At 57.1% G+C, this 56,431-nt stretch carries 58 protein-coding genes and 1 pseudogene (1 of these 59 cut by a window edge); 29 read left to right on the forward strand and 30 right to left on the reverse strand.

Annotated features, from left to right (window positions below; translation table 11 throughout):
- The first annotated feature begins 136 nt into the window (after window positions 1-136).
- From DY251_RS16560 to DY251_RS21980, 3 genes and pseudogenes are all read left to right on the forward strand, one after another.
- Window positions 137-334 (forward strand): hypothetical protein, encoded by a 198-nt coding sequence (locus tag DY251_RS16560; protein WP_199498869.1) that lies wholly within the window; start codon window positions 137-139, stop codon window positions 332-334.
- Window positions 335-337: 3 nt separating this feature from the next.
- Window positions 338-1,972, forward strand: a complete 1,635-nt coding sequence (locus tag DY251_RS16565; RefSeq protein ID WP_116625029.1) for an AlbA family DNA-binding domain-containing protein — start codon at window positions 338-340, stop codon at window positions 1,970-1,972.
- 98 nt (window positions 1,973-2,070) lie between these two features.
- A pseudogene (locus DY251_RS21980) lies at window positions 2,071-2,196 on the forward strand (IS110 family transposase); the annotation flags it as partial.
- 8 nt (window positions 2,197-2,204) lie between these two features.
- On the opposite strand, the gene DY251_RS21660 reads toward DY251_RS21980, so the two are convergent.
- Together DY251_RS21660 and DY251_RS16575 are read right to left on the reverse strand one after the other, a co-directional pair.
- The gene (locus tag DY251_RS21660) at window positions 2,205-2,420 is read right to left on the reverse strand and encodes a hypothetical protein (RefSeq protein WP_170971321.1); all 216 of its coding nucleotides are present in this window, start codon (window positions 2,418-2,420) and stop codon (window positions 2,205-2,207) included.
- A gap of 127 nt (window positions 2,421-2,547) precedes the next feature.
- Window positions 2,548-3,327, reverse strand: coding sequence for an N-acyl homoserine lactonase family protein (locus tag DY251_RS16575; protein WP_199498871.1), 780 nt, complete (start codon window positions 3,325-3,327; stop codon window positions 2,548-2,550).
- A gap of 180 nt (window positions 3,328-3,507) precedes the next feature.
- Between DY251_RS16575 and DY251_RS16580 the strand changes: the two genes are divergently transcribed.
- From DY251_RS16580 to DY251_RS16605, 7 genes are read left to right on the forward strand one after another with little or no spacing between them, the layout of a single operon-like run.
- Window positions 3,508-4,506: a BMP family protein gene (locus DY251_RS16580; RefSeq protein ID WP_116625031.1), complete on the forward strand. Its 999-nt coding sequence runs from the start codon at window positions 3,508-3,510 to the stop codon at window positions 4,504-4,506.
- A gap of 25 nt (window positions 4,507-4,531) precedes the next feature.
- Window positions 4,532-6,067 (forward strand): ABC transporter ATP-binding protein, encoded by a 1,536-nt coding sequence (locus DY251_RS16585; protein WP_116625032.1) that lies wholly within the window; start codon window positions 4,532-4,534, stop codon window positions 6,065-6,067.
- Window positions 6,064-7,134: an ABC transporter permease gene (locus tag DY251_RS16590; RefSeq protein ID WP_116625033.1), complete on the forward strand. Its 1,071-nt coding sequence runs from the start codon at window positions 6,064-6,066 to the stop codon at window positions 7,132-7,134. The genes DY251_RS16585 and DY251_RS16590 overlap by 4 nt, the downstream gene beginning before the upstream one ends.
- On the forward strand, window positions 7,131-8,072 hold the full coding sequence (locus DY251_RS16595; RefSeq protein WP_116625034.1) for an ABC transporter permease: 942 nt from the start codon (window positions 7,131-7,133) through the stop codon (window positions 8,070-8,072). The genes DY251_RS16590 and DY251_RS16595 overlap by 4 nt, the downstream gene beginning before the upstream one ends.
- A 41-nt stretch (window positions 8,073-8,113) precedes the next feature.
- Window positions 8,114-9,229: a GMC family oxidoreductase N-terminal domain-containing protein gene (locus DY251_RS16600; RefSeq protein ID WP_245416010.1), complete on the forward strand. Its 1,116-nt coding sequence runs from the start codon at window positions 8,114-8,116 to the stop codon at window positions 9,227-9,229.
- On the forward strand, window positions 9,226-9,723 hold the full coding sequence (locus DY251_RS21805; RefSeq protein WP_245416011.1) for a GMC oxidoreductase: 498 nt from the start codon (window positions 9,226-9,228) through the stop codon (window positions 9,721-9,723). Before DY251_RS16600 ends, DY251_RS21805 begins: the two co-directional genes overlap by 4 nt.
- The gene (locus tag DY251_RS16605) at window positions 9,720-10,151 is read left to right on the forward strand and encodes a hypothetical protein (RefSeq protein WP_137113485.1); all 432 of its coding nucleotides are present in this window, start codon (window positions 9,720-9,722) and stop codon (window positions 10,149-10,151) included. The genes DY251_RS21805 and DY251_RS16605 overlap by 4 nt, the downstream gene beginning before the upstream one ends.
- Here DY251_RS16605 and DY251_RS16610 read toward each other — a convergent pair.
- The 13 genes from DY251_RS16610 to DY251_RS16670 all read right to left on the reverse strand — a co-directional run bounded on the left by DY251_RS16610 (window position 10,148) and on the right by DY251_RS16670 (window position 22,192).
- The gene (locus DY251_RS16610; protein WP_116625036.1) at window positions 10,148-10,666 is read right to left on the reverse strand and encodes a hypothetical protein; all 519 of its coding nucleotides are present in this window, start codon (window positions 10,664-10,666) and stop codon (window positions 10,148-10,150) included. The genes DY251_RS16605 and DY251_RS16610 overlap by 4 nt on opposite strands.
- A complete protein-coding gene (locus tag DY251_RS16615) occupies window positions 10,666-12,138 on the reverse strand; it encodes a gamma-glutamyltransferase (RefSeq protein ID WP_199498873.1) in 1,473 nt (490 codons plus the stop codon). The genes DY251_RS16610 and DY251_RS16615 overlap by 1 nt, the downstream gene beginning before the upstream one ends.
- A gap of 18 nt (window positions 12,139-12,156) precedes the next feature.
- Window positions 12,157-12,900: an SDR family NAD(P)-dependent oxidoreductase gene (locus DY251_RS16620; protein ID WP_116625038.1), complete on the reverse strand. Its 744-nt coding sequence runs from the start codon at window positions 12,898-12,900 to the stop codon at window positions 12,157-12,159.
- Window positions 12,885-14,132 (reverse strand): M20/M25/M40 family metallo-hydrolase, encoded by a 1,248-nt coding sequence (locus DY251_RS16625; protein ID WP_158553269.1) that lies wholly within the window; start codon window positions 14,130-14,132, stop codon window positions 12,885-12,887. Before DY251_RS16625 ends, DY251_RS16620 begins: the two co-directional genes overlap by 16 nt.
- Window positions 14,132-14,920 (reverse strand): SDR family NAD(P)-dependent oxidoreductase, encoded by a 789-nt coding sequence (locus DY251_RS16630; RefSeq protein ID WP_116625040.1) that lies wholly within the window; start codon window positions 14,918-14,920, stop codon window positions 14,132-14,134. Before DY251_RS16630 ends, DY251_RS16625 begins: the two co-directional genes overlap by 1 nt.
- Before the next feature lie 21 nt (window positions 14,921-14,941).
- On the reverse strand, window positions 14,942-16,159 hold the full coding sequence (locus DY251_RS16635; RefSeq protein ID WP_116625041.1) for a diaminopropionate ammonia-lyase: 1,218 nt from the start codon (window positions 16,157-16,159) through the stop codon (window positions 14,942-14,944).
- Between the two features lie 66 nt (window positions 16,160-16,225).
- Window positions 16,226-17,047: a transporter substrate-binding domain-containing protein gene (locus tag DY251_RS16640; RefSeq protein ID WP_116625042.1), complete on the reverse strand. Its 822-nt coding sequence runs from the start codon at window positions 17,045-17,047 to the stop codon at window positions 16,226-16,228.
- A gap of 20 nt (window positions 17,048-17,067) precedes the next feature.
- Window positions 17,068-17,790, reverse strand: a complete 723-nt coding sequence (locus DY251_RS16645; protein ID WP_116625043.1) for an amino acid ABC transporter permease — start codon at window positions 17,788-17,790, stop codon at window positions 17,068-17,070.
- Entirely contained in the window at window positions 17,780-18,475 is a 696-nt protein-coding gene (locus DY251_RS16650; protein WP_158553270.1) for an amino acid ABC transporter permease, read from the reverse strand. The genes DY251_RS16645 and DY251_RS16650 overlap by 11 nt, the downstream gene beginning before the upstream one ends.
- Before the next feature lie 40 nt (window positions 18,476-18,515).
- Window positions 18,516-19,055, reverse strand: coding sequence for a VOC family protein (locus tag DY251_RS16655; RefSeq protein ID WP_116625045.1), 540 nt, complete (start codon window positions 19,053-19,055; stop codon window positions 18,516-18,518).
- Window positions 19,052-20,185 (reverse strand): acetoin dehydrogenase dihydrolipoyllysine-residue acetyltransferase subunit, encoded by a 1,134-nt coding sequence (locus DY251_RS16660; protein WP_116625046.1) that lies wholly within the window; start codon window positions 20,183-20,185, stop codon window positions 19,052-19,054. Before DY251_RS16660 ends, DY251_RS16655 begins: the two co-directional genes overlap by 4 nt.
- A gap of 1 nt (window position 20,186) precedes the next feature.
- Window positions 20,187-21,203, reverse strand: coding sequence for an alpha-ketoacid dehydrogenase subunit beta (locus DY251_RS16665; RefSeq protein ID WP_116625047.1), 1,017 nt, complete (start codon window positions 21,201-21,203; stop codon window positions 20,187-20,189).
- Between the two features lie 11 nt (window positions 21,204-21,214).
- Window positions 21,215-22,192, reverse strand: a complete 978-nt coding sequence (locus DY251_RS16670) for a thiamine pyrophosphate-dependent dehydrogenase E1 component subunit alpha (protein WP_116625048.1) — start codon at window positions 22,190-22,192, stop codon at window positions 21,215-21,217.
- A 140-nt stretch (window positions 22,193-22,332) separates the two neighbouring features.
- On the opposite strand from DY251_RS16670, the gene DY251_RS16675 reads away from it, so the two are divergent.
- From DY251_RS16675 to DY251_RS16685, 3 genes are all read left to right on the forward strand, one after another.
- Complete coding sequence (locus DY251_RS16675; protein ID WP_116625049.1) at window positions 22,333-22,791, forward strand: Lrp/AsnC family transcriptional regulator; 459 nt, start codon at window positions 22,333-22,335, stop codon at window positions 22,789-22,791.
- Window positions 22,792-22,903: 112 nt separating this feature from the next.
- The gene (locus DY251_RS16680) at window positions 22,904-23,155 is read left to right on the forward strand and encodes a hypothetical protein (RefSeq protein WP_116625050.1); all 252 of its coding nucleotides are present in this window, start codon (window positions 22,904-22,906) and stop codon (window positions 23,153-23,155) included.
- A 122-nt stretch (window positions 23,156-23,277) separates the two neighbouring features.
- Window positions 23,278-25,299 (forward strand): hypothetical protein, encoded by a 2,022-nt coding sequence (locus tag DY251_RS16685; protein ID WP_137113487.1) that lies wholly within the window; start codon window positions 23,278-23,280, stop codon window positions 25,297-25,299.
- Here the strand turns inward: DY251_RS16685 and DY251_RS16690 are convergent.
- A complete protein-coding gene (locus DY251_RS16690) occupies window positions 25,296-26,321 on the reverse strand; it encodes a glycosyltransferase family 2 protein (RefSeq protein ID WP_199498874.1) in 1,026 nt (341 codons plus the stop codon). The two genes, DY251_RS16685 and DY251_RS16690, sit on opposite strands and share 4 nt — an antisense overlap.
- A 1-nt stretch (window position 26,322) precedes the next feature.
- On the reverse strand, window positions 26,323-27,570 hold the full coding sequence (locus DY251_RS16695) for a class I SAM-dependent methyltransferase (protein ID WP_245416012.1): 1,248 nt from the start codon (window positions 27,568-27,570) through the stop codon (window positions 26,323-26,325).
- 119 nt (window positions 27,571-27,689) lie between these two features.
- On the opposite strand from DY251_RS16695, the gene rfbF reads away from it, so the two are divergent.
- From rfbF to DY251_RS16710, 3 genes are read left to right on the forward strand one after another with little or no spacing between them, the layout of a single operon-like run.
- Window positions 27,690-28,463, forward strand: coding sequence for a glucose-1-phosphate cytidylyltransferase (gene rfbF, locus DY251_RS16700; protein WP_116625054.1), 774 nt, complete (start codon window positions 27,690-27,692; stop codon window positions 28,461-28,463).
- A complete protein-coding gene (locus DY251_RS16705) occupies window positions 28,460-28,861 on the forward strand; it encodes a GtrA family protein (RefSeq protein WP_116625055.1) in 402 nt (133 codons plus the stop codon). The genes rfbF and DY251_RS16705 overlap by 4 nt, the downstream gene beginning before the upstream one ends.
- Complete coding sequence (locus DY251_RS16710; RefSeq protein WP_158553271.1) at window positions 28,858-29,583, forward strand: class I SAM-dependent methyltransferase; 726 nt, start codon at window positions 28,858-28,860, stop codon at window positions 29,581-29,583. Before DY251_RS16705 ends, DY251_RS16710 begins: the two co-directional genes overlap by 4 nt.
- On the opposite strand, the gene DY251_RS16715 is transcribed toward DY251_RS16710, so the two are convergent.
- From DY251_RS16715 to DY251_RS16725, 3 genes are read right to left on the reverse strand one after another with little or no spacing between them, the layout of a single operon-like run.
- Entirely contained in the window at window positions 29,573-30,769 is a 1,197-nt protein-coding gene (locus tag DY251_RS16715) for a Gfo/Idh/MocA family protein (protein ID WP_116625057.1), read from the reverse strand. The two genes, DY251_RS16710 and DY251_RS16715, sit on opposite strands and share 11 nt — an antisense overlap.
- A complete protein-coding gene (gene rfbG, locus DY251_RS16720; protein ID WP_116625058.1) occupies window positions 30,766-31,851 on the reverse strand; it encodes a CDP-glucose 4,6-dehydratase in 1,086 nt (361 codons plus the stop codon). The genes DY251_RS16715 and rfbG overlap by 4 nt, the downstream gene beginning before the upstream one ends.
- Window positions 31,844-33,607, reverse strand: a complete 1,764-nt coding sequence (locus tag DY251_RS16725; protein WP_147307450.1) for a hypothetical protein — start codon at window positions 33,605-33,607, stop codon at window positions 31,844-31,846. Before DY251_RS16725 ends, rfbG begins: the two co-directional genes overlap by 8 nt.
- Before the next feature lie 244 nt (window positions 33,608-33,851).
- Here DY251_RS16725 and DY251_RS16730 point away from each other — a divergent pair, with 244 nt between their 5' ends.
- Window positions 33,852-34,286: a hypothetical protein gene (locus tag DY251_RS16730; protein ID WP_116625060.1), complete on the forward strand. Its 435-nt coding sequence runs from the start codon at window positions 33,852-33,854 to the stop codon at window positions 34,284-34,286.
- On the opposite strand, the gene DY251_RS16735 is transcribed toward DY251_RS16730, so the two are convergent.
- Window positions 34,274-35,230 (reverse strand): LysR family transcriptional regulator, encoded by a 957-nt coding sequence (locus DY251_RS16735; RefSeq protein WP_116625061.1) that lies wholly within the window; start codon window positions 35,228-35,230, stop codon window positions 34,274-34,276. The genes DY251_RS16730 and DY251_RS16735 overlap by 13 nt on opposite strands.
- Before the next feature lie 125 nt (window positions 35,231-35,355).
- Between DY251_RS16735 and DY251_RS16740 the strand changes: the two genes are divergently transcribed.
- The 7 genes from DY251_RS16740 to DY251_RS16770 all read left to right on the forward strand — a co-directional run bounded on the left by DY251_RS16740 (window position 35,356) and on the right by DY251_RS16770 (window position 42,566).
- Window positions 35,356-36,399, forward strand: a complete 1,044-nt coding sequence (locus DY251_RS16740; RefSeq protein ID WP_116625062.1) for a class 1 fructose-bisphosphatase — start codon at window positions 35,356-35,358, stop codon at window positions 36,397-36,399.
- A 7-nt stretch (window positions 36,400-36,406) separates the two neighbouring features.
- A complete protein-coding gene (locus DY251_RS16745) occupies window positions 36,407-37,279 on the forward strand; it encodes a phosphoribulokinase (protein ID WP_116625063.1) in 873 nt (290 codons plus the stop codon).
- A gap of 66 nt (window positions 37,280-37,345) precedes the next feature.
- Entirely contained in the window at window positions 37,346-39,307 is a 1,962-nt protein-coding gene (tkt, locus tag DY251_RS16750) for a transketolase (protein ID WP_116625064.1), read from the forward strand.
- Window positions 39,308-39,342: 35 nt separating this feature from the next.
- Entirely contained in the window at window positions 39,343-40,800 is a 1,458-nt protein-coding gene (locus DY251_RS16755; RefSeq protein ID WP_116625065.1) for a form I ribulose bisphosphate carboxylase large subunit, read from the forward strand.
- A gap of 20 nt (window positions 40,801-40,820) precedes the next feature.
- Window positions 40,821-41,243 (forward strand): ribulose bisphosphate carboxylase small subunit, encoded by a 423-nt coding sequence (locus DY251_RS16760; RefSeq protein ID WP_116625149.1) that lies wholly within the window; start codon window positions 40,821-40,823, stop codon window positions 41,241-41,243.
- A gap of 25 nt (window positions 41,244-41,268) precedes the next feature.
- On the forward strand, window positions 41,269-42,198 hold the full coding sequence (gene cbbX, locus DY251_RS16765; protein WP_116625066.1) for a CbbX protein: 930 nt from the start codon (window positions 41,269-41,271) through the stop codon (window positions 42,196-42,198).
- A gap of 59 nt (window positions 42,199-42,257) precedes the next feature.
- Window positions 42,258-42,566 carry a Dabb family protein gene (locus DY251_RS16770; protein WP_158553272.1) on the forward strand — a complete coding sequence of 103 codons (309 nt, stop codon included), beginning with the start codon at window positions 42,258-42,260 and terminating at the stop codon, window positions 42,564-42,566.
- A gap of 37 nt (window positions 42,567-42,603) precedes the next feature.
- Here DY251_RS16770 and DY251_RS16775 read toward each other — a convergent pair whose 3' ends face one another.
- From DY251_RS16775 to DY251_RS16800, 6 genes are all read right to left on the reverse strand, one after another.
- A complete protein-coding gene (locus tag DY251_RS16775) occupies window positions 42,604-44,208 on the reverse strand; it encodes a GMC family oxidoreductase (protein WP_116625150.1) in 1,605 nt (534 codons plus the stop codon).
- A gap of 2 nt (window positions 44,209-44,210) precedes the next feature.
- Window positions 44,211-45,191, reverse strand: a complete 981-nt coding sequence (locus tag DY251_RS16780) for a branched-chain amino acid ABC transporter permease (protein WP_116625068.1) — start codon at window positions 45,189-45,191, stop codon at window positions 44,211-44,213.
- Window position 45,192: 1 nt separating this feature from the next.
- The gene (locus DY251_RS16785; protein ID WP_116625069.1) at window positions 45,193-46,074 is read right to left on the reverse strand and encodes a branched-chain amino acid ABC transporter permease; all 882 of its coding nucleotides are present in this window, start codon (window positions 46,072-46,074) and stop codon (window positions 45,193-45,195) included.
- 3 nt (window positions 46,075-46,077) lie between these two features.
- Window positions 46,078-46,782, reverse strand: coding sequence for an ABC transporter ATP-binding protein (locus DY251_RS16790; RefSeq protein ID WP_116625070.1), 705 nt, complete (start codon window positions 46,780-46,782; stop codon window positions 46,078-46,080).
- A complete protein-coding gene (locus tag DY251_RS16795; RefSeq protein ID WP_116625151.1) occupies window positions 46,775-47,482 on the reverse strand; it encodes an ABC transporter ATP-binding protein in 708 nt (235 codons plus the stop codon). Before DY251_RS16795 ends, DY251_RS16790 begins: the two co-directional genes overlap by 8 nt.
- Window positions 47,483-47,640: 158 nt before the next feature.
- The gene (locus DY251_RS16800; protein ID WP_116625071.1) at window positions 47,641-48,846 is read right to left on the reverse strand and encodes an ABC transporter substrate-binding protein; all 1,206 of its coding nucleotides are present in this window, start codon (window positions 48,844-48,846) and stop codon (window positions 47,641-47,643) included.
- Window positions 48,847-49,000: 154 nt separating this feature from the next.
- Between DY251_RS16800 and DY251_RS16805 the strand changes: the two genes are divergently transcribed.
- The gene (locus DY251_RS16805; RefSeq protein WP_116625072.1) at window positions 49,001-49,903 is read left to right on the forward strand and encodes a LysR family transcriptional regulator; all 903 of its coding nucleotides are present in this window, start codon (window positions 49,001-49,003) and stop codon (window positions 49,901-49,903) included.
- A gap of 132 nt (window positions 49,904-50,035) precedes the next feature.
- Window positions 50,036-51,862: an acyltransferase family protein gene (locus tag DY251_RS16810; RefSeq protein ID WP_116625073.1), complete on the forward strand. Its 1,827-nt coding sequence runs from the start codon at window positions 50,036-50,038 to the stop codon at window positions 51,860-51,862.
- A gap of 7 nt (window positions 51,863-51,869) precedes the next feature.
- Here DY251_RS16810 and DY251_RS16815 read toward each other — a convergent pair whose 3' ends face one another.
- Both DY251_RS16815 and DY251_RS16820 read right to left on the reverse strand, forming a co-directional pair.
- Window positions 51,870-52,673: a porin family protein gene (locus tag DY251_RS16815; RefSeq protein ID WP_245416013.1), complete on the reverse strand. Its 804-nt coding sequence runs from the start codon at window positions 52,671-52,673 to the stop codon at window positions 51,870-51,872.
- 17 nt (window positions 52,674-52,690) lie between these two features.
- Window positions 52,691-53,773 (reverse strand): metal-dependent hydrolase family protein, encoded by a 1,083-nt coding sequence (locus tag DY251_RS16820; RefSeq protein WP_245416014.1) that lies wholly within the window; start codon window positions 53,771-53,773, stop codon window positions 52,691-52,693.
- Between DY251_RS16820 and DY251_RS21810 the strand changes: the two genes are divergently transcribed.
- Genes DY251_RS21810 through DY251_RS16830 form a run of 3 tightly spaced genes read left to right on the forward strand, consistent with a single transcriptional unit; the run spans window position 53,753 to window position 56,207 of the window.
- Window positions 53,753-54,289 carry a hypothetical protein gene (locus DY251_RS21810; protein ID WP_245416015.1) on the forward strand — a complete coding sequence of 179 codons (537 nt, stop codon included), beginning with the start codon at window positions 53,753-53,755 and terminating at the stop codon, window positions 54,287-54,289. The two genes, DY251_RS16820 and DY251_RS21810, sit on opposite strands and share 21 nt — an antisense overlap.
- Before the next feature lie 44 nt (window positions 54,290-54,333).
- A complete protein-coding gene (locus DY251_RS16825) occupies window positions 54,334-55,170 on the forward strand; it encodes a UDP-2,3-diacylglucosamine diphosphatase (RefSeq protein WP_116625075.1) in 837 nt (278 codons plus the stop codon).
- Window positions 55,167-56,207 (forward strand): glycosyltransferase family 4 protein, encoded by a 1,041-nt coding sequence (locus DY251_RS16830; protein ID WP_116625076.1) that lies wholly within the window; start codon window positions 55,167-55,169, stop codon window positions 56,205-56,207. Before DY251_RS16825 ends, DY251_RS16830 begins: the two co-directional genes overlap by 4 nt.
- Window positions 56,208-56,215: 8 nt before the next feature.
- On the opposite strand, the gene DY251_RS16835 is transcribed toward DY251_RS16830, so the two are convergent.
- Window positions 56,216-56,431, reverse strand: partial view of a hypothetical protein gene (locus DY251_RS16835; RefSeq protein WP_137113489.1) — the 3' portion only. The gene runs 21 nt beyond the window's last position; the window shows 216 of its 237 coding nt (coding positions 22-237); its start codon lies off the right edge, out of view; the stop codon is at window positions 56,216-56,218.

Below are 56,431 nucleotides of genomic sequence, written 5' to 3' on the forward strand. Positions count from 1 at the left end.
ACCGTATTGACCCCAGCATGACTCGAAATCCATAATCAGAGGTGGCTCACTTCTCGATGGAAAACCCGGCTCACTTCTGAGTGGAAATCAACAGGCGTGGTTCATCGACGACGATTACGACGAAGACAACTTCTTCGTGCGGCAGGCCTATTTCGTTGGAGACAGCCCCTATGAAGGCTTGAAGCGGGCGCTGAAGGCGGACATCGATAATACGGCGTGGGAGGACATGAACTCCACAATCTCACGCCCGTTCCCGCGCCCCGCGAGCGGGCGCATCTGCGTGAAGGTGATCAACCATTTCGGCGACGAAGTGCAGAAGGTGTTTGTGGTGTAGCAAATGTCCAAGCGCAGCATAACGGATCAGGAAATCGGGCTGATCAAGGCCATGCTCGCGCGAGGCATGAAGAACAAGGATATCCAGTTCTTCTTCAACCGCCCGGATCGCGCCGTGAACTCGGGCCGCATGTCGCAAGTCCGCGATGGGTCCTATGGCGCGGAAGTGCCGCAAGCGACCGATGCTGAGCTCGACGCCTTCATTGCTGCGCCTAAACCGGAAGGACATGTCGCAGCCGTCGGTGTCCCGACGGTCATCGCCTCATCCCCACCGGATGAAGGGCCGAAAGGCCCGCTCCATGCCGATGTCATCGCGGGCCAGTTCGCGGCGGACTCGGGCGGAACGTGGCGGCTGAGCAGCGGCGAGACCGATCAGCACGAATGCAAGGGGAGCTTCGGATTCAAACATTGCCACGAATGGATCCGGGCCATCGCAGCGCTCGCCAACAACCGTGGCGGCTACATTTTCTTTGGCGTCCACGACAAGGACGGCGCGGCGACGGCCGAGAGTGACAAGAGCTATGCCGTCACGGGCCTCACCAATGATGAGTTCGTGAAGGCCGATCCGGCGGACTTCACTAAGCTAATACGATCCTATCTGGACCCGACGCCGAGCGTGCTAACGGTCGCCGCCGTGGTAGGGGCCAAGACCATCGGCGTGATGCATGTCGCGCAACATCCAGGACGGCCAGTCATCGTGCGCACAGGAGACGGGAAGGTCCTGAAAGAGGGCGATATCTTCTTTCGCTATTCGGGAAGCTGCGAGCGCATCAAATACAGCGACCTTCGCGCCATCCTCGATGCGCGGGACGCGGTAGCCCGTCTGGGTGTGCTCCCGTTGGTCGAGCGGCTGCTTGCACTTGGTCCGGCGCGCGCCTTGATCGCCGACTTGGACAAGGGCGTTTTGGACGATGGGAAGCGGCCGATTGTGATCGGCCCGGCCTTGCTCGATCAAATCAAGTTCATCCGGGAAGGCGAGTTCGATGAGAAAGCGGGCGCGCCGACGCTGAAGCTGGTCGGCGACGTGACGGCTAATGGCGATGCGATCAGGCCGACCATCGTTCGCGGAAACATCACGCCCGATGCAGTGCTTCGAAATTGCTTGACCCGTGAGAAGGTCGCGCACCCCGCTGCTTACCTTGCGCACTCAGCGCATTCTAATCGCGAATGGCAGCCCATTTGGTTCTACCTTGATCACGCGGGATTGTCCGTCGGCGATGCGATCAAACTCTTAACGAAAGAGCCCGCAAGCCAGCCAACGCACCGCGACGCTGCGATAGCGCGGCTGAGCGGCAAGAAGAGCGCCTACAAAGAGAATGCCGGCAAGCCGAAACAGATCGTCAAGGCGCTCGCTGCGGGCCAAGTCGATGAACCGGGCGACGATTCAGAGGCTCATAAATTTGCGCTGGCCGTGCAGGGGCTTCCGGATGGTGCCCCCAAGCTGGCTGAAATCCTTACTGTCTTGCTGAAATGCTTCGAGCAGGCCACTCCCCAAAAAAGGGCAACGGCAACCTCCGCAGCGCAATCTTTCGAGCAGCTTGCCGCCTTGATGAGTTGCTTTGGAAGCCGAAAGAGCAGGCGTAACAATGCGCCACGTACTGGTTTGCGCCACGCATGTCGGGCGCGGAACTATCGTTAGAAACCCGTCCCCAAGGCCATGTAGAAGGGTGAACGGGCCGTCACGCTTTACGATTCCTGCAAGCGCTTCGGACAAGTCCGTCAGTGATGGGTGACTACATCCGCTATGCCGAGCGACATGGCACCAGTCGGCCATGGCTCGTGCACCTGATGGCACGACGAACGACGAAGGTCGCGGCAGTTGCGCTGGCTAACAAGACAGCTCGCATGGTCTGGGCGTTGATGCCTATGGTCTATGCAGTCGAGGATGGCCGGCGTGGGATTTTACTCAGTAGCTTTTCATCGAGGAATTGTTCCAGGTCCTCGATGGCCTCATCAATAGCTCCCAAAAGCTCCTCGTCTGCGCCATGCTTTTCAAGAAATGCCAAAACCGCTTCGAGACGGTCACGCTGCTCCAGAAGGCCGTGCAGCGCTTCAATATCGCCAATGGTGACGTCTGTGCTGTTCATAGTGCGACCTCCAACTCGAAGTTCTCATCTTCGCAGTCTCCGGCGTACCAGCTTTTTTCCAACGTTTAGCAGTGAATTTTGTCGCGACGATCGGCGTCAATAAACGCTTATCTGGCGTGCCGCCTCATCAATCATAATAGTCCGGACATAGGCGGAGTGATTGAACACGCACGGGATCGTGTAACAGGATCATTTCAGCATCAAATTCCGCCGCTATCGCCTTGAGTTTCTGGATAGAGATAAGCGCAGCTGCATCGTCGCAGCTCTCGCCCGGTATCACCTCATCCTCAAAATTTTCCCACAGGTCGCCCGCATCTGCGGTCAGCACTTTGACACCGCTTTTGGGCAACGTCACCACCAGCGACTGATGACCTGGCATATGCCCGCGTGTAAAAATCCCGCGTAGCCCCGGCATCATTTCCCAATCACCATCCACGATTTCCCACTTCATATCGGGAAAGTCGAAATCGTCATTGAACACCGCAAGGTTACCGTGATCCGAAAATGCAAACTCGTGCTCGAGCCGCTGAATCCAAATCCGGGCATGGCGGAGGTGTTTGAGATTGCCGGTATGGTCACAATGCACATGGCTGAGGATGACGTCGCTAATATCTTTTGGCTCCACCCCGCATGACTTCAGCTGTTTGAGAAAATCATGTTCGGGCAGCACGATTGGCGGAGCGAGCCAACCACGGCTCATAAAGTATTCTTCGCGACGGACCGGATCCAAGATATTGTCTATGTTGACCCCGGTATCGAACAGCACATAGCCGCGTTCCGTCTGCAACAGATAGGCACAGATCGGCTCAGCCATGACGAACCGCCCCCCACGATCACGGGTCGAGACCGTTTTAGGAATGACCTCATATCCCAGAAGCAATACCGCGAGCTTTTGCACAGATGTCACGACATTCTCCATCATCGGATCCCGGATTCGAGTAACTAGACCCCATCCCGGCAATGGATTTGAGCGATTTTGAGTGTTTGCCGCACGAATTTTGCAACAATCGCTCCCGTTTGCGAAATTTGTGCGCAGCGCAATTCGTAAAGTAGCTCAATAAACAAAAAAGGGAATGGAGGGATTCCGATGATCCGCAACCGACGGGAATTACTCGCGCTGGCGGCGACCGGCGTTGCGATCTTGACAACCAAGGCCGCGCCAACCTGGGCGGCAGCAAATAAGCCGCGTATTCGCGCGATCTTCGAAACCCCGATGGAGGAGCCATTCGTAACGCAGCTGCATCTGGCTATGTCGCGTATGGCGAAGGAAAACGGCCTCGACTACAAATATTCGGAATCGGTGAAGGCCGCTGATTTCTCGCGTGTACTTAGACAGTGGTGCGAGGAAGGCATCGAGCTGATAGTCGGTGACGCTTACGGGACCGAACAAATATGCCGCCGTGTTGCGGCAGCCTATCCGGACACCGCGTTTACACTTGGCTCTGCAATGGGACCAACCGAGCCAAACGTCTCCACGTTCTATGGGCAGAACTATGAGCCCGCATATCTCGCTGGCATGCTTGCCGCCGGCATGTCGAAAACCGGCAAGATTGGGGTGGTCGCTGGTATCGCCGTCCCCACAACCTACGGACTGCTGAACGCATATCGGGCAGGTGCAAAGGATTTCCGGCCCGATGTTGAAATGAAGGCCGCCTACATCGGCTCGATGTTCGACCCGCCAAAAGCCAAGGAAGCAACCATCGCCATGGCGGATCAGGGCGTAGATGTGGTTTTCGCTGAACGCATCGGCGTTATCGAGGCGGCAACGGAGCGCGGCATGCTGGCAATCGGCAACATGACCGATCAATCCTCCATCAATCCTGCGACTGTCGTGAGCAGTGTGATCTGGGACCCCTACCCGATCATAAAGGCATCGGTCGAAGCAGTATCCAGCGGCAATATCTCCGCCAAGGATTACAGCACCCTGGAAAACATCGCGAATGGCGTGAACTATCTTGCACCCTTCAAGGAGTTCGATTCCAAGGTCCCCGCTGAGCTCAAGACTGCAATCGAAGAGAAGTCGAAGGAAATCGCGAGCGGCGCGTTCAAGGTCGCGTACGACGAGAGCGAAACCAAATCCGATTGAGATTCCTGAGACGGGAGCATCATCGATGAGCGATCAGATCCCTGTTCTGGTGCTCTCCGGAATCACAAAGACCTTTGGGAAAACCGTTGCCAACAGCAGTGTAAGTCTTGAGGTCAAGCGCGGCGAGATCGTTGGACTGCTCGGTGAGAACGGCGCTGGCAAGACGACCTTGATGAACATCCTTTTCGGCCTCTATCGCGCCGACGAGGGCAAGGTTTTTGTTGAGGGCAACGAAGTAAACATAGCTACGACCGCCGATGCAATTTCTCTCGGCATAGGCATGGTCCAACAACACTCGCACGCTGTTTCGCGCCATACTGTTCTGGAAAACCTCATGCTCGGCTTGCCCGGCAAAAATGGTTTTCTGGATCGTGCTTTTGCTCTCAACCGCCTAAAGGAAATCGCGGATGGGTATGGCCTTCGGCTCGACCCTTCTCGAGTTGTTTCCACGCTTGCGGTCGGAGAAAGGCAACGCCTCGACATTATCCGCGCCCTTTTCAGACGCGCACGTGTGCTTATTCTTGATGAGCCCACCTCCGTGCTTACACCACAAGAGACGGAGGGTCTATTTTCTGCCTTGCGGTCACTGCAGGCAGATGGTGTCGGAATAATCTTCATCAGCCACAAGCTCAATGAAGTCATGGCTATTACCGATCGCATCGTGGTCATGCGACGTGGCAAAGTCGTCGCTGATGTCGTCAACGATAAGACTGTCACCAGCGTTACGCTCGCGACGATGATGTGCGGTCATGAACCGGATCGCGTGCAGCGCATTCCCCATACAAGGGGGGATGCGTGTCTAGTCGCCAGTGAAGTGGTGCTGCAACGCGACGAGGCAAAAAAAGCCGCGCACAAAATCAATCTGACAATCCATTCGGGCGAGATACTGGGCGTTGCGGGCGTATCGGGGAATGGTCAGGTTGCCCTTGCCGAAACGATTGCAGGGGTCGCGCGCGCTGCGCATGGCTCCATTTCCATTGATGGAGACATTATCGAAAACCCTTCCCCACGGCGAATGCAGCAAGCGGGCCTGAGTTACATCCCCGAAGACCGGATAGGCGCCGGGTTCGTCAGTACGATGCCGCTGAAGGACAATATGGTCCTGTCGCGCTTTTCATACCCTCCATTCTCTCGAGCGGGCTGGATTGATTGGGGCAAGGTGCTGAGCTTCGCCGAAAGCCAGATCGCTGAATACGACGTTCGCCCTCCCGATCCGCAAATGCCGGTGGGCCTTATGTCTGGGGGAAACCAGCAGAAGGCAATCGTGGCGAGGGAACTCGCTTTTTCTCCACGTGTGTTGATTATCGCCCAACCGACACGCGGGCTCGATGTTTCCGCCATCGCTTTCGTTCAGCGTTCATTGATAACCCTGCGAGATGCCGGCTGCAGCATCATGCTGATTTCAGACGATCTCGACGAAATCTTCCAATTGTCCGACAGGATCGCCGTAATGTACGAGGGATCGATCATCTGGGAGACGCCCATAGAGCAGGCCACCGTTGCATCTGTCGGTCTTGCGATGAATGGTTCTAACCCCGCACTGACGGAAGCACGGGCATGAGGCTGGTTGCATCCACGCGCAAGATCTCCCGGCTTCAGAACGCATTTCTGCCGCTTGTTGCAGTCGCCGCAAGCCTCGTGATTTGCGCGCTGTTGATCGCACTCGCCGGAGCAAACCCAATCACAGCATTCGGAATCATGCTTTCGGCTGCATTTGGTGGCAAATTTGCGCTGACCGAAACTCTGGCACGTGCTGCGCCTCTGGTGCTTTCGGGACTGGCGGCGCTCGTTGCCCTCAGAACGAGATTCTGGAACATTGGAGGTGAAGGGCAAATCCTTGTGGGCGCGATGGCTGCCGCCTGGATCGGTGCAAGGACCAGCCTTCCAGCGCCCCTCCTGGTGCCGTGCATGCTTGTTGCAGCAGCATTGGCTGGCGCAGCGCTTGCGGCCCTGCCCGCCACACTGAAGCTGAAGCTCGGCGTAGATGAAGTTGTCAGTACGTTGATGCTCAACTTCATCGTGATGTACGTCATGATGGCGCTTCTATCCGGCGTCTGGAAAGACCCGGTAACGGGTTGGACGGACAGCCCTGACATTCTCCCGGCAGCAGAATTTCCTGTCTTCTGGCGCGGCACCCGGCTTCATCTGGGCGTACTGATTGCGTTCGCGGCTGTTGTGGCGATTGGTGTGATGCTGCAACGCACGACATTCGGACTTTCCATGAAAATCGTCGGGGAAAATCCGAAAGCGGCTCAGCATGCCGGTCTCAATGTTTCGCGCATCACATTGTTTGCGGCGCTTCTGTCCGGAGCGTTGGCGGGAATTGCAGGCGCGGGTGAAGTCGGCGGAACGCAGTTCCAGGTGATAGCGTCGATTTCCTCCGGCTATGGCTATGCAGGAATTGTGGTCGCTATGCTGGCGAGGCTTTCCGCCGCGGGCATCATACCTGCTGCCTTGTTTCTGGCTGCCTTGACGACAGGTGCAGATGAGATGTCGAGACAGACCAACGTTCCATTTTTCATCGCGGATGCCATGCAGGGGATATCGCTGATTGCCGTCCTGGTCGCAATGACGCTCTCCCGGTACGAGATCAAATTCCGCACTGTCGAGAGGACGCCCCATTCGTGAGCATATTCGGCCTCGCTCTCGACATTGGCTTCTTCGCTGCCGCTGTGCGCCTGGCGATACCTCTGCTGCTTGGTACTCTCAGTGAGCTTACAGCCGAAAGATCCGGCACGCTCAATCTCGGAATCGAAGGCATGATGCTTGCCGGCGCGCTCGCCGGCTTCAGCACCGCTGCGGCAACAGGCTCGCTCTGGCTTGGCGTCCTCGCGGCAGTTTGCACAGGAATGGCAATAGGGGCGATCATGGCCATTCTTGTCGTCTTCCTTCGACTGGACCAGACCGTGACTGGATTGGGTGTCAGCCTCGCTGCAACAGGATTGGTTTTCTACAGCTACCGACTGGGTTTTGGGGAAACGAGCACGCCGCCTTCGATCACCCCTTTCGGTACAATCCCAATACCGTTTCTCTCCGACATACCGTTCATTGGTCCCGTTCTTTTCAACCAGTATGCGCTGACCTACATCGCTTACCTGCTGGTTCCGGTGATGACTTTCGTTCTGTATTATACCCCGATTGGCCTTGCGCTCCGGTCGGTGGGAGAGAACCCGCAGGCAGCGGCAGCAGCGGGTATCGACCCCTTGAAAGTGCGCTTTTTCTCACTTGTTGTCGCAGGTGGAATGGCGGGGCTGGCAGGATCATATCTCAACCTTGCAGCATTTGGCTCATTCACGTTCGGGATCGTTGCAGGGCGAGGATGGATATGCCTGGCGCTTGTCGTGCTTGGCAGATGGAATCCGATCGCGTGCGCGGCTGCTGCGTTCCTGTTTGGTGCGGTAGATGCGTTTCAACTCCGCTTGCAGACCAGCGGGTCGATCGACCTGCCCTATCAGCTATTTCTGGCTCTTCCGTACGTCGCGACATTGCTTGCAATGATCTTCAACAGTCGCCGCACAGCGGGACCTGCGGCGTTGATGCAGCCCTATGACGCCGAGCAAAGATAAGATCGACACTGCTGACATATCTACCCAAAAGGCTGTTGACGATGTCGGATATTCGCGCGGACGCCCTCATAATCGGAGCGGGTTTATCCGGAGCCGTTGTAGCGGCGCGGCTTGCAGAGGAAGGCGTTTCGGTCGTCTGCCTGGAGCAAGGCATGAAGCATCAGCGGGAAGACTATCGGGGACGACAGGACGACTGGGAAATAACGGCTCTGGGACCTTGGCATGCCAGTCCCAATGTCCGTCGAGGTCCAGCCGACTACCCTATCAACGACGAAGATTCAGTGATGAAACCGCTGATGTTCAATGGAGTCGGTGGCAGTACAATCCTTTACGGCGCGCACTGGATGCGCTTTTTTCCATCGGATTTCAGGGTGCGGACACTCGACGGCGCAGCAGATGACTGGCCGATCACCTACAATGATCTTGCGCCTTACTACGATCGAACCGATATCGCTTTCGGCGTGTCGGGCATTGCCGGCGACCCCGCCTACCCCGCCTTTCCCGACTACCCAATGCCGCCCCTTCCTATCAACGTGTGGGGAGAAAAGGTTGCAGCAGGACATAGCAAGCTGGGATGGCACTGGTGGCCCGGATCGAATGCCATAGCTTCGCGCCACTATGAAGGTAGAAACCCTTGCGTTCAGCGAAGCACCTGCGGATATGGCTGCAATGAAGGGGCGAAGGCTTCAGTCGACTTGACCCATTGGCCTGCTGCTGAGCGAGCGGGGGCAAAGCTCATCACAGGCGCGCGCGTGAGCCAGATAACGCACGACAGTCATGGGCGGGCCACTGGGGCGATCTACAGTGACCGAAGCGGCACGCAATATCGAGTGGTGGCCAACGTCGTAATTCTTGCAGCAAACGCGATTGGTACGCCTCGTTTGCTGCTCCTCTCTCACTCCGCAAGATATCCCAATGGCCTTGCCAACGGTTCCGGATTGGTGGGGAAACGGCTCATGATGCACCCATTCACGCGTGTAGTCGGCTTCTTCGATGAACCTATGGAAACCTGGCAAGGCCATTGGGGACAAAGCCTATACTCGCTTGAATTCGCGGAGACGCGTCCCGATCTCGCTTTCATAAGAGGCGCGAAATGGAATTTAGGGCCTTCCGGTGGTCCTCTCCACGCCGCCATGTTCTCCAACGGCAAAAATTGAACTGGGGACCAGACCTGCACCGACAGGTCAGTGAGTGGCTTGGCCGGACCGCGATATGGGGTATCTCATGCGACGATCTTCCAGAGACGGAAAATCGGGTCACGCTGGATGACAGTCTTTGCGATGGCGATGGCATTCCGGCGCCGCGATTGAAGTACACACTATCCGAGAATTCGAAGGCAATACTGCGCTTCAACAGAGAGAGGGCAGCGGAATCTCTCGAAGCCTCCGGGGCCTACAAGACACAGAGCGCCGAGATTATGCCAGAGTATGGCTGGCACCCTTTGGGCACATGCCGCATGGGCGACGATATCGATGATTCAGTCGTGGATCAGTTCTGTGCCGCGCATGACGTGGAGAACCTATTCATAGTCGATGGCAGCGTTTTTGTTACCGGCTCCTCGGTCAATCCCGCAGCCACGATCGCAGCAATCGCCTTGCGTGCCGCAGAGAACCTTTTGACCAAGAGACGAGAAATACGGGGGTCTCTTTGATGGAACGGCCCGGACTGCCTTTTCAAACACTGGATGCGGAGCATCGCGCCCAATTGTCTGTCATCGCAGACAAGATCTTGCCTCGAACCAATGAAATGCCCTCCGCCAGCGACATCGATCTTGCAAATGCGCCACTCGACAAAGTGCTGCGTTCGCGACCGGATTTGGTTCAGCCCCTCATCCGGACGCTATCTTCACTTGGCAGCAGTATCGATGAGGCTGACCTGCACCTAATGCAAAGCAACGCCCCGCAGGTCTTCGAAACGCTATTCCAAGTCATAGCCGGTGCTTATTATATGGATGCGCGCGTGCGCCGCCTGCTTGGCTATGACGGTCAGCGCGCACTGTCGTTACCAAGAGCTGGCTTCGGCGCGGAAGAGCTCTTGATGGAGATGATGGAAACCCCGCCGCGCTACCGTTCGTGCTAAACAGTCGAGGCTTGCGATCCTTTGAAGAAATCCGCTGAAGGATTGCTTGCAAGGTATTGCGAAACAGCCAGTGCTGCTTCTGACTTGACCGCGGCGGCGATCCAGTACGCAATCATCTCGTCGTCTCTCGGCTCCAGACCAGCGCAGGCAACCACAATTCCCTCAAGCACGGCACTACCGGCATAAACAGTGTCTGCGCCGCGATAGTAGTGCGATGGAAGTTGTGAGGTAGGCAAACGCGTGCGTGCCGATATCTGAGCCTTGCTGAGCGCTATTTCCAGATTGGGATAAGGTGATGCCGAGAGGTCGCCAATTGATGTGACCAGCAGGCAATTGCCGCGAAACGTGCCACCGGATTTATGTGATGCGAGTTCATCGAAAGTCGTGACGACAACCGCAAATCCCGTGCGATCTGCGAACGCATCACGGAGCATGGTTTCAAGCGCCGCGCGGATTCGTTCGAACGCACGCTTCGCCAAATCGCGATCAAGAATTGGGTTGGTATCTTCCGTCATCAGACAACACCTGCCCATGTCGTGCGGCGCCAATCGGCAACGGCTACAGGCGATCCATCGATGAAACCCGCAGCAGTTACTGCACCTGCCCGCATATCCCCATCGGGCATCTCGACGACCTTGTGGCCGAGTTCGGCGAGATTCTCTTTTTGAGGATGGCTCTTTTCGATGAGCAGTTTTCCATTTTCGCTGCGCCAGCGCGGTCGACCGACAACGCGCGCGAGGTCGAGCTTTTCAATCGTCAGGCCGCAGATGACTTGCAGCAGCGTTTGAACCTGTCCATCAGCACCGGGCGTTGACAATCCCAGAGGTCCGTGAGGCGTTTCAAGGATGGCGGGCGCAAGCGTGTGCACAGGTCGCTTTCCCGGCATGGCGTCGTTCGGCTTTGAGGTGAAGCCTCCGGCCCTGTTGTTGAGAGTAAAGCCACATTCGGGAACGTAGACCGCTGAGCCGAAATCATCGAAAACACTCACCAGCGAAGCAGCACAATTTCCATGCCTGTCGGCGACTGAAACGCCAGCCGTATGCAGATAGGCGCGCGGACCACCTCTATTCGCTGCGCGGTTCAAGTCTATCTGCAATTTTTCATCGAGCAGCGATGCTCCGCGCACAACCTGATCACGATACGCAAAACTCGCCTCTGTAAGCTCGATACCGGCGTGATCGATTCTGTCGGCAGGAATCTCGCCAAGCTCAAAAAGACCTTTGGTCGCCATCGCCAGCAAGACGCCTTGAGAAACAGGGGGCTGCACAAGCAGCCGCATTCCCTTGAAATCAATCGAGATCGGCTCCGTGACAACCGTTTCGTGAGCTTCAAGATCATCAAGATCGAGTGCGCCGCCCTGCCGCTGCACTGCACTTACAATGGCTTGGGCGCACACGCCGGAATAGAACGCATGAGCGCCCTCTTTGCCGATCCGGTCGAGCGTCATTGCCAGTTCTTCCTGGGTTACCAGCTGACCGGCCCGCGCAGATAGCAATTGCCACTGAGCAGCACCATTGCGCTCCAGCCGCGCTCTCTGGTCCTGCAAGGCGCGCATGAGTGAAGGCGTAACGGGCATCTTGAGACGGGCAAGTTTTATGGCCGGCTGCAAAATTGTGTGCAGAGGTAATCTTCCATAGGCGGCGAGCACCGTAGACCAGGCACCCACTATGCCTGGCACCGTGATGCTGGCGCCACCATCGTTGGCCACGTGCGTCAATTTCCTTGGCGCTGCCCCGGTGCCATTAAATGCGCGCGTTCTTCCCCCGGGCTCGCGAATAAGGCAAAGCATGTCGCCACCCAAGCCGCAGGCATTGGGAGCAACCACCGCCAAAACGGCCTGCGCCGCAATCATGGCTTCAACGGCATTTCCGCCGCGGCACAATATCTCTTGTCCGGCCGCAGCAGCAAACGGATCAGCCGCGGAAATCGCGCCTCCCCGCCCCACCAATACGGGTCGTTCTCGCGACGCAAATGAGTCGGCCAGCATGCTTGCAGCCCTTTCCATTCAGACGGCGGTGTACCCGCCATCGACAACCAATGAAGTGCCCGTCACATAACGCGCGGCGGGCGATGCAAGAAACAGAACCGTACCAGCAACATCTTCGGGCGTGCCCTGACGTCCCATCGGTATCTGACGCAGCAGCGCACGCTCCGCTTCCACCGGGTCGGCTTGAAACCTCCAGAAACTGTCGTTGAACGGCGTATCTATCCATCCCGGCAGGAGGCAGTTCACGCGCGTGCCCTGAGGGGCAAGCTCGTCTGCCAGCGCGCGACAAAGACCCAGCAATCCTGATTTCGTCGCATGATATGCGGGCATTCCCGCGTGACCGCGCAACGCACCTGTCGATGCCGTCAAAATGATGCTCGCATTGTCAGAGCGAGCCAATATCGGCGCGGCAGCCTGGGTCAGGTAAAAAGGCATGGACAGGTTAAGCGCCAGCGACTTTTCCCATTGCTCGGCCTTCCATTCCTGCAATGGCGCCGATTCAAGGATAGCTGCATTGGCGAAGACACAGTCGATGCGACCATACTCAGCGAGCGCGGCCTCGACCGCCTGCCGTGGCCCTTCCCTTGTCGACAGATCGCACACCATCGAGCGCGCTTTGCCTGCTCCACGTTCCGAGACTGCCGCAAGCGAACGAGTTTCATCGATATCAGCTAAAAACACATCGTCGCCGCGTTCACGAAATGCGCGCAATACGGCCAGCCCAATTCCCGATGACCCACCTGCGATCAGAGCGACAGCCATGTTGCACCTCGCCCTTCGCCGCCACAGATCTGAGCCGCCGCTGCCATGTAAACGGCTACGCAGTCGACGACATCCTCTTCGTAGACATAATCATTTACGCCCGACGCGAGTTCTGCCTGAGGGCCATAACAAATCGCCGGAATTCCTCGCGCGCGCCAGCGAGCAGCATCGCTTGCGGGCAACCGAACAACGGAACGCGCAGCCTCTCCACGTATAGCTGCTGTCGCGTCAAGCATTGCAGTGCAAAGCTCGCTGTCGATAGCAGTCCAGTTGGGATCCCACCCCTTGATGCGGGTTACCTTGATGCCGCCAATTTGCTCGGCCAGCGCACATACGCGCTTCATGATCTTGTCTATTTTCATTCCCGGCGGAACGCGAAAATCCACTTCGGCAACCGCCCTGGTCGCGACCTGGCTTACGAAACTGCCCCCGCTTATTGTCCCCGCGTTTACAGAAAGCCTGAGCCCGTGTTCGCCCGCATTATTGGCAAGAACCGCAACATCAGGCGGCGGCGCAGATTGCTCATCATTCCATTGGTCGAGACTGGCGAGAAGTTTGGACAGGCGGGCGATTGCCGATGATCCCTGTTGCGAAAGCATGCCTTGACCGGGCGGTGCAGTCGCTTCAATCGAAAGCCAAAGCAGGCCCTTTTCCGCAATCGCCAAGTTCATTCCGCCGGGACCCTCGGCATTGATCACGGCATCGCCCAACAAGCTTTCGTCGCCGTCCAACAGAAACGCTGTTCCGTCTGGGCCGAACACAACTTCGTCCGCAACCAGCGTGAGCGTGATCTTTCCACAAAGCGCGGCGCGATTTCGCGACAAACCGACATAGGCCATAGCCAGCGCGGCGACACCTGCTTTCATATTGCCGATGCCAAGCCCCGTGATGCGTCCGGCCTGCTGTTGCAATTGATAAATCGGAACCAGCCAATCAGAAGGATCGCCAGGGTTCAGTGTGTCCATATGACCATTCAAAATGAGATGAGGCCCCGGCCTGCCAGTATCGAATCCGCACACGATATTTGGCTTGGTCGGCGTCGCACTGCGAATCTCAGGCCGAAGGCCATGCTTTTCCAGAAAGGCCGAAAGGACACGGACCGGTGCGGTCGTGTCACCTTCAGGCTGCGGGCTTCGTGCTGATACCAATTCTGCGCAAAGCCCCAGCAGCTCTTGTCGCTGCGCTTGCGCGACTGATTTGATGTCTGCAGCGTTTTCTGAAGCAGCGCTCATCAACCAACCTGCCATCCGCCATCAACGACAAGCGATTGACCGACGACGTAGCGTGAAAAATCAGAAGCAAGATAAACATATGCGCCTGCGAGTTCGTCGAGCGGCCCCAGCTTTCCGATAGGAATCTTCGACTCCAATTCGGCGCGCAACGAAGCCGGTGACGCGTTGCGCAGCTTTGCACGATCCTGAAAAAGCTGCTGGATCATTTTGGTATCGATCTGACCGGGACAGACAGCGTTTACGAGGATGCCCTTATCCGCAAGTTCCGCAGCCATGGACTGCATCAGCCCCACCATTCCGAACTTGGATGCGGAATAGGCACCATTCTCGCGGCCACCGCGAACGCCGAACAGCGACGCTGTAAAGATTATCCGCCCAGCTTTTTTCCGCTCCACCATGCGGCGCGCAAATGATGTGGCGGTTATGAACGCTCCGGTCAGATTGACATCTATGACGCGGCGCCAACTGGCCAAATCAGTGTCGATCGCGTGCTTGAGTACCAAAATCCCTGCATTTGGCACGATGATGTCAACGCCGCCTTCAGCAAAGCAGGTGTCCGCACATCGTTCGGTCGCCTCCTGATCGGTCACGTCGAGCAACACCGTTTTTGCGCGGCCAGATGCGATCCCATCAAGGTGTGTCTGGGCGCTTTCCAGCGAATGTGGGGCGACATCGGCTGCAATCACCTTCGCGCCCTGGCGCAGATAGGCCTCGGCTACGGCAAGCCCTATGCCTTGCGCACCTCCCGTGATGAACGCCGTCTTTCCTTCAAGCAAATGGCCGTCCATGCGATTCTCCTGTTCCCGATTTCAGGCTGCGACTGATTCAGAGGCGCGTCCCACAATTCGCTGATATGCTTCTTCGTCCGTTGCCCCTTCACTGCCGATCGCTACGATCCTCGAGTCCTTTCCGAGGCCAAATAAGGTTTTGACTTCGGGGTTGAGCGTTGCAGCAATCAATCCGGCTACCGCAGCGCAGCCTGACTCTCCTGCAACGATAGCGGGGTCGCCACCAACACCGGCAGCGAGCAGGCGCATTGCTTCAGGAGCAGCTTCTTCTGGCAGAGTAATGACCCCATCGGTGGCATGCTTCAGAACAATCCACGCCGGGGCAGATACCTCGCCCGCAGCAAGGCATGCCATGACGGTATTTGTGTCACCCGGAACGGCGGTTGGCTTTCCAGCAGCGATGCTGCGGTAGATGCAGTCCGCACGGTGCGGTTCTATGACGATGATTTTCGGGCGCTGTGCCCCCAACTTTTCCCAATAATATGCGGCAATTGCTGCGGCCAATCCACCGACACCTGCCTGGACGAACACATGGGTAGGTGCTTCGTTACCCATCTCGTCGGCGATTTCGTCTGCGATGATCGTATAGCCCTGCATGATCAGCGACGGCACATGCGCAGTCGCAGCATTCGACGTGTCCCCCGCAAGAAACCAGCCATTCGCCACGCAATCCGCCGCGCATCGTTGCACTGAATCGTCATAGTGGCCTTTCACCCGGACGATCCGCGCACCGTATTTTTCAATTTCGCGCTGTCTGGAAGTGCTCACATGCTCATGCAGGTAAATTACGCAGGAGCAGCCGAACATCTTCGCGCCCCACGCAACCGAGCGTCCATGATTGCCGTCAGTAGCTGCGGCAACCACAACATCCGCAATGAGATTTCGATGCTTGCCCGAAATGAGATCGGCTGCTGACACAGGCTCCTTTATGCCCTTGCCCGCGATAAATTCCTGCAAGATGGCGAGCACCGCATAGGCACCGCCAATGGCCTTGAAGCTCTTGAGCCCAAAGCGCTGCCCCTCGTCTTTGTAGTGTAATTCACCAATGCCGAGTTTGGAGGCCAGACCTTTCAGCCTTAGCAGCGGCGTCGGCGAATAGCCCGGCCAGGTCGTTATCTCCGCGAGTGCCTTATCCAGGCTCTCAAGGCTGATGATAGACCGTTCCTCCTCTCCATAAAGGCGCTGGCGGTCGGCATGCGCGTTCTGGATCGCGCGGGCGTTGAAGCGCTTCACTTCCATAAGGTCGTATCTCCCTACCAAGGTTCAGGCGCAGTCAGACAGGCCGGCTGCGCCCGGTATCTGCTGTTACTTTGCCTTGGCCAATTCCTGGAACCACTTGTCGCGCAGCTTCACGTTCTCGCCGTTGCGAACGACGTCGCGGATGAAGGTGTTAAGGAAGTTCAGGAAATGCGGATCGCCGGGACGAATCGCGTAGGCAAGACCCACCGGCTTGACGAGCTGGTCTTCCGTGTTCATCACCACAATGCGATCCGTAAGCGCTGGTGCGCGAACCTTGAGCAGCATCAGCGTGCCGGGATCGAGGAAAGCGGCATCAGCCTGACCGGACGCGACTTCGCCGATCCATGCTGCGATATCGTTGGTTACGACACCGCGCACCTTAGCGTTGGGGAAAAGCTCTTTGGGATAGCTTTCTTCAACCGTTCCACTCTGGCCGACAAATGTGAAATCCGGTGAGTTCAGGGCGTCAATAGAAGTAATGCCCTTCTTCTTGTTCGTCACGATATGGAAGCCATAGGTCGAATAAGGTTCCGTGAAGTCCACCACCACGGCGCGTTCAGGCGTTGCAAAAAGATTTGCGAACACGGTGTCGTATTGTTTCGCTTCGAGCCCCGGAATAAGCGTCGCCCAGGTCGCTGGAACGATCTGGAGCTTAACGCCGAGGATCTTGGCGACCCTGTTGGCCAGATCGACGTTGAAGCCTTCATATTCACCGGTCGTCGGATTTGGCGATTGCCATGGCGGGCTTTCGGCCATGCCGACCTTGAACACTCCACGGTCCTTGATTTCTTTGATCAGGTCTTCGGCCAGGGCGGGAGAAACCGCCAAGGCAAAGGCCAGCACAAGTAGTATTTTCAGAAAGCCAAGTCGTTTCAGCAGCGATGTCATTGCATTCCCCTTTCTGGTTTTTATGCCTTGGAAACAATATCTTGAGTTGATCTCCGGCGAAAACCGAACCCTCGCCAACTCGTTGGTCGCGTCGACCTGTTGGAAAGCCTCGCCTCAAGGTGGCGGGCATAGAGCGTGACGGGGAAGATCATCGCGAAATAGATAATCGCGATTGCCGAGAGGAAGGTGATGTACTGGTATGTCTGCCCGCCAAGCAGATATGCCTGCAGCGTTAGGTCCATGACGCCGATGGCGGAAAGCAGCGTCGTGTTTTTCAGGAATTCGGAGAAGTAGTTGACCAGTGGCGCAATCACCAATTTGAGTGCTTGCGGCAAGATCACGAACGACCATTTCGGAAATGCCCTAAGCCCAAGAGCCTCCGCGGCCTCTTTTTGACCTTGAGGCACAGCCTGAATTCCAGCGCGGAATATCTCTGCGAGATAGGCAGCACCTATCAGACCCAGCACGACGGTTCCCGACCAGAAGCCGGAGACGGTCGTCGCAAAGATCAACGGGATGCAATAATAGGCCCAGAAAATCAGGATCACTTCCGGCGTTACGCGGAAGAAAAGTATGTAGGCTCGCGCAAAAACACGGAGCGCACCGACTGAGGAAATGCGCATAGCGCAGATTGCGCTGCCGCCGACAATGGCGATGACGGCTCCGACAAAGGTAATGGCGAGCGTAATCTTCGCTCCATCGAACAAAGCACCGCTGTTGCGAAGGATGAGATCAATGTCCATACGCGCCTCGCTTCTTCAAGGCGCGCTCTGCGAGATAACCGAGCACACTGATGCAAAGCCCCACGACGAACGCCAGCAAGGCTGCCGTGGTGTAGATCTCCACCGGTTGAAAAGTGAACGTCGAGAGACGGCTGGCTGCACGCAAAAGATCATTGATCGCGAGCACCGAAAGAATTGCGGTTGCCTTGAAGATGCTGATAGTCGTTCCGACGAGTGGCGGCAGCATCAGGCGAATTGCTTGCGGCAGGATCACCTTGTGCCATGTCGCGAAGGCTCGCATCCCAAGAGCCTTGGCGGCTTCGAATTGCCCCTTGCCAACGCCAAGTATCCCCCCGCGAATGATTTCGCTGCAGTAGGCCGCGACGTTGAAGATCAAGGCAATCGAGGCACTTTCGAAGGGCGTAGTCGCTATGCCGGTCAGGCTAGGAACCGCGAAATGGACCCATATCGCCTGTACGAGGAGAGGTGTGGAGCGCCAGAATTCCACGAAGCCGAGCGCAGGCCAGCGAATGATGCGGCGCGACGAAAGGTTTGCCAGCGCGAGCAGCGTGCCCACGACGATGCCGCCGCAGAAGAAGCCGATACCTGTGAGCAGAATATTGGTCAAAAGACCACTGAGCAGTGCCGGCAGGTATGTCCAGGCCACCGTGAAATCGAGCGAGCGCAGGAAATCATAGTCGATCATTGGAGGCGTGCTTTCCGATGGGGAGCCATGCGCACGCCCCCTACCGATCCGGACGCGCCGGGTGCCACAATCGGCGCGCTGGCGAATCCGAGGCACCCTTGCCATCAGGGTAGCTGACAAGTTCCATCTGCAAGCCCCACGGGGCAAGGAAATAGACCCAAAGCGAGCCCTTTGCAGGACCGCTTTCTATATGCTGGATTTCGCCAAGCACGGTCACGCCCTGCTCACGCAGATGAGCTATGGCCGCGTCAATATCGTCTACGTAGAACGCAATATGATGCCCGCCAATGTCGCTGTTTCGCGGCGGCGCTTGCTCTTGATCTGGCGCGACATATTCGAAAATTTCGAAATTAGGACCAGCCTTGCAGCGCACGAACCCCCAGCGAAATCTGGACGATCTATCGACGCCAATCTGCCGCTCCATGAAGTCCGGATCCGCATATTCGCCTCCGTCGAGAATGAACTCGCAACCAATCACACGCACGAAAAAATCGACCGCATCATCGAAGTCGGGCACCGTTATGCCGATATGTTCGGCACCACGAAGGCCGGGAAGACCTCTGTTTGATTTGCCCGTCATTCTCCCGCGTCCGCAGCGTTGAGATGAGCAGACAGCAAGCGATTTACATTTGAAGACGCCTCCATCATCGGCATGTGGCCGGCATTACCGATGACCTCGACTTTTACATTCGGTGACAGACCGATCGCCTGCGCGGCGGGTATGATGGCGTCACCTTCACCCCAGATAACTAAGGCAGGAATATCGGTCGCATTGAGCGTGGCACGAAGATCGATTTTCTGCTTGCCGTCGGACGCAAGATTGCGCGCAATTGCGGTTAGCGCTTCCGGCACCCCATCCAGGCGCTTGAAACGCAGGACGTTCTCGACCATCTCTGCACTGACAGCATCGGACGAAGAGAAGAGACGCGCCAAAACGTCTTTCATAGGCTTGCGGCGGTCCGCGCTTAGAAAGCCATCGATGTATTCACTTGAGATTTGTTCGCCGATGCCAGCTGGCGCAATCAGCGAAAGCGAGCTTACCCGCTCCGGCGCGCGCTCTGCCACCGAAAGCGCCACAGCGCCCCCGAGCGAATGCCCAATCAAATGAGCCTTCTCGACTTTGAGCGCGTCCAATGCCGCGATCAGCGCCGAGCCTAGCTCCTCAATGGTTCCGGACGAGAGACTGGGTGTGGAGGCGCCATGAGCTGGCAAATCAATGATATGAACCGTTCTATTTTGCGCCAGTGCGTCCTGGGTGAAAAGCCATGTTCCACCGTCGCCACCGAAACCGTGAACAAGAACGGCAGGTATGCCACTCCCCTCCCCGATGGACAGCACATTGAGATTGTGGGGGCCGCAGGTCAGAACCCGCGCGACTACCTGCCCGTCCTCCATGTCGTCCAAACGTCCTGCGCGGTCGGCATAGCTGCTGATGAAGGTGTCGATATCGGCTTCGGGAACATTCGGCTCAGCAACAACCGCCAGCAGCGCCCCAACAGGTGCGCTTGCACCTTCCGGTACGATGATTTTGCGCATATTTCCTGCGATCAAGCTCTCGACGACATTCGTGATCTTTTCGGTTTCGACCTCCATGAACTCCTGGCCGACCTGGATCTGTTGTCCTTCCTTCACCAGCCACGCGGCGAGGCGTCCCTCAGTCATCGTCATGCCCCATTTGGGCATGGTGATTGCTTGAATTGCATCCGTCATTTTACGACTTCCGATAGGTAAATGCAGCGCGTGCCGCGTCTGCGATCCGCTTGGCGTCGGGGATATATGCGGCTTCTAGATTGGGCGCATACGGGACGGGCGTATGAGGAGCGGTCACCTTGAATATCGGCGCTTTCAGCGCCCCAAATGCTTTCTCGGCGATGATGGAGGAAACATCCGCGGCCATGCCGCAACGCGGATTTGCCTCGTCCACGATAACAACGCGACCGGTTTCTTCCGCCGCTTCGAGGATCGTGTCTTCGTCAAGCGGCGACGTGGTGCGAGGGTCGATAACGGTGCAACTGATGCCTTCCTTGGCCAGTTGGCCAGCAGCTTCCATCGCGATGTGAACCATTCGCCCAAAGGCGATTATGGTTACGTCGTCCCCTTCGCGCAGAATATTGGCTTCACCGAATGGCACGACATAGGCACCGTCGGGAACTTCACCGACTGTGTCGTAGAGCAGCTTGTTTTCGAGGAAAATTACCGGATCGTCGTCGCGGATGGCCTGTATCAACAATCCCTTCGCATCATAGGGAGTGGATGGGATCACGACCTTCAGACCGGGAATGTGCGTGAAAATGGGATAGAGCGCTTGGCTGTGCTGGCTGGCCGATCTGGTCCCAGCTCCGAACGTAGCTCGCAGCACAAAAGGCGTGACTGCCTTGCCGCCGAACATGTAACGAAATTTGGCTGCCTGATTGAAAATCTGGTCGAAGCAGACGCCAAGAAAATCGACAAACATGATTTCAGCTACCGGCCTCAAACCAGTAGCTGCCGCACCGGCAGCCGCGCCAACAAACGCGCTCTCCGATATGGGCGTATCACGTACCCGAGTTGGGCCAAACGCACCGAGCAAACCTTTCGTCACGCCGAAGGCACCGCCCCATGCATCCTTTTGGCCGGAGGCGCCTGCGCCTCCCGCAATGTCCTCGCCGAGAACGATGACGCGGGGATCGCGCCCCATTTCGTGATGAAGCGCTTCGTTCAACGCCTGACGGTAGGATTTCGTTGGCATGGCAATCTCACTTAAACGTAGCGCACATAGACGTCGGTGGTCAGCGTCTCGAGCCCCGGCTGCGGCGCGGCGCGCGCGGCCTTAACGGCACTGTCGATCAACTGCTGAACTTCCGCGTCGACGCGGTCGAGATCGGCATCATCGAGCAATTTGGCCTGGGTGACCCGGCTGCGGAAAACCGCCAGACAATCTCGCTCGCGGCGCATTGCCGACTTTTCCTCGGGCGTTCGATAATTATCGGGATCACCGCTGAAATGTCCGTAGTATCGCGGCGTCTCGATGTGCAGCAGGGTCGGGCCTTCGCCCCTGCGAGCACGCGCCACTGCTTCTTGAGCAGCATCATGAACCGCGAAGAAATCCACCCCGTCAACATGCGCGGAAGCCATGCCAAGCGCTTCGGCACGCTTCGTAATTTCTCCGGCAACAACAAAGGATTTGGCAGTCGCCTCTCCAAAGCCGTTGTCTTCGACTGCAAAGATCACCGGCAATTTCCAGATTTGCGCCAGGTTCATACTTTCGGCGGTCGTACCCTGATTGATCGCGCCATCGCCTGAAAAGCACACTGCTACATCATCGCGATTGAGCACCTGCGCGGTAAGCGCAGCCCCGCAAGCGAGCGGCGGCCCGCCACCTACAATACCGTTTGCACCGAGCATACCCTTCGAAAGGTCTGCGATGTGCATCGAGCCGCCTTTGCCGCGGCAAATGCCAGTGTCTTTGCCGAAGATTTCGGCCATCATCCCGTCGACGTCGCATCCCTTTGCGATGCAATGTCCGTGACCGCGGTGCGTCGATGCAATCTTGTCGTCTTCGGTAAGATGAAAACACACCCCAACGGCCGAAGCTTCCTGACCCGCATAAAGATGCGTATTGCCGGGAATATCGCCGCTTGCCATTTCGGCGCTCACCCTGTCCTCGAAAACCCGGATGATCCTCATGGTCCTATACGCCCTGAGAAGTTCATCACGAGACAACTGCATTCCAGTCATGGACGGCTCCTAGGTGGCAACGAAACTCGATGACTGGTGGTGAGCATAGGTTGAGGTTGACGCTAAATTTTTGCGAATTAACGTTTATCTCGATCAGATTTTGCAGTATCCACCACTGGTTGCAAAATTGGAGCGCCAAAATGCTGGATGCGTTTGATCGAAAGCTGCTCAATCTGATGCAGACGGATACGCGCCGCACAGCTCACGAACTATCCGAGGCGGTTGGCCTGTCTCCATCGGCATGTCTTCGCCGCCTGAACAAGCTGCGCGAAACGGGGGTCATAGAAGCGGAGATTGCTGTCCTTTCGCCTGCGGCCTTGGGGCACCGGCTCAGCATGGTTGTTGAGGTATCTCTGGAGCGCGAGCGCCCCGACATCATGAGCGATTTCAAGAAGGCCATGCGCCGGACACCGGAAGTAATTCAATGCTATTACGTAACCGGTGAAGTCGACTTCATCCTGATAGTCGCCGTGCAAAGCATGAGCGACTACGAGGCGTTTACGAATGACTTTCTCTTCAACAACAAAAACATAAAGCGGTTTAACACCCTCGTCGTTATGGACAGGGTGAAAGTCGGCCTCGCCGTGCCAATTGAATAATTCATCCGAGATCTTGCGACGAGTGCGTGCACAGAAGCGCAAATCACAGCCGCGCAAAGCTTCTCCGGAACATGCCGCCCATAAAGGCGTTGGATAGCCGAAGGAGAAAAAAATGGTTGATGATAATGTAGGTTCAGAGCCTGAACGCGATATCGAAATGGAAGAGCTGCGCGAGGAACTTGCGCGCCTCAAAGAAGCGCTTTCTGATCGCATGCAGGAAGCGCGCGAACTGGTGAGTGAACGCGCCACGCTGGTGCGCGAAAACCCTGCCACGTTTTCGGCGGCGCTGGTTTTGGGTGGCGTGATCGGATTGATGCTTGGCCTGGCTATGAGTGGTGACAGCCGACATAAGCGCTGGTGGTAGGTCGGCGGCAGCCGAGCACACATGCAAAGCGGTTTTCAGCCCCTTACGTATTCGCATGCTTCGAGAATCCTGTATGGTCTGCGCACTTGAGAAGCATATGCAAATCATGGGGATAATAAGCATTGATTGCGCATCGGACGCCACAGTCCACGCTGGCTACGCAAACAAACGTACTCGCAGCGGTTTCGTCCATGCTTATTGCATGTGTCGCGGCGCTCGCAGGGCTTTCAGTATTTAAATTCGGCACTGCGCCGGACCTTTCACAACTACGGCCCTTAATGCTGGAAAACTGGCAGAATTATCTTTTGCCTGAACCAGTAGAGCGAGCAGCTTTTGTCGCCGCTGTTTTATCGGCGGTTCCGATTATATTAGTTTGCGCGATGACGGTCGTTCGACAAGCTCAGCCGCCAGAATACAAGAAACTGCTTCTTCTTCTGCCAGTTGCTGCTTTCATTGCGGTGATTCCGACAACAAGATCGACATTTCTTCCTGATATACTTTTCAACGATCCCAAGACCTATATCGGCGGATCGGTATGGGCCCAGTGCGGCGCTTACATTCTGTTTTCGGCGCTGATTGCCGTTATTCTTTTCGCGGCCTTCGATAAACTGTTTATCTCCAGCAAAGCCGCCCGAATTGCGATCCTGCTTGTTTCGGCAGTGCTGGCACTGTTTATCGGGGTGATCCGCGTTCGCTCTGCGGCGATGATCTATAATGATATACATTTCGAGGCTGTTTTTTACAGCATATCCCAAGTAGCGGCAGGAAGGACAATTCTGGTCGATTTGCCCGCTCAGTATGGTCTCTACGCCGAGCTTCTGGGGCCTGTGATTTCACGAACGGGCGTGACTGTTCTGGGCTTCACAATCTTCCTTTCAGCTCTTCAGATCATTGCAGTCACGGCGCTGATTATGTTCGCCGCGAAAACCATACGAACGCCGTTGATACTTGCGCTCGCGATTCTAACCTTGCTGTTTTTTATTGGAAACACATGGATGTTGCTTTGGCGCAATCCTATTCGCGTTGAATATTTTCAGGTCTGGCCCATCCGGCTGTTTTTTCCGGCGATTTTGGTAGCATGCTTCGCACTCTTTTACAGGCAGAGAATGGGGCATGGCCCGATGCTGTGCTTGTCAGCAATTGCGGGCATCGGACTGATCTGGAACTTCGATTGGGGGATTCCAGCGCTTGGCGGCATCGTACTGTACGCTCTGCTGCAATGTCTGTTTGGCAGGCCGGTTCAAAGAAATCTGATAAATCTTACTATTGTTATTCTCGTGCCGATTTTGATCTGCATGGTTTTCGCTGTTTATCTGACCATCAAGGGCGATAATCACGTGAATTGGGCAATGTTGCTCAAGTATCAAAGTATTTTCTACGGCTTCGGTTTCGGCATGTTGCCCGTTCCACGACGGCCCGACCCCTGGATGATTGTTTTTGGCCTTTACATTTACGGTTTGGTAGTTGGCATAATTGCACAGGTGTGCCGTCGGCCAAATCTGACCTCAGACTCGGTGCTTTTGCTAAGCGTTCTGGGCTTGGGGATATTCGCTTACTATCAAGGACGCTCGCACGAGGTCGTGCTTTCCTTCGTTTTGTGGCCCGCAGCGCTGATCGCGTTTATTTTGGCGGATAATGCGGTTCGAGCGGTTAAACTCAAGGTTTTGCCCAAGACGATGTTGCTGGCTACGGTTCCCACCTTCGTTTTTGGACTGACTGCCTCAACCGCGCTGATCCTCGGCATTCCGCGCTTGGCAACCATCGGGATGACGATGCTGTCGACTGCATTCACCGTAGACAGCAGCAGCAAGGCACATGCGAACATCGCCTTTGTTTTAGGCAAAGCCGACGACGGAGGTCCGACCGTCATTCTGGCTCAAGGACAAGCTGCGCTCTACGCGGAAACCGGACTTGGCTCCGCAATATCCGGCCCGGGCATAGCAGAAATGTTGCTCAAAGAAGATCGGGACAATTTGATCCGCGGCTTGCTTGCAAACAAAGTGAGGCATGTATTTCTAGATCAGAAAAATCAGAACATTACGGACGGCCCATTCGCTCTGCTGATGGAGAAATATGAACTAGCCGACACAAGCCCCACGGGCATTCTGTACCTGCAACCAAAGCAATATCAGCTTCAGAACTAGCGCATGTTTGCAATTCGCGCCTCAGCAGAGGCAGGGCTTTCAGCGAAGTTCACCAGATCAGATATGATCGTGAGCGGGCGCTCGCGGACGTGATCGTAGATCATCCCAACGTAAACACCTAATATTCCCAAGAACATGCTATTAAGACCAATGCCAAACAATATAAGCAGTTGGGTTGTTGTAAAACCGGGCGGCGATGAATTTGGAGCAAAGATTCGCAAGCCAATATAGAAGAACGACAGCAGCACACTTAGCGCGGCAATGAAGATGCCAATATAGAATGCAACGCGCAGCGGCACGCTGGAATGCGCGATTATTCCGCCGGCCGCCAGTCTGAGAAGCCCACGAAACTTGAACTTGCTTTCGCCATGCAGCCGCGCCGCACGGTCGACAGGCACGCCGACCTGCTTGCGCGAAAGCGATGAGATCAGGCCACGCAAGTACATATGCGGTTCGTTGATCTTGCGCAGCCTCTCAATAACGCTGCGATCGATCAGACGAAAATCGCCCGCATCTGCGATCAAATGCGGACCATCGAGCCAGCGCAGCAGCCGGTAATAGGCGCGGCGACCCTCCTGCATGAGGCGATGCTCCTCGCGATGACGGCGAACGCCGACCACAACGTCTGCACCTTCGCGCCACTTTTCCAGAAAGGCTTCAAACATTGATGGAGGATCTTGCAGATCCGCATCGATCTGAATCGCCGCTTCGCCTTCGCAAAGGAGGTAGCCCGTTAAAACAGAGCGCTGAAAGCCGAAATTCCGCGAAAACCGCGCAATGCGCACGGCTGGATCGTTCGCGGCGATCGTGACGAGCTTGCTGAAGGTCTGGTCAGTCGAATTGTTGTCCGTGAAAATAAACTCGAACCTGTACGCGGCCAGCGCATCGGTTACGCGCTTCAACTCCGCATAGGTCCGATCGACATTCGACTCTTCATTGTAGACGGGCACAATGATGGAAATGAGCGCGCGCGCGGCCTGCGCTTCGACGTCGGAGATTTTGACGGCCTTGCTCCGCTTCAAGCTATCCTCCGCTGACATGCGAAGCAGTGAGCCGATCAAACTCCTCCGCCGAAAAGAGGTCGATGATCTCTCCGGCATAGCCGCGGCTGCGCAGGTATGCGTGGATCTCGTCTGCAATATGCCACGCGAAATTCAGCAAAGGCGCTTCCTTGTTTGGCCGGTCCGCAAAATCATCATCAGAGACAATGGGGATGCGCGTGCCAGGTACATAATGGTCGATCTTCATGGACCCCGGTTTCTCATAGATCGCAGAGACCATTGTCTCATCAAGACCGAGCAGCTTTACAAGAATAGCCGCGCGACCCGGAAACGCCTTTGCAGGCAGTGGCCCGAAGCGGGAAACGACTTCAAGAAGTTCCGCGCGCTTGCCTTTGCTCCAAAGCGGAATACGCCTTCCCATTTCCGCAAGACGCTCGCCGAAATCAGACTCGTCGACCTCATGCGGCGCCAAGCCGCCCACATTTTTCCGCGGTGTACCGGCCATGACCACTCGAATATTGCCGCCATAACGAGCCGGAAACTCCACAGAAACGAGCGAAGCGCCAAGCGAACGAGCGATGTAGTCGAACGACGTCAAACTGTAGGTTCTGGGATGCTCGTGATAGAAAGTATCGAACTGATAGCGGTCCAGAACAGCTCCGAGATAGTGGTTCTCGATGACCAGCAGGGTTTGCGGCCCCATAAGGGTGCGCAGTGCTGTAATCACGCTTTCCAGATTTTCGATATGCGCGAAAACGTTTGTGAAGGTCACAATGTCTGGCTTGCCATGCTCGGCCACAATCTTAGTGGCGATCTCTGGGCTGAAATAATCGTGATAAACCGTGTGGCCTGCAGCGATGGCGTCTGAGGCTGCCCCGGTTGGCTCGACGCCAATGGTCTTCGCGCCTTTCTGCCGGAAAATGGACAGAAGGCTACCGTCATTGCACCCAACGTCGAGGACGGTAAGATCTTTTACGGACCCGGCCAATTCTTCGCAGCGGTCGACCAGCGTAGCCATGCCTTTCAGCACATCGGCGGTATGTCGGGCGCGATAGTGATAGCTTTCCGAAAACAGCGTGCGCTTGGGAATCTGGAACATCTGATGCGCGGTTCGGCAAACCGGGCAGAATGATATCTGAATCGGATATTCAATGGGGATCCGGGGATCGCCAACCGGTACGAGGTCGTCGCACATCGGGTGATCGCCAAGGTCGAGCGCGCGGTGAAGCGCTTTCTGACCACAAACCTCGCAGTTCTGGATTAAGTTCAAGGCCCGGTTCCAATTCAGCTTGAAGGCGGTGTATAGGCTTACCATTAAAGAAATTGCAATCCGGCGCTGCGCGCATATGCACGCCGAACTCTAAGCCGCAGTTTACGGGGGCAACGCCAATGAAAGTCGTTATTCTTGCCGGAGGTTTCGGCACGCGACTTTCAGAAGCCACACAAAACATACCCAAGCCCCTGGTGGAAATCGGCGAGCGACCGATTCTCTGGCACATAATGAAGATTTACGCTGCCGCCGGATTTGACGATTTCGTTGTGTGCTGCGGATACAAATCGCACGTCGTAAAGCAATATTTCGTCGATTACTTCGTACACAATTATGACGTCAAAGTGCATCTTGGCGACAATAAGATCGAATATCTGGGCAATGCCAGCGAGCGCTGGACGGTGACGCTGATAGACACCGGCTTGGAGACGATGACGGGCGGGCGCATCAAGCGGATTGCCGACTTCGTCGATAACAGCACGTTCTGCGTTACTTACGGCGATGGAGTCGCGGACATCGATGTGCGCGCGCTTGTCGACTACCACAAGCGGAGCGGCAAGCTGGCGACAGTAACGGCGGTCCCCTCGCCCGGCAGGTTTGGCATTCTCGATCTGGACGCCGCAGACAATGTCACGCGTTTCCATGAAAAGCCCGACCGGGAGATGGGCTGGATCAATGGCGGCTTTTTCGTTCTTGAACCGGGCGTATTCGACTATATTGACGGCGATAAAACTTCATTCGAGCGAGAGCCGTTGGAGAGACTTGCGCGCGATGAGCAATTGTCGGCGTATCGTCACCACGGCTTTTGGCAACCTATGGACACCCTCAGGGACCAGCGCGAACTTGAACGGCTCTGGCTCTCCGGCAAAGCGCCTTGGAAAATCTGGCAATGAAATCGCGAGCCCGATTGGTTCGATTCGGAATCTCCGGCGCATTCACGACGGTCGCATACTTCCTTGCGTCCAACGCGTTGCATTACGGCTTGGATATATCGGCAAGCACATCGTCTGCACTTAGCTACGCAATGGCGGTGGTGCTTTCGTATCTGCTGCAAAGCATGTTCACTTTTCAGACCAAAAATCACTCGTCGCAGCAAGTCACCCGGTTCGCTGTGGTAACACTGGCTGGACTGGCCGTTTCATGGGGCCTGGTCAAAGCACTAACCGGCTATATGAATCAGCCCGCATGGGTGTCGACAATCGCCGTCTGCATCGTCATTCCGCTTCTCAACTATGTGCTTTTTCACATTTGGGTATTCGTGCAACCAGATGCGAAGGCGCGTGTCAGATGAAAGAGAACGCGAAGGAATCAGTTACGCAAGGCCAGGTCGCTGACGATTTTGACCGGGTCGCTGACGATTATGAAAAGCAGATCAACAGCGCAATCGCCTTTGGCGGGCGCGAGCATCAATTTTACATCGACGTCAAGCGCGACCGAATTCTGGAGCTGACGCAGCATACGCTGGGTGATTTGGCGCGGCTTGATGTGCTGGATATTGGCTGCGGACTAGGTGCCTATCATCCCGGCTTGAAAGGTGTGTTCCGCGAATTGCACGGCGTTGATGTCTCAAGCCGGAGCATTAACCTCGCGCGGCAACGGCATCCGTTTGTACAGTATAAGAGTTTTGACGGTGGCGCCCTGCCCTATGCGAACGCACGGTTCGACATGGCGTTTGCGGTCTGCGTAATGCACCACGTTCCGCCAGCCGGATGGGTGCAGTTCGTGCAAGAGATGGGACGCGTTTTAAAGCCCGGTGGGTTGGCGCTGATCTTCGAGCATAACCCCTACAATCCGGCCACGCAGTATATTGTGCGGAGCTGCGAGATTGATAAGGATGCGGTGCTGCTGCGCCCCGGCCAGATCAGAAAGCTGTTTCGCAACGCCGCCTTCAAAGACGTTTGGACGCGCGGAATGTTGGCCGTGCCTCCAGTCGGGCAAATTCTATCGGCGGCAGATAAAGTGCTGGGACATGTTCCTGTAGGCGCGCAGTACTATCTCGCAGCTAGGAAATAGCGCGGGACGCGAGTGCTTTCCTGATGCTGGCAAGCGCAGGCGCATCGCGTAGTTGTGCAGGAATTTCCGCCTCAGGCACCTGGCCGCCAAGCCAACTCCGCAACAGCGTGACTAGCTGTTGATGGTCCGGGCTTGCGTTGCGTCCGCCAAGAATATCCAGTGAGATTTCACGCAGTGCGTAATTTGCAGCGGTCGCGTCTGCTTCCGGGCCAAAGCTTTCGATGATTTCGTGGGCCTGCTGTTCTCTGATGCTGCCCAAAACACGGTCAACCAGCACGATTGACTCGATTGCATTCTCGACGCGGGCGAGCTGCGGCTCGGAACTGCCGAGAAACGCTTGCAACTCAAGCGTCAACGGGCTGCTGTAACCCTGCTCAACATCGATTGGACCGCCATTTATTTCCGCCTGACCGGGCTCTTTGGAAAAGTCGAGCGAGGCGCGACCATGTTCGCCTTCCAACCTGATAACCCGCCGACGACTGGATGTATCGCGCGCAATTTTGACGGTCGCGCGCATATCCGCAAGCCTGGCATTCAGAGACACGATCCGTCCGCCAGACTGGCTTATTGCTTGGATTTCGTCGAACCGAGCGCGAGGCTCAAATAATCGCAGCACGCTCCAGATGTGCGGAAAGGAATCTGGCAGGCAGTTCACGCTGGGATCGTATGACTTTGTTTCGGCGTAGCGGATTTCGCTGGCAGGATCCAACCACTCAACATCAATATGGGTCAGTTTTCCGAGCGCTTTTGCCTGATCTCTAAAACGATGAAGGTTCGGCGCTAACAGAAAAACCAAGCCCGTCACGCACCGACCGGGGGCAGACGCGTGAACGACTTGAAGCGCGGACGCCTCACTGAGCGCAAAAGGCTTCTCAACAAATACACGCTTGCCAGCACGCAGCGCCGCGAGTGCGGTTCCGGCGTTTTCGCGCGCAGAACGAGCCACGAGAACCAGCTCAATATCAGCCCGCGCGAGCGCATCCTCAAAGCGGCCGACAGACACCGCAAGGTGGTCAGAGGAAAGCTCTGGCAGCGCATCAAGCCAACCTTGCTCGTTCGAAATGGAGCACAGGTTTAACTCCGAGCCGCACGGCAATATCTTGACCAGAATACGGGCAATCGTTCGCGCCCAGCGGCCACCACCAACCACGCAGACTTTTTGCGGAAGATTTGGCGCCAATGTCATGCTTCGACCAGCAGAGCCCGCCGATAAGAAGCGAGCTGATCGGCGGTTTTCTGCGAAATTGCAGCCGGCTTCTCTGAAAATGACCGATACCAGTCCGCTGTATTGGCTATGGACTCCTCCAGCGACCAAGCTGGCGACCAACCAAGCGCATCATGCGCCAAGGAGCTGTCCAACGAAAGAATTTGCGTTTCAGGCTTGCCATGTGCCGGGACCACCTGAATTTCGGGAAGCATCCAGCTTTGGCCGAATATTTTCAGAACCTCGTGGACCGGGATGCTGCTTTGGTCCGCAGGGCCGAAATTCCACGCGCGCTGGACAGTCTTTTCGTTGGTGAGCAATGCATTCGCCAAAACGAGATATGCGTGGCACAGATTGAGGACATGCTGCCACGGCCGCGACGCGTTGGGGTTGCGAACGACAAGCGGACGACGGTCATGAATTGCGCGAACGATGTCGGGGATCAAGCGATCCTCCGACCAATCGCCTCCACCAATCACGTTTCCGCCTCGCGCGGTTGCGAGCGGCCTGTCGGCAAGAAAGCACTTGCGATAGGTGGCGGCAACCAGCTCCGCCGCCGCCTTGGACGAGCTATACGGGTCCGTGCCGCCCAGCCGATCCTCTTCCTTGTAGGGCCGAAGACCCTCCGTATTTTCGTAGACCTTGTCCGTGGTGACGCAAACTATTGCCTTGGTTGAACGCGTTTGCCGACATGCCTCCAAGACATGCGCCGTGCCCATGACATTGGTATCGAAGGTTTCGAGAGGAAGGTCGAACGACTTGCGCACGAGAGGTTGTGCGGCGAGGTGAAAGACAATTTCAGGATCGATTTGGCGGACGCGCGCGATGAGCGAAGCTCTGTCGCGTATGTCGATTACATTGTGCGCAAGCAGCTTTTCAAGCCCAACCAGACCGAACATGTTTGGAACAGTATCTGGCGCGAGCGCAATGCCATGAACCTCAGCGCCAATTGATTTCAGCCAAAGCGCAAGCCAGCTCCCCTTGAAGCCCGTATGTCCTGTGACCAAAACGCGCCTGCCAGCCAAAGCACGTTCAAAATCGAGAAGCTTATGTGGCTCAGTCATTTTTCCGGACAGGCTTCCATAGAAGTTGTTTCTCTTTTCGGTAACCGGTCGTGACTTCTGCAGCTATCTCGTAGCCGGACGGAAAGTCCAGCCCCGCCTCGCTTAGTACCGCTTCGTCATTTTTCGCTGCACCAGTGGGCGCTGTCAGAATCCACGCATCCTTGAGTATTTCGCTGCCCGCCGCCGCCAAAACGGAAGCCGCAAATGATTTTGAGCCCTTATAGCCGCCGACGATCCACGGTGTAACCGGTGCATTTGCGCCAAGAACAAGCGCCGCGCCAGGGGTTGCACCCGTCATGTCGATCAACGGCGTTCCTTCGCTCCAACCATGCTCCAGCGCGCCGGAACGCAACGCATTTACCCAGTTCGCGGTCGCTCCATCGACAAGGATGGGAGAGTCGCTTCCCGCAAGAGTTATGGGATTTGTCTGGTGCGACATGCTCTCTGGTAGGCGGTATGGCATCATCGAAACATAAAAAAGGAACAGCACAGGCAGAAAGGCCAACAGGTAAATCACCGACACGCGCAACAGCCAGCGCGCGGGAGGAATGATTGCCATCGCAAGAAACAGGGCCGAGCCAACGTAAAGCGGAAACGCCGTTCCCGAGTTTCCAATCATCACGCCAGTGCCTCCAAAGGGAGCCACAAGCGCTATGGATGCGAGCGCAAGCGCGGTGATGACGGGCGAGCTGTTCGCCACTTCGGGGTTCGACTTAGGAAACGTTTCACCATTCAAGCGCGCCGCGAGTTTAAAGAACAGGAATTGGCCAAGCAAAAGCAGAACGAGCCTTACGCCAAGATTACCCCATGATGAAACGGCCTGAACAACATGAGTTGAGTACGCGGTTACAGCAACCAGCGCTGCAACGCCCGCTACGCAGGATTGGGCCATGCGCTTTTCATTGAGGTGCAAACGCGGGGGCCAACCGATGAAAAAGACAATCAGCGTGACGAGCGCGCCTGCGAGACTGGGTGTGGAAAACATTTGGCCGGGAACATCTCGCAACGCCGTAAGCACGCGGCCGATAGCGTCACCAAATGTGTGCCCGGCATCAAGCGTGGCAGCGAGATCTTTGGCAAAGTTCACACGCGTCAAGAAGGGTTCAACGCCCCCGCCCAAGAAAGCGGCGTGCAGCAGGAAAAGCAAAATGAACACGCAAACCGCAGCGACGCCGATGCGCAATGTTTGGCGATAAGGGCAAACGCAAGCGATCCACAGACCTGCAACACCGCCCACCGCAATTGCACTCGTGGGTCTTCCTATCGCGACCAGCACGCCACCAATCGCAAGCGCGTCAGCGATGCGAATTTCCTCGCCGAGTAAGCCGGCTCGATTGATACTCCTGATCACGCTTGCAGCGACGATCATCGCCCCAGCAAGAACAAAGGTGTTGTACGATGGAGTAATCAACCAAAAGCGAAAGATTGACAGCGTCGAAATAGCAAATGCAATTATTAAAAGAGTTCGTATAAGAAATTGCGACGACAGATATCTTGATGCAAAAATGGAATAATATACTGAAACACACAGAATAAAAGCGACGCCAAATATTCTTAAGAACGGCACGTTGTGCGGATAAAAATCAGAAAACAAGCCAAGGTATTGCCCGAACTCAGAAACTGCTCCGATATTTCTGTTCGGATAAAATATATTAAGCAGGTAAAAGGACTCGTCAGTAATATCGAATCCCTTATTGGCATTCCAGACGATGAATCCATAGGCCAGGACAAGCGCGAGCAGCGATGGGGCAGCCACGATCACCGTGCGAAGGTATTGCGGACGATCTGGGCTGGCGTTGCCAAACGGCGATCTTGCGGGATTCGATTGCATCAGCGTCCAAAATTTCGGTTATTGGCTCCCCATGTTTTTCGCGACATTGAGGCCGCGCAAGCCCTATCAAAGAATTCACAACAATCAAGCAGAGCGCGTCTCGCTCCCGATTTTCACCGCTTTTGCGCGCTAGACTGCATCATTCGATAGCCTTCTGCGGAGAAGCCAGATGCAACGCAACACATTGATTCGTACAGCCATACTTGCTGCGCTGATGGCAGGCGTAGCCGGTTGTGTCGATGATCCCGGCTATGGTCCGTATGATAATGGCGGCGGCTATTACGACGGCTATCGCGACTACCAGCCCTATCGACCCTACCGACCGTATTACCGCGACAGATATTACGGCGACGACTACTACAGCGGTCCGGATTACAGCTATGGGCGGCCTCCGCGCGCTGGTTGGCAGGACGACCGCTATTACCGCAAGCCGCCTCCCAGCCGGAATCCGGTCGGACGGCCTCCGGTGCGCAAACCCGTGGCCTCTGCGCCGCCGCGTGTACCGCATACACCAGCGCCGCAAGGCGAGGCTCACCGTCCACCACACCTGGCGACGGGTGCAGATCAAACGCCGCTTTATCCGACGAAGAATTATCGCCGCTGATCGGCTGGAGCTGGTTGCTCCGGATATAGCTTTTCCAGAATCGGAAGGTAGGCAACGCCTTCACGAAGCAGGAAATCGTTGAACGTCGCCATTGCAGGAGAAATGGCGCGGTCTGCACGCATGACGCCGAACCATTGGCGGCGGATCGGCATGCCGACCACGTCCAGCACGACCAGACGCCCGACCTCGACCTCCAACGCGATTGTATGTGCGGAGATGAAGGCAACCCCTAGCCCGGCCATAACAGCCTGCTTGATGGTTTCGTTGGAACCCATTTCCACGCCGAGTTCATCAATGCGACCGGGTATGTCTGAAAAGAATATCTCCAGCGAGATGCGCGTTCCCGATCCCGGCTCGCGAACCAGAAATGTCTCTTCCGCAATGCGCCGCTTGGTGATGTCTCGACTGCGAGCCAAGGGGTGATCGGGCGCCGCGACGATGACCAAAGGATGATCGCCGAAGGGTGTAGCACGCACGGGAATCGCACGGGCGGGACGCCCCATCAGCGCGATGTCTACTGCATGGTCCTTCAGCATGTCGATGATTTCAGCGCGGTTGCCGATGGACAGGCGCATGTCGATTGCTGGATGGAGTTTCGCGAACCCGGCCATTAGCCGTGGCGCAAAATATTTGGCGGTGGAGACGACGCCGAGCTTGAGGCTGCCCGCACGAACGCCCTTCAACGCGTCGATTTCATCCGACAGGACCCGCAGGCGCTCCTGTACGGATTGCGCGGCATCAATGACTGCCAAACCTGCGGCGGTGGGACGCATGCCCTCTTGCGTGCGGTCAAACAGCGCCAGTCCGATCTCCTCCTCAGCTTGCCGGAGCTGGATCGTAACCGCCGGAGCTGTCAGAGATAAGGTATTGGCAGCACTGCTTATTTTGCCGTGAATGGCAATTTCCTGAATAGTGCGAAGCTGCTTGAGCGAAAGATTGCGCATGGCTTAGAGTAAATTATTTTTATCGCTTGCGTAAAGTCATTAAAATTTACTCATACACGTAAAGCTGTTTCGTTCTGCCCAGACCCCGCGCCGAGCTGCGCACTCAAGGGGTCCGGGAGGACGACATGGCCGCGGCCACACTCGATGCATTTTTGAATTCCTTCGCCAGCGGCGACGTGCGTATCCGCGCTGCTGTTGCTGAGACGGTGTGGCTGCTTTCGCGTGCTGCGCTGCGGGTTCGCGACACGATACTGCAAGGAACGCAGGACACAGGTGCAACAACGGGACGGCAGAATGCCGATGGCGACTCGCAGAAGGATCTGGATGTCGTCGCGGACAATATTTTTCTGGACGCCATGCGCCGCGCACCGGTTGCGTTCTATGCCTCGGAAGAAATCGAGAAACCTGTGGCGCTCACCGTTGGCGCACCTCTGGCGGTTGCAATCGATCCGCTGGACGGATCGTCCAATATTGAGTCGAACGTTTCCATAGGAACGATTTTTTCTCTCCTCCCTGCCTCAGGCGGCGGGGCAACAGACCCTGCCGCCATTTTTTTGCAGCCGGGGAGAAAGCAACTGGCGGCGGGATTTTTCATCTACGGACCGCAACTTGCGCTAGTGCTGTCGCTGGGCAGCGGCACACACATCTTCGCTTTCTCGACGCGTCTCGGCGCGTATGTGCAAATCCATGAGAGCCGGATCATTCCGGCGAAGACCTCTGAATTCGCAATCAACGCCGCCAACTACCGGCATTGGAGCGAGGCGGTTCGGCTCTATGTCGATGATTGCCTGAAGGGCGCGGATGGGCCGCGCGAGCGCGATTTCAACATGCGCTGGATCGCGTCGCTGGTCGCTGACGCTTATCGAATCCTCATCCGCGGTGGCGTGTTCTGCTACCCCGCCGACCAACGCAAGGGATATGGGCAAGGCCGACTGCGGCTGGTCTATGAAGCTAGCCCGATAGCGTTCCTGATCGAACAAGCAGGCGGCAAGGCGACCGACTGCATCGACCCGATACTCGACCTGGTGCCGGAATCGCTGCACCAGCGCGTGCCGTTCTGCTTCGGCTCCAGGAAGGAAGTCGAGCGCATCGGCCGCTACCACCTCGAACCCTCCGCGATTGGCGAACGGCATCCGCTGTTCGGCAATCGCGGACTATTCAGGGCGTGAGGCGCGCATGTCGGCGAAGCACCCTATCATCTCGATCACCGGCTCGTCCGGCGCAGGCACGACCTCCGTCAAGCGCGTGTTCGAGCAGATTTTCCGTCGCGAGAAGATCGAGGCCGCTTTCATCGAAGGTGATGCGTTCCATCGGTATGACCGCATGGGCATGAAAACCAAGGTCGCGGAAGAAGAGAAGAACGGCAATCCGAACTTCACCCACTTCAACGCCGAGGCGAACGAACTTGAAGTTCTGCAAGAGGTGTTCAGCGAATATGGGCGCAAGGGCAAAGGCCGCACGCGCACATACGTCCATGATGAGGACGAGGCGCAACAATATAACTCGCCGCCGGGCACCTTCACGCCGTGGAGGGAATTCGGCGAAAGCGACCTGCTGTTCTACGAAGGGCTGCATGGCTGCGCAGTGACCGAAAAGGTGGACCTCGCCAAGCTGGCCGACCTCAAGATCGGCGTCGTCCCTGTCATCAATCTGGAATGGATTCAGAAGATCCACCGCGACCGCGCGACGCGCGGCTATTCGACCGAGGCGGTGGTTGACGTGATCCTTCGGCGGATGCCGGATTACACGCGCTTCATCGTGCCGCAATTTGCGCTGACCAACATCAATTTCCAGCGCGTGCCGATCGTGGATACGTCCAACCCGTTCATCGCGCGGTGGATACCGACGCCCGATGAATCGATGCTGGTGATCCGGTTCGCCAATCCCCGCGGGATCGATTTTCCCTACCTGCTGTCGATGATTCACGACTCTTTCATGAGCCGCGCGAACTCCATCGTGGTGCCGGGCAACAAGCTCGATCTCGCAATGCAACTCATACTGACGCCGCTCATCCTGCAGCTCATCGAGCGCAAGCGGCGGGTTTCCTGACGGGAGAATTTCGTGAACCAGTTAGCAAGAGCAAGCAAGCCGTACGCCCTGCCCTGTGAACAAGAAATGGCAAACGCCATACGCGCGCTGGCAATGGACGCCGTGCAGAAAGCCAATTCGGGCCATCCCGGCATGCCGATGGGCATGGCGGATGTCGCGACGGTGCTGTTTTCGCGCTTCATAACGCTCGATCCATCCAAGCCAAATTGGCCGGATCGCGACCGCTTCGTGCTTTCCGCAGGACACGGGTCGATGCTGCAATACGCGCTGCACTACCTGCTCGGCTATGAGGACATACCAATCGAGCAATTGCAGGCGTTTCGGCAGCTTGGCAGTCGCACCGCAGGCCACCCGGAATATGGTCATGCGCTGGGCATCGAGACGACCACCGGGCCACTCGGACAGGGGCTCTCCACCGCCGTCGGCATGGCGCTGGCAGAGCGCATGATGGAGGCGCGGTTCGGCGCGGAACTGGTTGACCACTACACCTATGTCGTCGCTGGCGATGGCTGTTTACAGGAAGGCATCAGCCACGAGGCGATTGATCTGGCGGGGCATCTGAAGCTCAATCGGCTGATCGTCCTGTGGGACAACAATTCCATCTCAATTGACGGCCCAACCTCCCTGAGCACGTCGATGGACCAGCCGGCGCGCTTTCGAGCCGCCGGCTGGAAGGTCATCGAGGTGGACGGCCATGCTATGGATGAGGTCGCGTCGGCAATCGAGCAGGCACGAAAGTCTGATCGCCCGACCTTGATCGCCTGCCGGACATTGATCGGCAAAGGCGCGCCGAACTTGCAAGGGTCGGAAAAGACCCACGGCGCACCATTGGGACAAGCCGAGATTGCTGCAACGAGAGAGGCTATCGGCTGGCCGCATGAGGCATTCGACGTGCCGACGGAAATCGTGTCCGCCTGGCGCGCGGTTGCAGAACGTGGCAAGGCCGCGCGGCTGGCATGGGAGCAAAGGCTGGCGGCGTCCCCCAAGCGCGCCGCATTTGAAGCGATGGTCCGCGGTGAGTTGCCGGACGCAGTGCGCATGGCGCTGGCGAATTTCCGCAAGGAGCATGTGCAGCAGGCGACGAAGGTCGCAACGCGCAAGGCTTCAGAAATGGCGCTGGCCGCGATCAACGCCGCGACGGATATGACAGTCGGCGGGTCTGCCGATCTGACGCACTCGAACCTGACACTGACCAGAGATATGGGCCGCATCGGCCCCGGTGAATATGCAGGCCGCTACATCCATTATGGAATACGCGAACATGGCATGGCGGCAGCGATGAACGGTATCGCGCTGCATGGCGGGTTCATTCCTTACGGCGGCACGTTCCTTTGCTTTGCAGACTATGCACGCGGGGCGATGCGCCTGTCGGCGCTGATGAAGCAGCGCGTCATCTATGTGATGACGCATGACTCCATCGGGCTTGGCGAAGACGGACCGACGCACCAGCCGATTGAACATCTGGCGATGCTGCGGGCGACGCCGGACATCGATGTGTACCGGCCTGCGGACATTGTCGAGACGGCGGAAGCGTGGGAACTGGCGCTGAGCGCAAACAAGCCAAGCGTGCTCGTGCTTTCGCGCCAGAACCTGCCGATGCTGCGGCAGAAGTACACCGCCGAAAACCAATCTGCCAGGGGCGCGTATGTGCTGCGCGAGCCGGATGGAGAGCGCGACGTCACGATCATGGCAACCGGCTCCGAGGTCGAAATTGCAGTCGCGGCGGCGGAGTTGCTGGCCGGAGAAGGCATCGCTGCCGCAGTCGTTTCCATGCCGTCATGGGAGCGGTTCGAGCAGCAGGACGCGCGCTATCGCAACGAAGTGCTGGGCAGCGCGCCGCGCATCGCGGTTGAGGCGGCGGCGCGGCTCGGCTGGGATCGCTGGATCGGCGAGCGCGGCGCGTTCATCGGCATGAACGGCTTCGGCGCGAGCGCACCAGCGCCCGACCTCTACAAGCATTTCAACATAACCGCTGACCATGTGGCCCAGACGGCGCGGCAACTGATTGCCGGAAAATCGCGCGTGTAAGGCCCAGGAACACCGCACCAGAAAGGAAGAGTGCCATGACCAAATCAATGACCATCACAGGTGCCGCCCGCTACAAGTCCGGTGTCATGGAATACAAGAAGATGGGTTATTGGGAGCCCGACTACGAGCCGAAAGATACGGACGTTATCGCACTGTTTCGCATCACGCCGCAGGACGGCGTGGACGAGGTCGAAGCAGCGGCAGCGGTCGCCGGTGAAAGCTCGACGGCGACATGGACCGTGGTCTGGACCGACCGGCTGACTGCAAAGGAAAAGTATCGCGCGAAGGCCTATCGCGTCGATCCGGTGCCGAACGCACCCGGCCAGTTCTTCGCCTATATTGCCTATGATCTTGACCTGTTCGAGCCGGGCTCGATTGCGAACCTGACCGCTTCGATCATCGGCAATGTGTTCGGCTTCAAGCCGCTCAAAGCGCTGCGTCTGGAGGACATGCGCCTGCCGGTCGCCTATGTGAAAACCTTTCAGGGTCCAGCAACGGGCATCGTCGTCGAGCGCGAGCGACTGGACAAGTTTGGACGCCCGCTGCTCGGCGCAACAGTGAAGCCGAAGCTTGGGCTTTCAGGTCGCAATTATGGGCGCGTTGTATATGAGGCGCTGAAGGGCGGGCTGGATTTCACAAAGGACGACGAGAACATCAATTCGCAGCCCTTCATGCATTGGCGCGAGCGATTTCTCTACTGCATGGAGGCCGTGAACAAGGCGCAGGCCGAAACCGGCGAAATCAAAGGCACCTATCTCAACGTGACCGCCGGTACGATGGAGGACATGTATGAGCGCGCCGAATTCGCGGCGGAGCTTGGTTCCAACATCGTGATGATCGATCTGGTGATCGGCTACACCGCGATCCAGTCCATGGCAAAGTGGGCGCGCAAGAACGACATGATCCTGCATCTGCATCGTGCCGGTCATTCGACCTATACGCGGCAGAAGAGCCACGGCGTATCGTTCCGCGTCATTGCCAAATGGATGCGGCTAGCAGGCGTCGACCATATCCATGCCGGTACGGTGGTGGGCAAGCTGGAAGGCGACCCCGCGACGACGAAGGGCTATTACGACATTTGCCGCGAGGACTTTAATCCGATGCGGCTGGAGAACGGCGTTTTCTTCGATCAGCACTGGGCTTCGCTCAACAAGCTGATGCCGGTGGCCTCCGGCGGCATCCATGCGGGGCAGATGCACCAGTTGATCGACCTGCTCGGCGAAGACACCATTCTTCAATTTGGCGGCGGAACCATCGGCCACCCGATGGGCGTTGCGGCTGGCGCACAGGCCAATCGCGTCGCCCTGGAAGCGATGATTTTCGCTCGCAATGCCGGTCGCGACTACGTGAACGAAGGGCCGCAGATCTTGCAGGATGCGGCGCGCCACTGCCTGCCGCTGAAGCAGGCGCTGGAGATCTGGAAAGACGTCACCTTCAACTACGCCTCGACCGACTCGCCGGACTTCGTTCCGGTTGCGACGGCGGCTGAATGAGATCGAAAGGAACCAACACCATGCGCATTACCCAAGGCGCTTTCTCCTTCCTGCCCGACCTGACCGATGAGCAGATTGCATCGCAGGCACAATACTGCATCGACAATGGCTGGGCCGTCAGCCTTGAGTTCACGGATGACCCACACCCGCGCAACACCTATTGGGAAATGTGGGGCCACCCCATGTTCGATAATCCAGACGCGGCGGCGCTGGTCATGGAGTTGAAAGAGTGCCGCAAGGTCTATGGCGACCGCTACATCCGGTTGGTCGCGTTTGATGCTTCGCACGGTTGGGAGTCGGTGAAGCTGTCCTTCATCGTCAACCGGCCGACAGACGAGCCGGGCTTCCGACTGGCGCGGCAGGAAGGACGTGGCCGCCTCGTTCGTTACACGACCACGCCTTATGCAACTGATCGGGCGGCGGGCTCGCGCTACGGAGCCTGAGCGGCAAGCCACAGGAGGATGAACGATGGCCGCAGCAGAAGCGCTGATTGAAACGACCGAACTGCCCGCGACGGTTGATCTGCGCGCTGAATTCGAGACGTCCGGCGTGAAGGACGTTCTCGAAGAACTGGACCGCGAGTTGATTGGCCTTGCGCCGGTGAAGCGGCGCATTCGCGAGACGGCGGCGCTGCTGCTGGTGGAACGTGCGCGCAGGTCCATGGGGCTCGCGCACGAGACGCCAACGCTGCACATGTCTTTCACCGGGAACCCCGGCACAGGCAAGACAACCGTGGCGCTGCGCATGGCCAATCTGCTGCATCGCCTCGGCTACATCCGCAAAGGCCATCTGGTGTCGGTGACGCGCGACGATCTGGTTGGGCAGTACATTGGGCACACCGCACCCAAGACGAAAGAAATTCTCAAAAAAGCGATGGGCGGCGTGCTGTTTATCGATGAGGCGTATTACCTCTATCGGCCAGAGAACGAGCGCGACTATGGGCAGGAATCGATAGAGATTCTACTGCAGGTGATGGAAAATCAGCGCGACGATCTGGTGGTTATACTGGCTGGCTATTCAGACCGCATGGATCGGTTTTTCGAAAGCAATCCGGGGTTCCGCTCTCGCATCGCGCATCACATCGATTTTCCCGACTATAACGACGATGAGTTGTTCCGCATCGCCGAGACGATGCTGGCGCGACAGAACTACCAGCTCGATCAGGATGGAGGCAAAGCGCTGGTGGATTACATCGCCAAGCGGCGGACACAGCCGCACTTTGCAAACGCCCGCTCAATTCGCAACGCATTGGACAGAGCGCGGTTGCGGCAAGCCAACCGGCTGTTTGAACATAGCACCGGGGCACTCGATGCTCACGCACTCTCTACCATTGCGGCGGAGGACATAAGGGCGAGCCGCGTGTTCACGGCGCCTGCATTTCCCGTTCAGGGCACTTGAAAGTCGCGCAGCAAGGCTCAAAAATGGGCGAACCAGGATCGCCCCAGCCGGAGCCAGAAATGATCAAGCACTGCGTTTTCTTTCGTTTTCGCAAGGATGTTCAGGACGCGGCAATCGCCGATATTATGACGCGCTTCGAGCAACTCGTCGGGACAATACCCGGCGTGCTGAACGTTACAGCCGGAACGAATGTGAGCCCGGAGGGGTTGGACCACGGATTTACGCATGGCTTCGTGATGGACATCGAAAGCGAGCAATTGCGCGATGCCTATCTCATCCATCCAGAACACACAGCCATTTCCGAAGATCTGCTGCCGCTGCTCGCAGGCGGAATTGCCGGCGTGACAGTGTTCGATTTAAAGGCGTGACACCGGGAGTTATTTACCCCTCATCCGCCTGACGGCGCTATTGCAAAATAAGCTGCGCCGCCTTCTCCGCGATCATCACGACAGGCGCGTGCGTGTTGCCGGAAACAATGGTCGGCATGATAGACGCATCGGCGATGCGCAGACGACCGACGCCGTGAACACGCAATCTATCGTCCACGACTGCCATCTTGTCCGAACCCATGCGGGCGGTTCCGACAGGATGGAAAATCGTGGTAGCGATGTCGCCAGCCGCACGCGCCAAATCCTCGGCGCTCTGGATTTGCGTGCCAGGCTTCAACTCGCGTGGCGTATATGTTTCCATCCGCTTTGTCGCCATCAGGCGACGAGCCGCAAGAATGGAATCTGCCGCGACCTGCCGGTCAGCAGGTGTGGACAAATAGTTCGGAGCAATGTGCGGGTGCGTGTTGGGATCACGCGAGACAATGCGCACCGAGCCGCGCGATTCAGGACGCAGGTTGCAGACCGAAACCGTGATTGCGGGATAGCTGTGCAGAGGCTCGCCAAAGCGATCCAGCGATAGCGGCTGAACGTGAAACTCGATGTTTGGCGTGGCGTACTGGCTGCCGGATTTCATGAAAATGCCGAGCTGGCTTGGGGCCATCGACATGGGTCCGCTGCGCTTCAGCAGATATTCCAGGGCGATGCCGACCTTGCCGGAAAGGCGCGCCTGCCGCTCGTTCAGCGTGGTAGCACCCGTGATGCCGAACACCGTTCTGATCTGAAGATGATCCTGCAGGTTCTCGCCCACACCGGGCAATTCGTGCACAACTTCTATGCCTTGTGACGCGAGCAGATCGCCGGGGCCAATGCCCGAAAGCTGGAGGATTTGAGGTGTACCGATAGCGCCGGCGCTCAGCACCAACTCACCATCGACATGGGCGATGGCGGGCTTACCGTTGACGATCAGTTCGACGGACGTAACCGCACCGCCTTCCAGCTTTAGGCGCTCGACGGTTGCGTGCGTGATAACGCGGAGATTTTGACGCCCCATTGCCGGACGAAGGAAAGCACGCACGGCGTTGAATCGGATGCCGTTTTTCTGGTTCACCTCGAAATAGCCGGAGCCGAGATTATCGCCGCCGTTGAAATCATCGGTTTTGGGCACGCCGATTTCTTCGGCTGCCTCGCGCACCGCATCGAGAATAGGCCATGAAAGGCGCTGCCTTTCGACGCGAAGCTCGCCCTTTTGGCCGTGCCACGGCTCGCCACGCGACTGATGGTTTTCGGATTTGACGAATAGCGGCAGCACATCATCCCAACCCCAGCCGACATTTCCAAGCTGTCGCCAGTGATCGTAATCCGCCGCCTGCCCGCGCATGTAGATCATGCCGTTGATGGAGGAACAGCCGCCAAGCACCTTGCCGCGAGGATAGGCCAGAGAGCGGCCATTCAGACCAGGTTCCTGCACAGTGGCGTAACCCCAATCGGTACGCGGATTGCCCATGCAATAGAGATAGCCAACCGGAATGTAGACCCAGTGATACCGGTCGGAGCCGCCCGCCTCCAGCAGCAGAACGCGGCTGCGGCCATCTGCGGAAAGGCGATTGGCAAGGACGCATCCCGCCGATCCAGCCCCAACGACGATATAGTCAAAGCGGCCCAGATTCAGTCTATCAGGCACGATCAATTTCCTGCGGATTTGCGCCGGTCGATATAGGCGTAGATTTCACCCACGATGCCACGCCGGAAGATCAGCACGCAGATCATGAAGATGAGGCCGGTCGCGATGGTTACGGGAAATTCGGAAGTAGCGAGCGCGTTCTGAAGCGTAACAACAATGCCCGCGCCGACAATTGGCCCGATCAAGGTGCCGATGCCGCCGAGCAGCGTCATGAGGATGACTTCACCGGACATCTGCCAGGTGACGTCGGTCAAGGTGGCGAACTGGAACACCAGCGCCTTGAGCCCACCCGCAAGACCGGCGAGCGCCGCGGACATGACGAATGCGCCAAGCTTGTAGTTCTGGACGGAGTAGCCCAGCGAGATCGCGCGATTTTCGTTTTCGCGGATGGAGCGCAGGATCATCCCATAGGGCGAATTGACGATGCGCCAGATTGCAACGACGCCGAGGAGGAACACGACCAGCACGAAATAATACATGTTGTGCTCATTGTGCAGATCGATCAGGCCACCGAGCAGCGTGCCGCGCGGCACGCCTTGAATGCCATCCTCACCGCCGGTAAACGGCGCTTGCACGCAGAAGAAAAAGAACATTTGCGACAGCGCCAGCGTAATCATGGCGAAGTAAATGCCTTGCCGCCGGATGGCGAGAAAGCCGATGACAAGGCCGAGAACTGCAGCGCCGAGCACGCCAACAAGGATGCCGATTTCCGGCGGCAACCCCCAGACTTTTACCGCATGGGCGGTGAAATAAGCCGCGCCGCCAAAAAAAGCAGCGTGGCCAAACGACAGAAGCCCCGTGTAGCCAAGCAAGAGATTGAACGCGCAGGCAAAGAGCGCGAAGCACATCATCTTCATCAGGAAGATGGGGTAGATGAAGAAGGGCGCGGCCAGCAGTCCGACAAGCGCAAGGCCAAGCAGGATCGTCTCGATGCGCAGCGCGACTGGCTTTTCTGCGGTGGTTTCGATGGCTGCTCTGGACATATCAGGCGTCCCTTCCAAACAGACCGGCAGGCCGCATCAGAAGCACAATGGCCATGATGACGAACACGACAATGTTCGACGCCTCGGGGTAGAACACCTTCGTCAACCCCTCTGCCACACCGAGCATATAGCCGGTGACGATTGCGCCGAGAATGGAACCCATGCCGCCGATGACGACCACCGCGAACACAACGATGATGAGGTTCGAACCCATGAGCGGACTGACCTGATAAACCGGCGCGGCAAGCACGCCCGCCAATCCAGCCAGCGCTGCGCCAAGGCCATAGGTGAGGGTGAGCAGCAGCGGGACATTGACGCCGAAAGCCTGCACAAGCTTCGGATTCTCGGTCGCCGCGCGAAGATAGGAGCCGAACTTCGTTTTCTCGATCAGCAGCCATGCAGCGATGCAGACGATGAGCGACGCAATGACCACCCAACCGCGATAGATCGGAAGGAACATGAAGCCGAGATTTACAGCGCCGGTGAGCGCTGGCGGGACGGGATAGGGATTGCCCGACACGCCATAGTAATAGCGAAACACGCCTTCGATAACGAGCGCGAGGCCGAACGTGAAAAGCAGACCGTAGAGTGGATCGACATCGTAAAGCCGGGACAGCGCAAGCCGTTCGACAACAATGCCAAACAGGCCAACAAGCACGGGCGCGACGATCAAGGCAGGCCAGTAGCCAATGCCGCCAAAGGCCAGAATTAAATAGGCAATGAACGCACCAAGCATATATTGCGCGCCATGCGCGAAGTTTATGACGCGCAGCAGACCGAAAATGATCGCAAGGCCAAGCGACAGCATCGCGTAGAACGAGCCATTGATCAGGCCGACCAGCAACTGCCCCGCAAACGCCTGAATGGGAATGCCGAAGATCATGGTTCAGACTCCCAGCACTTCATGAAGTTCGCCCATGCGGCTTTCAAGTTCCTCGACCGGAAAATGCGAGACAACCTTACCGTGATCCATCAGGTAGAAACGGTCGGCGATCTTGCTGGCGAAATGGAAATTCTGCTCGACCAAGAGCACGGTCATGCCGCGCCGCTTGAGTTCAGCCAACAACTCGCCGATGCGCTGAACGATGACAGGCGCCAGCCCTTCGGTCGGCTCATCCAGCAGCAGCATCTTGTCGCCGGTACGCAACATGCGCGCAATCGCCAACATCTGCTGTTCGCCGCCGGAAAGCTTTGTGCCCGGACTGTTGCGCCGCTCTTTCAGATTGGGAAAGAGACTGAATATTTCCTCGATGCTCATGCCACCCTTCGCGACGACAGGCGGCAGGATCAGGTTTTCATCAACGGTGAGACTCGCGAAGATGCCGCGCTCTTCCGGAACGTAGCCAATGCCGGTGCGGGCGGTCTTGTGAAGCGGCAGCGCAATCAGGTCTTTTCCATCAAAGTGGATGGAGCCGGTGCGTTTGCGGATCAGCCCCATAATGGCGCGCAGCGTCGTGGTTTTGCCAACGCCATTGCGACCGACAAGCGTAACCGTCTCGCCCGTGTTCACGTCCAGATCGACGCCGTGCAGCGCGTGGCTTTCGCCATACCACGCATTGAGGCCGCGAACGGATAGCAGCGGCTCAGACATGATCGGTACCCATATAGGCTTCGCGGACGCGCTCATCTTTGCTGATCGAAGCGTAATCACCAGATGCAATGACCTGACCATGTTGCAACACGCTGATGCCGTCGCAAATATCTGCGACCACACTGAGATTATGCTCAACCATGAGAACGGCGCGATCCGCCGAAATGGTTTTGACCAATCGCGCTATAGCGCCGACATCCTCATGACCCATGCCAGCCATCGGCTCGTCCAGCAGCAGCACCTTGGGTTCAAGCGCCAGCGTGGTCGCGATTTCCAGTACACGCTTGCGACCATAGGAAAGGTCCGCCGCCATGCGGTCGCGCGCATCGGACAGGCCAACCGCGTCAATGAGCTCTTCGGCGCGCGGGGTTAACACATCAAGCGCTGACATGGACCGCCAGAACTGCGTGGCCAAACCGTTGGGCCGCTGAAGCGCAACGCGAACATTATCCAACACGGTCAGGTACGGAAAGGTGGCCGAAATCTGGAACGAACGAACGACACCCATCTGCGCGACCTTGGCGGGTGGCGCGTTGGTGATGTCCTGCCCATCCAGCGTGATGGTGCCTGCCGTGGGCTGGAAAAACTTGGTGAGCAGGTTGAAGACTGTTGTCTTGCCCGCACCATTCGGACCAATGAGCGCGTGAATATTGCCGTGGCGAACGTCGAGGTCGACATCTTTGACGGCGGTAAATCCCATAAAATCTTTGCGCAGGCCGCGCGCGGAAAGAACAATTTCTCCGGCCTGCCTAGTATGCCCGGTCTGGCTCACGCCCGCCCTCGCCCTTTGAAGTCAATTGAAAAGGAATACGCCAGATGCGCGATGCCGCAAGAGCGGCACCGCGCAGATTTTGGCGCTTACTTGACCAGCGGACAGCCGGCTTCGGCGGGCTTGATGTAGGCTTCGTCGCCCGGGATCGTCGCCAGCACCTTGTAGTAGTCCCAAGGCTGCGTGCTTTCCGATGGCTTCTTCACTTCCATCAAATACATATCATGAATCATGCGGCCATTGGGGCCAACCTTGCCGCCGCGTGCGAAAACATCCTCGACCGGCATTTCGTGCAGGTTTTTCGCGACAGCTTCCGTCTCGTCAGTGCCAGCCTTATCGATAGCCTTGAGATATTGAAGCACGGCGGAATAGGTGCCCGCCTGAATCATGTTCGGCATGCGCCCTGTGCGGTCGAAGAACTTCTTCGCCCAAGCGCGTGAATCGTCATCGCGATCCCAGTAAAAGCCTTCCGTCAGCGTCAGCCCTTGAGCAGCCTCAAGGCCAAGCCCGTGAACCTCGGCAAGAGTGAACAACAGGGCAGCCATGCGCTGACCGCCAGCGACGATGCCAAATTCTGCGGCCTGCTTGATTGCGTTTGCTGTGTCCAGACCGGCGTTTGCCAGACCGACGACCTTGGCGCCCGACGACTGGGCTTGCAGGAGGAATGAGGAGAAATCAGTGGTCGCGAGCGGATGGCGTACGGACCCCAAGACCTTGCCGCCTTTTGAGATCACATATTTCGAGGTCTGTTCTTCAAGCGAATAGCCGAACGCGTAGTCGGCGGTCAGGAAGAACCATGTATCGCCACCCTGTTGCACCAGCGCCCCGCCCGTGCCAACAGCGAGAGCGTGGGTGTCATACGCCCAATGGAACCCGTAGGGCGAGCAGGCTTTGCCGGTGAGATCCGTCGTTGCCGCGCCCGTTACGATGTCGATCTTCTTCTTTTCCTGAGAAATTCCCTGCACGGCCAGCGCGACCGATGAGGTCGTCAATTCCATGATGGCGTCGACCTGCTCGGTGTCATACCATTGGCGGGCAATATTCGAGGCAATGTCGGCCTTGTTCTGGTGATCTGCCGATACAATTTCGATCGGCATGTCTTTGACTTTGCCGCCGAAGTCCTCTGCTGCCATCTTGGCGGCTTCAACCGACCACTTACCGCCGAAGTCGGCATAGACGCCGGACTGATCATTCAGGATGCCGATTTTGACCTTACCGTCGGAAATTTCCTGAGCAACTGCCGGAAACGCTACGGTTGCCATCAATAGCGCCGCCAGCGCGCGCGATAACTTCATGACTCTCCTCCGAGATATATCTAGGACTGCCTCCCCCGCTTTAGCGGTGATGATCAGGCAAGGTCCCGTTCCACACAGGTCAAAAAGCTAGCATTGCATTGCCGTACGGAAAACAGCTAAATTCAGCACAGATTGTGAACGAAAATGTACAGATATGGCTCGTTTCGACTGGGATGATCTGCAATATTTTCTGGCGGTGGCGCGCTCCGGCACCCTGTCGGCAGCTTCGCGCGAACTTCGCACCAACCATGTGACGGTTTCGCGCCGCATAGACCGACTGGAGCAGGCGCTGGGCCGCAAGCTCTTCGAGCGCAATCCGCGCGGCTATGTGCTGACAAATGTGGGTGACGGCCTGCTGGAATCCGCCAAGCTGATGGCGCAGCAGGCGGAAACATTCCGCTCCGAATCACGCAACGACTCCGTCAAGATTGGCGGCGTGGTGCGCTTCAGTTCACTGGAAGGATTCGGAAGCTTTTTTCTCGCAGACCGCCTGCCGGAATTCTGCCGTGCAAACCCTTCGATCCACATTGAAATGATAACGATCCAGCAGATCGTATCGCTGTCGCGGCGCGAGGCGGATTTGTCGATAACGCTGGCGCCGCCGCAAGCAGACCACTATCACAACGAACTGATATCGCCGTACCAGCTCTTTCTGTACGGATCGCGCAGCTATCTCAATGCAAACCCGCCGATAAAAGATAGCTCGGACCTGAATGAGCACGATTTCGTTGGCTACATATCCGACATGATATTCACGCCAGGGCTGGACTATCTCAACGAGATCGCGCCTGGAATTAGACCGCACTATCAGTGTTCCAGCCTCCATGCGCAGGTGCGAGCCGCGATTGCTGGTCTCGGGCTGGTTGTGCTGCCTGCATTTATAGCCAGCGACATTCCCGAACTCGTGCCTGTCTTGCCCGAGGAATTGCGGGTTGACCGCGAATATTGGAGCGTTACGCACAGGGAGCTGGCCACGACGCCGCGCGTGCGCATGTTGATCGAATTTCTAAAATCGCAGACGCGGGCAGCGGCAAGCCGGTTCAATCCGCATATGTAATTTTACCATGGCGACAACGCGAACTTGCACAATTGCGCGTTCATCGCCAAGGTGCGCCGCAAAACAAGAAATACTTAGGGACGGCCAAGCGGCGCGCGAAGCAAATACGCCTTTGGGGATTAGCCTGCGCGAATGCGATACAGACCAGAGATTGACGGCCTGCGCGCTGTCGCAGTTTTGCCTGTCGTTCTATTTCACGCAGGATTCGATGTATTTTCAGGCGGTTATGTCGGCGTCGATGTATTCTTCATCATCTCCGGCTTCCTCATAACAGGGCTTATTCGCGAAGACCTCGCCGCCGGGCGCTTCAGTATTCTGGGATTTTACGAAAGGCGCGTGAGGCGAATCCTGCCCGCGCTGGTAGCAGTATCGCTGATAACAAGCGCGGTCGCGTTTGCGGTGATGCTGCCGAGCTTCATCGTCGATTTCTCGCGCAGCCTCGTCGCTGTATCGACCTTCGTCTCCAACCTGTATTTCTGGAAATTCTCCGGCTATTTCGATGCAAGCGCCGCATTGCGCCCCATGCTGCACACTTGGTCGCTCGCGGTGGAAGAACAGTTCTATGTGTTCATGCCAATCGCCGCATGGATTGTTTATCGCTACTGCGCGCGCCTTTGGCTCTGGATATTCGGATTGGCGCTACTCGCCTCGCTCGTACTCTCGATTTATGCGACACAGGCCGCGCCGACAGCAAACTTTTTCATGTTGCCGACCCGCGCGTGGGAATTGCTGCTCGGTGCCATGTTCGCAAGCATACCCAGGCGCGTGCCGCAGGGAAATCTCGACCAGATCGGCTCGCTCGCGGGCCTTGGCCTTATTCTGTGGGCGGTATTTGCTTATGACGAAACAACCCCCTTCCCCGGCGTGGCCGCGCTGGCTCCCTGCGTCGGCAGCGTGCTGATCATTTATTTCGCCGATCCGCAGACAACCTTTGTTGGCCGCATATTGTCATCGCGCCCAGCTATCTGGATCGGGCTGATCTCATATTCGCTTTATCTCGTGCATTGGCCGATTGCAGTGTTCTGGCGATATCTCACATTGCAAGAACCCGGATTGCTCGGCGCAACGGCGATAACGGCGGCATCTATTCCGTTGGCATATCTGTCCTGGCGCTTTGTCGAACAGCCATTCCGCAAGCGGACAAGCGCCTCCAGTCTGCGCGTAGTACTGACGGGTCTGGCCGCATTGGCCGTGATTGGACTGATTGGCGCATACGGCTGGGCGACAGGCGGAACGCTGACGCACTTTGGCGCTTCGGTCGCACCCAAGACACCGATGGGCAACACATGGCGCAACGGACAGTGCTTTTATGAAACGCAGCCAAATGCGCCTTGGAACCCGCAGGCCTGCGAGATCAATCCGCAAGGGACAGTGCCGGTTCTGCTATGGGGTGACTCATTCGCCGCGCACTATACGCCGGGCATTGTGACCAGCCTTGCAAATGGCGGTGCGGCACATGTCTATGAGTACACAGCGGCGGGATGTCCGCCAGCGCTCGCCTATTATTCGCAGGCGCGCCCGTGGTGTACGGACTTCAACCGCAATGCGCTGAACGAAATCGAGAAGCTTGGCATCAAGCGCGTGATCTTATCAGCACGCTGGGTGGACCTCAGACGGCGCGGCCTTGAGCAACTGGAAAGCACGCTTGTGGCGTTGAAAAAGCTCAATGTCGAAACATTCGTGATCGGTCAATCGCCGATTTTCATCACCGACGTTTCGGTGATTGGCGCGCGTGGAAACGACAAATGGTATTCGACGGTTGACCATGCGCTGAACGTTCAACTGAAAGTGCTTGCCGAGAAGAACGACGCAAAGTTCATCGATCCAACGTCGGCGCTTTGCAGCGGCGCGACGTGCGATATTCGTGTCGATGGGCAGTATTTGTACTTCGATTACGGGCACTTCGGGGATTTCGGAAGCGCGCGAGCGGCAAAGGCGTATTTGCCGCTCGGCCCGTGAGCAAGCGCTAGAAGCGGTAAGTCATGCCAAGGACAGGGCCGCTCAACTGCGAGTCGAAAACGTACCCGTCATTGTCATAGTCTACGTTGAGCACCTTATAGCCCGCCGAAACGGACAGGTGGTCGGTGACGATGTAGTTCACAGTTCCAAGCACCGACCAGGTTGACTCCGAGCCGACACCGAAACCACCGACATCGGCCTGCGCTTGAAGGGAGAGCTTGTCGGTGATGTTGACGAACGCGCGTGCGCCAACCAGCGGATCGGTCCAGCCGAAGCTTTCGCCATAGCTGACAGTGCGCCCAAGCGCGGTGACGGTGACATCATTGGAGATGTGCCAGAAGCGTACCCCACCAAGCGCATCCAGGGTGAAGGTCGGCGTATCGACCAGTCTGTACCCGGCCATTGCCGATGCGGTGAACTCCTTGGTATCGACGTCCACATTGACGCGTGTCCCGGTCGGGATCGGGAATGGCAGAGGCGGCGTTCCGAACTCATGGGGCTCTGTCGTATCGACATACATCAGGTCGCCCGAAAAGACGAAACGCTCATAGCGGCCCCATATATTGATGAAGCCGCCGAAGTTCAGATCCTTGAATACATCCGAGAACGACTTATCAATGCCGATTGTCGGGGCGCGCTGAAAGGGCGATATGTCGCCATTGATCCCGGCGGCCCAAAGATATGGCGTAATCTGCAAAGCCCAATCTTGCCCGACAGGTTCAACTGGCGGTGCTTGTTCCGCGGGATCGGCGGCATGAGCAACCGGCCCAGCGGCCAAGACCAGGAACGCCGCAAGAGCGAATTTTTTCATGAACCTGCCCCCTGTAGTTAAAGCGCATTCTTATGAACGCGTCCGTCCTTGATTATGAGTTTCAATGTTTGATCGGGATCGCCAATGACGGAAATGTCTTCAAGCGGATTCCCCTCGAACACGAGAATATCGGCATAAGCGCCAGCCTCGATCCGGCCCAGCCTGGACGGATATGGATTACGGTGACCTGACAGCGCCACAAGATCGGCATTGCCGCTGGTGACCATCCGCAAGACTTCGGCATTATCGAACCAGCGAGCGAACTTCGCGAGCTGCCTGCCTTGGGTCGCGGTTCCCCTTGGACTGAACAGGATATCTGTCCCCAAGGCCAACTTGGCTTTGTATTTTTTGCCGAACTCGATGGCGCGCACCGTGCCTTCAGCGATCGCCCGTTGGTTGGCCTGCTGCTCTGGATTTGTATATGTATTCGCATCCTCATCCGCGAGGAATGGCTGGATACTCCACCAGGCATCGGCATCGACGATTTTCTTTGCCGTCTCTTCGTCGGCCAGCTGCCCGTGCTCGATGGATTTGATGCCGCAGGCAAGTGCGCGCTGGATTGCGGGCGCGGTGTAGGTGTGGACACAGACATAGGTGCCCCAATCGGACGCAGCGGCCACCGCCGCCATCATTTCCCGCTCGGTATACTGAAGCGCGTCGATCGGATCGTAGGCAGAGGCGACACCTCCACCGCCCATGATCTTGATCTGACTTGCGCCCAGCAGGAGCTGCTCGCGCACGCGGCGCAGAACTTCGTCCTCTCCATCGGCGATTTCGGCAATGCCGCCAACTTCCGCCATGCTCGGATTTGTCTGAGGCGTGCGCGGAAGCTCTGTGCGCATACGGAAATCGCCGTGACCGGACGTTTGCGAGATCATAGCGCCGGAGGGATAGATGCGCGGCCCCGGAAAGCGCCCCTCGTCAATCGTGCGCTTGAGCGCAAAGGACGGCCCGCCCACGTCGCGAACTGTCGTGAACCCGCGAAGGATGGTCCGCTCCGCCTCCTGAGCAGCAACGAGGTGTACGTAAGGAATATCCGCCGTTATCGCAGCGAGTTGTGCAATGCCCGCGAGGATGGAATGCCAGTGCGCGTCGATCATGCCAGGCATCAAAACGCGATTGCCGCAATCTATGATATCAGCGTTCGCAACGACATCTGCCGCCGCTGGCAGCGCTTTGATGAGCGACCCTTGCAGCAGGACATTCTTGCCCTCGATCAGCGTACCGTTGACACCATCGAAAATACGCACGTTCTTGAGCAAAGTCGGCTTCGCAGAATCTTGCGCAAAAGCAGGATCAACCAGACCGAGCAAAGAAGCAGCGGCGCTGGCACCGATACCTTTCAAGAAAGAACGCCGAGAAAACCCCTGGTTGAGGCGGTCCAGCAACTGCTGAACCTGCGGGCTGTGGCAAGGGCATGCCAAGCCATGCACAAGATGCTGATATTTTTGGCCAAAACGAGTGCGCGACACAGGCTTTTCCCTTTGCTTGTTGCAAGCGCCGCAACTTTAAATGCGCAATCAATGATTGAATTACTAATTCAAATATTGATCTTCGTGCAAGCGCGCTTGCCGTGCGCAACGTCGGAATCCAGCGGTTTTGATCGAGAGATTTGAGCTGTGTCATTCTGGTGTCATGACCTGCCGGGCAAAAGCAGCCCATGGACGCACAATGTTTCACAGATTCGTCTGAAGCCGGACAAGCAACGCGATACCGGAGCCTCTTCATCTCCGACGTGCATTTGGGCACAAAGGGAGCGCAGGCAGAGGCGCTTCTGGAATTTCTGAAGATGCATGATGCCGATACGATCTATCTGGTCGGAGACATCATCGACGGATGGCGGCTGCGGGCATCATGGTACTGGCCGCAGACCCACAACGACGTGGTCCAGAAACTGCTGCGCAAGGTGCGCAAAGGTACGCGGATCATCTATATTCCGGGCAATCATGACGAGTTCCTGCGCGAGTTCTGCGGACTGCAGTTCGGCGGCATAGAAATCAACGAAACCGCGATCCACGAAGCAGCTGACGGCAAGCGATATCTCATCGTGCACGGCGATTTATTCGATCTCGTGGTGAGGCACGCCAAATGGCTGGCTTTGCTCGGTGACTGGGCATACCGCGCGGCGATGGTTCTCTCAGCTTATATCAACTTCGTACGGCGCAAGCTTGGCTTCACCTATTGGTCACTTTCGGCCTGGGCGAAGGCGCGTGTCAAAAACGCCGTTAATTTCATCGGCCAATTCGAAGACACACTCGCGGCGGAAGCGAAACGCCACGAAGTTGACGGGGTGATCTGCGGACATATTCACTCTGCAGCGATGCGCGATATTGGCGGCCTCGACTACATCAATACTGGCGACTGGGTCGAAAGCTGCACCGCCGTTGTCGAACATTGGGACGGCCGCATGGAAATGGTGAACTGGCAAACGCAAAGCCAGGTTTTGAGTGGCTCAGCCCAACTGGCCTTACCGCTGCGCTGGAGGCGCGCCGCATGAGCATACTGATCGTCACCGACGCCTGGCGACCACAAGTCAATGGTGTTGCGCTGACGCTTGAACGTCTCGCGCAAACGCTGGGGCAAATGGGCACGCAGACCGCTTTTCTTACGCCCAATGATTTCAGAACCGTTCCGATGCCGAGCTATCCTGAAATCAGGCTCTCCCTTGCCACCAGCAATATGGTGGCGCGGCGCATTGACGAAATGCAGCCTGAACGAATCCATATCGCCACCGAGGGGCCGCTGGGCGTTCTCGCTCGCAAGATTTGCATCGCGCGGAAAATAGCGTTCACCACGAGCTATCATACGCGCTTTCCCGAATTCATTCGGGCGCGGGTGCCGATCCCGGAAAGCTGGAGCTACCGCTGGCTTCGCAACTTTCACAATGCTGGCAAAGGCGTGCTCGTCGCCACCCCTTCGATGGGTGCAGAACTCGCAACGCGTGGATTTCGAAACATTCGACTCTGGTCGCGTGGCGTGGATACACGATTGTTCCATCCGTCGCAGCGCAAGGAGATGGGCTTGCCGCGGCCGATCTTCCTGAATGTTGGTCGTGTTGCAGTCGAGAAGAACCTGCCAGCGTTTCTGGGTCTTGACCTTCCCGGCAGCAAGGTTGTCGTTGGGGACGGTCCGGACCTGCAGCGGCTGAAAGCGAAATATCCCGACGTGCATTTTCTGGGAACGCGCCGCGGCACTGAACTTTCACAGATTTATGCATCAGCGGACGTATTCGTATTTCCAAGCAAAACTGACACGTTCGGCAACGTCATACTGGAGGCATTGGCAAGCGGCTGCCCTGTGGCGGCATATCCCGTTACCGGACCGCTGGACATAATCGGTGAAGGTCACGGCGGCGTTCTATCGGCCGATTTACGAGAAGCCGCGCTGGCTGCGACAAGCGTTGCACGCGCATGTGCCCGCGAACGCGCAATGGCCTATGACTGGCACGAATGCGCGCGGCAGTTTCTGCAGTTCAGCACATCTGTTTGCTCGGCGTCAGAGCAAACGATCAGCGCATTGCAGCGCGCGCACTAGTTCGAAGCTTACACGACTACGCGATTCATGCGCTCCAGCAGCGCGTGGCGTGAAGTAACTCCCAAGGAAAAGAGCGCCAGGATCCGCCGCGCGCACTCATCCCGATCACCAATTTCAAACACCCGATGCTGGGTGCAATATTCATCAAGAACGCTGGTGAGCGTGGTCAAATCGGTAGAGTCAGCAATAATGTTGAGCATCGCCTTACATCCATCTGAAGGCGA

This window comes from Mesorhizobium denitrificans (assembly GCF_003403035.1).
Lineage (GTDB): Bacteria > Pseudomonadota > Alphaproteobacteria > Rhizobiales > Rhizobiaceae > Mesorhizobium_G > Mesorhizobium_G denitrificans.

Excerpts from the sequence above, each read along its gene's own strand:
- DY251_RS16670 (WP_116625048.1), bottom strand. The coding sequence starts at position 22,192 with ATGACTGGAATGCAGTTGTCTCGTGATGAACTTCTCAGGGCGTATAGG.
- DY251_RS16665 (WP_116625047.1), bottom strand. The coding sequence starts at position 21,203 with ATGCCAACGAAATCCTACCGTCAGGCGTTGAACGAAGCGCTTCATCAC.
- DY251_RS16825 (WP_116625075.1), top strand. The coding sequence starts at position 54,334 with ATGGACGCACAATGTTTCACAGATTCGTCTGAAGCCGGACAAGCAACG.
- DY251_RS16830 (WP_116625076.1), top strand. The coding sequence starts at position 55,167 with ATGAGCATACTGATCGTCACCGACGCCTGGCGACCACAAGTCAATGGT.
- DY251_RS16655 (WP_116625045.1), bottom strand. The coding sequence starts at position 19,055 with ATGACGGGCAAATCAAACAGAGGTCTTCCCGGCCTTCGTGGTGCCGAA.
- cbbX (WP_116625066.1), top strand. The coding sequence starts at position 41,269 with ATGGCCGCAGCAGAAGCGCTGATTGAAACGACCGAACTGCCCGCGACG.
- DY251_RS16645 (WP_116625043.1), bottom strand. The coding sequence starts at position 17,790 with ATGGACATTGATCTCATCCTTCGCAACAGCGGTGCTTTGTTCGATGGA.
- DY251_RS16790 (WP_116625070.1), bottom strand. The coding sequence starts at position 46,782 with ATGTCTGAGCCGCTGCTATCCGTTCGCGGCCTCAATGCGTGGTATGGC.
- DY251_RS16820 (WP_245416014.1), bottom strand. The coding sequence starts at position 53,773 with ATGATCGACGCGCACTGGCATTCCATCCTCGCGGGCATTGCACAACTC.
- DY251_RS16770 (WP_158553272.1), top strand. The coding sequence starts at position 42,258 with ATGATCAAGCACTGCGTTTTCTTTCGTTTTCGCAAGGATGTTCAGGAC.
- DY251_RS16610 (WP_116625036.1), bottom strand. The coding sequence starts at position 10,666 with ATGACGGAAGATACCAACCCAATTCTTGATCGCGATTTGGCGAAGCGT.
- DY251_RS16640 (WP_116625042.1), bottom strand. The coding sequence starts at position 17,047 with ATGACATCGCTGCTGAAACGACTTGGCTTTCTGAAAATACTACTTGTG.
- DY251_RS16745 (WP_116625063.1), top strand. The coding sequence starts at position 36,407 with ATGTCGGCGAAGCACCCTATCATCTCGATCACCGGCTCGTCCGGCGCA.
- DY251_RS16795 (WP_116625151.1), bottom strand. The coding sequence starts at position 47,482 with ATGGGATTTACCGCCGTCAAAGATGTCGACCTCGACGTTCGCCACGGC.
- DY251_RS16780 (WP_116625068.1), bottom strand. The coding sequence starts at position 45,191 with ATGTCCAGAGCAGCCATCGAAACCACCGCAGAAAAGCCAGTCGCGCTG.
- DY251_RS16615 (WP_199498873.1), bottom strand. The coding sequence starts at position 12,138 with ATGCTGGCCGACTCATTTGCGTCGCGAGAACGACCCGTATTGGTGGGG.
- DY251_RS16710 (WP_158553271.1), top strand. The coding sequence starts at position 28,858 with ATGAAAGAGAACGCGAAGGAATCAGTTACGCAAGGCCAGGTCGCTGAC.
- rfbF (WP_116625054.1), top strand. The coding sequence starts at position 27,690 with ATGAAAGTCGTTATTCTTGCCGGAGGTTTCGGCACGCGACTTTCAGAA.
- rfbG (WP_116625058.1), bottom strand. The coding sequence starts at position 31,851 with ATGACTGAGCCACATAAGCTTCTCGATTTTGAACGTGCTTTGGCTGGC.
- DY251_RS16675 (WP_116625049.1), top strand. The coding sequence starts at position 22,333 with ATGCTGGATGCGTTTGATCGAAAGCTGCTCAATCTGATGCAGACGGAT.
- DY251_RS16590 (WP_116625033.1), top strand. The coding sequence starts at position 6,064 with ATGAGGCTGGTTGCATCCACGCGCAAGATCTCCCGGCTTCAGAACGCA.
- tkt (WP_116625064.1), top strand. The coding sequence starts at position 37,346 with ATGGCAAACGCCATACGCGCGCTGGCAATGGACGCCGTGCAGAAAGCC.
- DY251_RS16585 (WP_116625032.1), top strand. The coding sequence starts at position 4,532 with ATGAGCGATCAGATCCCTGTTCTGGTGCTCTCCGGAATCACAAAGACC.
- DY251_RS16760 (WP_116625149.1), top strand. The coding sequence starts at position 40,821 with ATGCGCATTACCCAAGGCGCTTTCTCCTTCCTGCCCGACCTGACCGAT.
- DY251_RS16580 (WP_116625031.1), top strand. The coding sequence starts at position 3,508 with ATGATCCGCAACCGACGGGAATTACTCGCGCTGGCGGCGACCGGCGTT.
- DY251_RS16680 (WP_116625050.1), top strand. The coding sequence starts at position 22,904 with ATGGTTGATGATAATGTAGGTTCAGAGCCTGAACGCGATATCGAAATG.
- DY251_RS16755 (WP_116625065.1), top strand. The coding sequence starts at position 39,343 with ATGACCAAATCAATGACCATCACAGGTGCCGCCCGCTACAAGTCCGGT.
- DY251_RS16800 (WP_116625071.1), bottom strand. The coding sequence starts at position 48,846 with ATGAAGTTATCGCGCGCGCTGGCGGCGCTATTGATGGCAACCGTAGCG.
- DY251_RS21660 (WP_170971321.1), bottom strand. The coding sequence starts at position 2,420 with ATGAACAGCACAGACGTCACCATTGGCGATATTGAAGCGCTGCACGGC.
- DY251_RS16735 (WP_116625061.1), bottom strand. The coding sequence starts at position 35,230 with ATGCGCAATCTTTCGCTCAAGCAGCTTCGCACTATTCAGGAAATTGCC.
- DY251_RS16815 (WP_245416013.1), bottom strand. The coding sequence starts at position 52,673 with ATGAAAAAATTCGCTCTTGCGGCGTTCCTGGTCTTGGCCGCTGGGCCG.
- DY251_RS16600 (WP_245416010.1), top strand. The coding sequence starts at position 8,114 with ATGTCGGATATTCGCGCGGACGCCCTCATAATCGGAGCGGGTTTATCC.
- DY251_RS16650 (WP_158553270.1), bottom strand. The coding sequence starts at position 18,475 with ATGATCGACTATGATTTCCTGCGCTCGCTCGATTTCACGGTGGCCTGG.
- DY251_RS16785 (WP_116625069.1), bottom strand. The coding sequence starts at position 46,074 with ATGATCTTCGGCATTCCCATTCAGGCGTTTGCGGGGCAGTTGCTGGTC.
- DY251_RS16805 (WP_116625072.1), top strand. The coding sequence starts at position 49,001 with ATGGCTCGTTTCGACTGGGATGATCTGCAATATTTTCTGGCGGTGGCG.
- DY251_RS16620 (WP_116625038.1), bottom strand. The coding sequence starts at position 12,900 with ATGGCTGTCGCTCTGATCGCAGGTGGGTCATCGGGAATTGGGCTGGCC.
- DY251_RS16810 (WP_116625073.1), top strand. The coding sequence starts at position 50,036 with ATGCGATACAGACCAGAGATTGACGGCCTGCGCGCTGTCGCAGTTTTG.
- DY251_RS16730 (WP_116625060.1), top strand. The coding sequence starts at position 33,852 with ATGCAACGCAACACATTGATTCGTACAGCCATACTTGCTGCGCTGATG.
- DY251_RS16635 (WP_116625041.1), bottom strand. The coding sequence starts at position 16,159 with ATGGAAGTGAAGCGCTTCAACGCCCGCGCGATCCAGAACGCGCATGCC.
- DY251_RS16660 (WP_116625046.1), bottom strand. The coding sequence starts at position 20,185 with ATGACGGATGCAATTCAAGCAATCACCATGCCCAAATGGGGCATGACG.
- DY251_RS21810 (WP_245416015.1), top strand. The coding sequence starts at position 53,753 with ATGCCAGTGCGCGTCGATCATGCCAGGCATCAAAACGCGATTGCCGCA.
- DY251_RS16565 (WP_116625029.1), top strand. The coding sequence starts at position 338 with ATGTCCAAGCGCAGCATAACGGATCAGGAAATCGGGCTGATCAAGGCC.
- DY251_RS16740 (WP_116625062.1), top strand. The coding sequence starts at position 35,356 with ATGGCCGCGGCCACACTCGATGCATTTTTGAATTCCTTCGCCAGCGGC.
- DY251_RS16705 (WP_116625055.1), top strand. The coding sequence starts at position 28,460 with ATGAAATCGCGAGCCCGATTGGTTCGATTCGGAATCTCCGGCGCATTC.
- DY251_RS16630 (WP_116625040.1), bottom strand. The coding sequence starts at position 14,920 with ATGGACGGCCATTTGCTTGAAGGAAAGACGGCGTTCATCACGGGAGGT.
- DY251_RS16715 (WP_116625057.1), bottom strand. The coding sequence starts at position 30,769 with ATGACATTGGCGCCAAATCTTCCGCAAAAAGTCTGCGTGGTTGGTGGT.
- DY251_RS16625 (WP_158553269.1), bottom strand. The coding sequence starts at position 14,132 with ATGAGCGCTGCTTCAGAAAACGCTGCAGACATCAAATCAGTCGCGCAA.